68 protein-coding genes (2 of these 68 running past the window's edge) are annotated in these 54,893 nt (G+C 46.7%); 3 read left to right on the forward strand and 65 right to left on the reverse strand.

What is annotated here, in order from left to right:
* The 4 genes from htpG to ACE3MQ_RS19450 form a co-directional block, all read right to left on the reverse strand.
* A protein-coding gene (htpG, locus tag ACE3MQ_RS19435; protein ID WP_379395707.1) for a molecular chaperone HtpG crosses the window boundary here: on the reverse strand, positions 1–1,445 show its 5' portion. 436 nt of this gene lie to the left of the window's left edge; the window shows 1,445 of its 1,881 coding nt (coding positions 1–1,445); the start codon lies at positions 1,443–1,445; its stop codon lies beyond the left edge, outside the window.
* Positions 1,446–1,656: 211 nt separating this feature from the next.
* Positions 1,657–2,514, reverse strand: coding sequence for an RNA polymerase sigma-70 factor (locus tag ACE3MQ_RS19440; protein WP_379395709.1), 858 nt, complete (start codon positions 2,512–2,514; stop codon positions 1,657–1,659).
* 72 nt (positions 2,515–2,586) lie between these two features.
* Positions 2,587–3,768, reverse strand: coding sequence for an NAD(P)/FAD-dependent oxidoreductase (locus tag ACE3MQ_RS19445; protein WP_379395711.1), 1,182 nt, complete (start codon positions 3,766–3,768; stop codon positions 2,587–2,589).
* Positions 3,769–3,877: 109 nt separating this feature from the next.
* Positions 3,878–4,147 carry a NifU N-terminal domain-containing protein gene (locus tag ACE3MQ_RS19450; RefSeq protein WP_379395713.1) on the reverse strand — a complete coding sequence of 90 codons (270 nt, stop codon included), beginning with the start codon at positions 4,145–4,147 and terminating at the stop codon, positions 3,878–3,880.
* Between the two features lie 188 nt (positions 4,148–4,335).
* On the opposite strand from ACE3MQ_RS19450, the gene ACE3MQ_RS19455 reads away from it, so the two are divergent.
* Complete coding sequence (locus tag ACE3MQ_RS19455; RefSeq protein ID WP_379395715.1) at positions 4,336–4,725, forward strand: hypothetical protein; 390 nt, start codon at positions 4,336–4,338, stop codon at positions 4,723–4,725.
* Between the two features lie 105 nt (positions 4,726–4,830).
* Here the strand turns inward: ACE3MQ_RS19455 and ACE3MQ_RS19460 are convergent, their stop codons facing one another.
* The 7 genes from ACE3MQ_RS19460 to ACE3MQ_RS19490 all read right to left on the reverse strand — a co-directional run bounded on the left by ACE3MQ_RS19460 (position 4,831) and on the right by ACE3MQ_RS19490 (position 14,378).
* Positions 4,831–5,862: a LacI family DNA-binding transcriptional regulator gene (locus ACE3MQ_RS19460; RefSeq protein ID WP_379395717.1), complete on the reverse strand. Its 1,032-nt coding sequence runs from the start codon at positions 5,860–5,862 to the stop codon at positions 4,831–4,833.
* 110 nt (positions 5,863–5,972) lie between these two features.
* The gene (locus ACE3MQ_RS19465) at positions 5,973–6,809 is read right to left on the reverse strand and encodes a carbohydrate ABC transporter permease (protein WP_379395719.1); all 837 of its coding nucleotides are present in this window, start codon (positions 6,807–6,809) and stop codon (positions 5,973–5,975) included.
* Positions 6,809–7,651: a carbohydrate ABC transporter permease gene (locus tag ACE3MQ_RS19470; protein WP_379395721.1), complete on the reverse strand. Its 843-nt coding sequence runs from the start codon at positions 7,649–7,651 to the stop codon at positions 6,809–6,811. Before ACE3MQ_RS19470 ends, ACE3MQ_RS19465 begins: the two co-directional genes overlap by 1 nt.
* 107 nt (positions 7,652–7,758) lie before the next feature.
* Positions 7,759–9,147: an ABC transporter substrate-binding protein gene (locus tag ACE3MQ_RS19475; protein ID WP_379395723.1), complete on the reverse strand. Its 1,389-nt coding sequence runs from the start codon at positions 9,145–9,147 to the stop codon at positions 7,759–7,761.
* A gap of 319 nt (positions 9,148–9,466) precedes the next feature.
* On the reverse strand, positions 9,467–12,097 hold the full coding sequence (locus ACE3MQ_RS19480) for a cation-translocating P-type ATPase (RefSeq protein ID WP_379395726.1): 2,631 nt from the start codon (positions 12,095–12,097) through the stop codon (positions 9,467–9,469).
* 225 nt (positions 12,098–12,322) lie between these two features.
* A complete protein-coding gene (locus tag ACE3MQ_RS19485) occupies positions 12,323–13,015 on the reverse strand; it encodes a DUF1266 domain-containing protein (RefSeq protein ID WP_379395728.1) in 693 nt (230 codons plus the stop codon).
* Between the two features lie 19 nt (positions 13,016–13,034).
* Entirely contained in the window at positions 13,035–14,378 is a 1,344-nt protein-coding gene (locus ACE3MQ_RS19490; protein WP_379395730.1) for a tetratricopeptide repeat protein, read from the reverse strand.
* A 170-nt stretch (positions 14,379–14,548) separates the two neighbouring features.
* Here ACE3MQ_RS19490 and nfi point away from each other — a divergent pair, with 170 nt between their 5' ends.
* Together nfi and ACE3MQ_RS19500 are read left to right on the forward strand one after the other, a co-directional pair.
* Complete coding sequence (gene nfi / locus ACE3MQ_RS19495; RefSeq protein WP_379395732.1) at positions 14,549–15,232, forward strand: deoxyribonuclease V; 684 nt, start codon at positions 14,549–14,551, stop codon at positions 15,230–15,232.
* An 87-nt stretch (positions 15,233–15,319) separates the two neighbouring features.
* Positions 15,320–15,748 carry a DUF4352 domain-containing protein gene (locus tag ACE3MQ_RS19500; protein WP_379395734.1) on the forward strand — a complete coding sequence of 143 codons (429 nt, stop codon included), beginning with the start codon at positions 15,320–15,322 and terminating at the stop codon, positions 15,746–15,748.
* A gap of 797 nt (positions 15,749–16,545) precedes the next feature.
* On the opposite strand, the gene ACE3MQ_RS27415 is transcribed toward ACE3MQ_RS19500, so the two are convergent.
* The 54 genes from ACE3MQ_RS27415 to ACE3MQ_RS19770 form a co-directional block, all read right to left on the reverse strand.
* Entirely contained in the window at positions 16,546–17,667 is a 1,122-nt protein-coding gene (locus ACE3MQ_RS27415) for a phage tail protein (RefSeq protein WP_463140339.1), read from the reverse strand.
* Positions 17,668–17,669: 2 nt separating this feature from the next.
* A complete protein-coding gene (locus ACE3MQ_RS19510) occupies positions 17,670–17,948 on the reverse strand; it encodes a ketopantoate hydroxymethyltransferase (protein WP_379395922.1) in 279 nt (92 codons plus the stop codon).
* Complete coding sequence (locus tag ACE3MQ_RS19515; RefSeq protein ID WP_379395736.1) at positions 17,948–18,529, reverse strand: putative phage tail protein; 582 nt, start codon at positions 18,527–18,529, stop codon at positions 17,948–17,950. Before ACE3MQ_RS19515 ends, ACE3MQ_RS19510 begins: the two co-directional genes overlap by 1 nt.
* Positions 18,522–19,601, reverse strand: coding sequence for a baseplate J/gp47 family protein (locus ACE3MQ_RS19520; protein WP_379395737.1), 1,080 nt, complete (start codon positions 19,599–19,601; stop codon positions 18,522–18,524). The genes ACE3MQ_RS19515 and ACE3MQ_RS19520 overlap by 8 nt, the downstream gene beginning before the upstream one ends.
* Positions 19,594–19,989, reverse strand: coding sequence for a DUF2634 domain-containing protein (locus ACE3MQ_RS19525; RefSeq protein ID WP_379395739.1), 396 nt, complete (start codon positions 19,987–19,989; stop codon positions 19,594–19,596). The genes ACE3MQ_RS19520 and ACE3MQ_RS19525 overlap by 8 nt, the downstream gene beginning before the upstream one ends.
* Positions 19,986–20,327, reverse strand: coding sequence for a DUF2577 domain-containing protein (locus ACE3MQ_RS19530; protein ID WP_379395741.1), 342 nt, complete (start codon positions 20,325–20,327; stop codon positions 19,986–19,988). Before ACE3MQ_RS19530 ends, ACE3MQ_RS19525 begins: the two co-directional genes overlap by 4 nt.
* Positions 20,324–21,280 (reverse strand): XkdQ/YqbQ family protein, encoded by a 957-nt coding sequence (locus ACE3MQ_RS19535; protein WP_379395743.1) that lies wholly within the window; start codon positions 21,278–21,280, stop codon positions 20,324–20,326. Before ACE3MQ_RS19535 ends, ACE3MQ_RS19530 begins: the two co-directional genes overlap by 4 nt.
* A 10-nt stretch (positions 21,281–21,290) precedes the next feature.
* The gene (locus ACE3MQ_RS19540) at positions 21,291–21,968 is read right to left on the reverse strand and encodes a LysM peptidoglycan-binding domain-containing protein (RefSeq protein ID WP_379395745.1); all 678 of its coding nucleotides are present in this window, start codon (positions 21,966–21,968) and stop codon (positions 21,291–21,293) included.
* Positions 21,969–21,993: 25 nt separating this feature from the next.
* Complete coding sequence (locus ACE3MQ_RS19545) at positions 21,994–23,931, reverse strand: tape measure protein (RefSeq protein ID WP_379395747.1); 1,938 nt, start codon at positions 23,929–23,931, stop codon at positions 21,994–21,996.
* A 201-nt stretch (positions 23,932–24,132) separates the two neighbouring features.
* Positions 24,133–24,540 (reverse strand): phage tail assembly chaperone, encoded by a 408-nt coding sequence (locus ACE3MQ_RS19550; RefSeq protein ID WP_379395749.1) that lies wholly within the window; start codon positions 24,538–24,540, stop codon positions 24,133–24,135.
* Between the two features lie 22 nt (positions 24,541–24,562).
* Positions 24,563–25,021 carry a phage tail tube protein gene (locus ACE3MQ_RS19555; protein ID WP_379395751.1) on the reverse strand — a complete coding sequence of 153 codons (459 nt, stop codon included), beginning with the start codon at positions 25,019–25,021 and terminating at the stop codon, positions 24,563–24,565.
* Between the two features lie 15 nt (positions 25,022–25,036).
* A complete protein-coding gene (locus tag ACE3MQ_RS19560; RefSeq protein WP_379395753.1) occupies positions 25,037–26,362 on the reverse strand; it encodes a phage tail sheath family protein in 1,326 nt (441 codons plus the stop codon).
* On the reverse strand, positions 26,363–26,557 hold the full coding sequence (locus ACE3MQ_RS19565) for a hypothetical protein (RefSeq protein WP_379395755.1): 195 nt from the start codon (positions 26,555–26,557) through the stop codon (positions 26,363–26,365).
* Complete coding sequence (locus tag ACE3MQ_RS19570; RefSeq protein WP_379395757.1) at positions 26,550–26,987, reverse strand: phage tail terminator family protein; 438 nt, start codon at positions 26,985–26,987, stop codon at positions 26,550–26,552. The genes ACE3MQ_RS19565 and ACE3MQ_RS19570 overlap by 8 nt, the downstream gene beginning before the upstream one ends.
* Before the next feature lie 504 nt (positions 26,988–27,491).
* On the reverse strand, positions 27,492–28,421 hold the full coding sequence (locus ACE3MQ_RS19575; RefSeq protein WP_379395759.1) for a copper amine oxidase N-terminal domain-containing protein: 930 nt from the start codon (positions 28,419–28,421) through the stop codon (positions 27,492–27,494).
* 123 nt (positions 28,422–28,544) lie between these two features.
* Positions 28,545–29,273, reverse strand: a complete 729-nt coding sequence (locus ACE3MQ_RS19580) for a spermidine synthase (protein ID WP_379395761.1) — start codon at positions 29,271–29,273, stop codon at positions 28,545–28,547.
* A gap of 41 nt (positions 29,274–29,314) precedes the next feature.
* On the reverse strand, positions 29,315–29,860 hold the full coding sequence (locus ACE3MQ_RS19585; RefSeq protein ID WP_379395763.1) for an RNA 2'-phosphotransferase: 546 nt from the start codon (positions 29,858–29,860) through the stop codon (positions 29,315–29,317).
* Between the two features lie 34 nt (positions 29,861–29,894).
* Positions 29,895–30,737: a TIGR02452 family protein gene (locus ACE3MQ_RS19590; protein ID WP_379395765.1), complete on the reverse strand. Its 843-nt coding sequence runs from the start codon at positions 30,735–30,737 to the stop codon at positions 29,895–29,897.
* Entirely contained in the window at positions 30,734–31,195 is a 462-nt protein-coding gene (locus ACE3MQ_RS19595; RefSeq protein WP_379395767.1) for an NADAR family protein, read from the reverse strand. The genes ACE3MQ_RS19590 and ACE3MQ_RS19595 overlap by 4 nt, the downstream gene beginning before the upstream one ends.
* A 109-nt stretch (positions 31,196–31,304) precedes the next feature.
* Complete coding sequence (locus ACE3MQ_RS19600) at positions 31,305–31,526, reverse strand: phage holin (RefSeq protein ID WP_379395769.1); 222 nt, start codon at positions 31,524–31,526, stop codon at positions 31,305–31,307.
* 1 nt (position 31,527) lies between these two features.
* Complete coding sequence (locus ACE3MQ_RS19605) at positions 31,528–32,436, reverse strand: glycoside hydrolase family 25 protein (RefSeq protein ID WP_379395771.1); 909 nt, start codon at positions 32,434–32,436, stop codon at positions 31,528–31,530.
* An 80-nt stretch (positions 32,437–32,516) separates the two neighbouring features.
* Positions 32,517–32,654: an XkdX family protein gene (locus ACE3MQ_RS19610; protein ID WP_379395773.1), complete on the reverse strand. Its 138-nt coding sequence runs from the start codon at positions 32,652–32,654 to the stop codon at positions 32,517–32,519.
* Positions 32,654–33,097, reverse strand: a complete 444-nt coding sequence (locus tag ACE3MQ_RS19615) for a hypothetical protein (RefSeq protein WP_379395775.1) — start codon at positions 33,095–33,097, stop codon at positions 32,654–32,656. The genes ACE3MQ_RS19610 and ACE3MQ_RS19615 overlap by 1 nt, the downstream gene beginning before the upstream one ends.
* A 12-nt stretch (positions 33,098–33,109) precedes the next feature.
* On the reverse strand, positions 33,110–34,585 hold the full coding sequence (locus ACE3MQ_RS19620; RefSeq protein ID WP_379395777.1) for a hypothetical protein: 1,476 nt from the start codon (positions 34,583–34,585) through the stop codon (positions 33,110–33,112).
* A 3-nt stretch (positions 34,586–34,588) separates the two neighbouring features.
* Positions 34,589–35,680: a siphovirus ReqiPepy6 Gp37-like family protein gene (locus ACE3MQ_RS19625; RefSeq protein ID WP_379395924.1), complete on the reverse strand. Its 1,092-nt coding sequence runs from the start codon at positions 35,678–35,680 to the stop codon at positions 34,589–34,591.
* A 10-nt stretch (positions 35,681–35,690) separates the two neighbouring features.
* Positions 35,691–36,548 (reverse strand): distal tail protein Dit, encoded by an 858-nt coding sequence (locus tag ACE3MQ_RS19630; protein ID WP_379395779.1) that lies wholly within the window; start codon positions 36,546–36,548, stop codon positions 35,691–35,693.
* 10 nt (positions 36,549–36,558) lie between these two features.
* On the reverse strand, positions 36,559–40,575 hold the full coding sequence (locus ACE3MQ_RS19635) for a hypothetical protein (RefSeq protein WP_379395781.1): 4,017 nt from the start codon (positions 40,573–40,575) through the stop codon (positions 36,559–36,561).
* Between the two features lie 63 nt (positions 40,576–40,638).
* Positions 40,639–41,049 carry a hypothetical protein gene (locus ACE3MQ_RS19640; RefSeq protein ID WP_379395783.1) on the reverse strand — a complete coding sequence of 137 codons (411 nt, stop codon included), beginning with the start codon at positions 41,047–41,049 and terminating at the stop codon, positions 40,639–40,641.
* 58 nt (positions 41,050–41,107) lie between these two features.
* On the reverse strand, positions 41,108–41,245 hold the full coding sequence (locus tag ACE3MQ_RS19645; protein ID WP_379395785.1) for a hypothetical protein: 138 nt from the start codon (positions 41,243–41,245) through the stop codon (positions 41,108–41,110).
* A gap of 14 nt (positions 41,246–41,259) precedes the next feature.
* Entirely contained in the window at positions 41,260–41,724 is a 465-nt protein-coding gene (locus ACE3MQ_RS19650) for a hypothetical protein (protein ID WP_379395787.1), read from the reverse strand.
* 75 nt (positions 41,725–41,799) lie between these two features.
* The gene (locus ACE3MQ_RS19655; RefSeq protein WP_379395789.1) at positions 41,800–42,363 is read right to left on the reverse strand and encodes a major tail protein; all 564 of its coding nucleotides are present in this window, start codon (positions 42,361–42,363) and stop codon (positions 41,800–41,802) included.
* On the reverse strand, positions 42,356–42,700 hold the full coding sequence (locus ACE3MQ_RS19660) for a hypothetical protein (protein WP_379395791.1): 345 nt from the start codon (positions 42,698–42,700) through the stop codon (positions 42,356–42,358). Before ACE3MQ_RS19660 ends, ACE3MQ_RS19655 begins: the two co-directional genes overlap by 8 nt.
* Positions 42,697–43,128, reverse strand: coding sequence for an HK97-gp10 family putative phage morphogenesis protein (locus ACE3MQ_RS19665; RefSeq protein WP_379395794.1), 432 nt, complete (start codon positions 43,126–43,128; stop codon positions 42,697–42,699). The genes ACE3MQ_RS19660 and ACE3MQ_RS19665 overlap by 4 nt, the downstream gene beginning before the upstream one ends.
* Before the next feature lie 9 nt (positions 43,129–43,137).
* The gene (locus tag ACE3MQ_RS19670; RefSeq protein ID WP_379395796.1) at positions 43,138–43,497 is read right to left on the reverse strand and encodes a hypothetical protein; all 360 of its coding nucleotides are present in this window, start codon (positions 43,495–43,497) and stop codon (positions 43,138–43,140) included.
* The gene (locus ACE3MQ_RS19675) at positions 43,494–43,829 is read right to left on the reverse strand and encodes a phage head-tail connector protein (RefSeq protein ID WP_379395798.1); all 336 of its coding nucleotides are present in this window, start codon (positions 43,827–43,829) and stop codon (positions 43,494–43,496) included. The genes ACE3MQ_RS19670 and ACE3MQ_RS19675 overlap by 4 nt, the downstream gene beginning before the upstream one ends.
* Positions 43,813–44,019, reverse strand: coding sequence for a hypothetical protein (locus tag ACE3MQ_RS19680; protein ID WP_379395800.1), 207 nt, complete (start codon positions 44,017–44,019; stop codon positions 43,813–43,815). The genes ACE3MQ_RS19675 and ACE3MQ_RS19680 overlap by 17 nt, the downstream gene beginning before the upstream one ends.
* Positions 44,000–44,152, reverse strand: coding sequence for a hypothetical protein (locus ACE3MQ_RS19685; RefSeq protein ID WP_379395802.1), 153 nt, complete (start codon positions 44,150–44,152; stop codon positions 44,000–44,002). Before ACE3MQ_RS19685 ends, ACE3MQ_RS19680 begins: the two co-directional genes overlap by 20 nt.
* A 38-nt stretch (positions 44,153–44,190) precedes the next feature.
* Positions 44,191–45,117 carry a hypothetical protein gene (locus ACE3MQ_RS19690; RefSeq protein WP_379395804.1) on the reverse strand — a complete coding sequence of 309 codons (927 nt, stop codon included), beginning with the start codon at positions 45,115–45,117 and terminating at the stop codon, positions 44,191–44,193.
* A 3-nt stretch (positions 45,118–45,120) separates the two neighbouring features.
* Positions 45,121–45,714 (reverse strand): DUF4355 domain-containing protein, encoded by a 594-nt coding sequence (locus tag ACE3MQ_RS19695; protein WP_379395806.1) that lies wholly within the window; start codon positions 45,712–45,714, stop codon positions 45,121–45,123.
* A 282-nt stretch (positions 45,715–45,996) separates the two neighbouring features.
* Entirely contained in the window at positions 45,997–47,115 is a 1,119-nt protein-coding gene (locus tag ACE3MQ_RS19700) for a minor capsid protein (protein ID WP_379395808.1), read from the reverse strand.
* The gene (locus tag ACE3MQ_RS19705) at positions 47,112–48,467 is read right to left on the reverse strand and encodes a phage portal protein (protein ID WP_379395810.1); all 1,356 of its coding nucleotides are present in this window, start codon (positions 48,465–48,467) and stop codon (positions 47,112–47,114) included. The genes ACE3MQ_RS19700 and ACE3MQ_RS19705 overlap by 4 nt, the downstream gene beginning before the upstream one ends.
* A gap of 13 nt (positions 48,468–48,480) precedes the next feature.
* Entirely contained in the window at positions 48,481–49,950 is a 1,470-nt protein-coding gene (gene terL, locus ACE3MQ_RS19710; RefSeq protein ID WP_379395812.1) for a phage terminase large subunit, read from the reverse strand.
* A 21-nt stretch (positions 49,951–49,971) separates the two neighbouring features.
* Complete coding sequence (locus tag ACE3MQ_RS19715; protein ID WP_379395814.1) at positions 49,972–50,541, reverse strand: phage protein Gp27 family protein; 570 nt, start codon at positions 50,539–50,541, stop codon at positions 49,972–49,974.
* Positions 50,538–50,852, reverse strand: coding sequence for a hypothetical protein (locus ACE3MQ_RS19720; RefSeq protein WP_379395816.1), 315 nt, complete (start codon positions 50,850–50,852; stop codon positions 50,538–50,540). Before ACE3MQ_RS19720 ends, ACE3MQ_RS19715 begins: the two co-directional genes overlap by 4 nt.
* Positions 50,852–51,244 (reverse strand): hypothetical protein, encoded by a 393-nt coding sequence (locus tag ACE3MQ_RS19725; protein WP_379395818.1) that lies wholly within the window; start codon positions 51,242–51,244, stop codon positions 50,852–50,854. Before ACE3MQ_RS19725 ends, ACE3MQ_RS19720 begins: the two co-directional genes overlap by 1 nt.
* Before the next feature lie 241 nt (positions 51,245–51,485).
* Entirely contained in the window at positions 51,486–51,887 is a 402-nt protein-coding gene (locus tag ACE3MQ_RS19730; protein WP_379395820.1) for an ArpU family phage packaging/lysis transcriptional regulator, read from the reverse strand.
* 29 nt (positions 51,888–51,916) lie between these two features.
* Entirely contained in the window at positions 51,917–52,288 is a 372-nt protein-coding gene (locus ACE3MQ_RS19735; RefSeq protein ID WP_379395822.1) for a regulatory protein GemA, read from the reverse strand.
* Between the two features lie 69 nt (positions 52,289–52,357).
* Positions 52,358–52,987, reverse strand: a complete 630-nt coding sequence (locus tag ACE3MQ_RS19740; RefSeq protein WP_379395824.1) for an ABC transporter permease — start codon at positions 52,985–52,987, stop codon at positions 52,358–52,360.
* 49 nt (positions 52,988–53,036) lie between these two features.
* Positions 53,037–53,213 (reverse strand): hypothetical protein, encoded by a 177-nt coding sequence (locus ACE3MQ_RS19745; RefSeq protein ID WP_379395826.1) that lies wholly within the window; start codon positions 53,211–53,213, stop codon positions 53,037–53,039.
* A gap of 2 nt (positions 53,214–53,215) precedes the next feature.
* Entirely contained in the window at positions 53,216–53,461 is a 246-nt protein-coding gene (locus ACE3MQ_RS19750) for an AbrB/MazE/SpoVT family DNA-binding domain-containing protein (protein WP_379395828.1), read from the reverse strand.
* Positions 53,462–53,468: 7 nt separating this feature from the next.
* Positions 53,469–54,122 (reverse strand): ATP-binding protein, encoded by a 654-nt coding sequence (locus tag ACE3MQ_RS19755; RefSeq protein WP_379395926.1) that lies wholly within the window; start codon positions 54,120–54,122, stop codon positions 53,469–53,471.
* 25 nt (positions 54,123–54,147) lie between these two features.
* Positions 54,148–54,543, reverse strand: coding sequence for a hypothetical protein (locus ACE3MQ_RS19760; RefSeq protein ID WP_379395830.1), 396 nt, complete (start codon positions 54,541–54,543; stop codon positions 54,148–54,150).
* Positions 54,533–54,889, reverse strand: a complete 357-nt coding sequence (locus ACE3MQ_RS19765) for a hypothetical protein (RefSeq protein ID WP_379395832.1) — start codon at positions 54,887–54,889, stop codon at positions 54,533–54,535. The genes ACE3MQ_RS19760 and ACE3MQ_RS19765 overlap by 11 nt, the downstream gene beginning before the upstream one ends.
* Positions 54,882–54,893, reverse strand: the end of a protein-coding gene (locus tag ACE3MQ_RS19770) for a hypothetical protein (protein ID WP_379395834.1). The gene runs 405 nt beyond the window's last position; only the last 12 of its 417 coding nucleotides appear in the window; its start codon lies off the right edge, out of view — the gene reads right to left on this strand; it ends in the stop codon at positions 54,882–54,884. Before ACE3MQ_RS19770 ends, ACE3MQ_RS19765 begins: the two co-directional genes overlap by 8 nt.

A 54,893-nucleotide genomic window follows, 5' to 3' on the forward strand; every position in this document is an offset into this window, starting at 1 on the left:
TCCTTTTCCTTGTAGCTCATGATCATTTTGATCGCGAACTCGTCGATATCGTCGGTGAGATATAGAATTTCATAGCCTTTGTCAGCTACAAGCTCTGTCTGCGGCAGCTTCTCGATTCTTTCAATCGATTCGCCGGAGGCATAGTAAATATATTTCTGATCTTCCGGCATTCTGGAGACGTACTCATCCAACGTAACAAGCTTCTTCTCCTTGGAGGAGTAGAACATCAATAGATCCTGCAGGTCTTCCTTATTTGTGCCATAGTCGCTGTACACGCCGTATTTCAATTGGCGGCCAAAGGAGTCATAGAATTTCTCGTATTGCTCTCTTTCGTCCTTCAGCATGCTTTGCAGCTGGCCCTTAATCTTGTTCTTAATGTTCCGGGCGATTAAGGTTAGCTGACGGTCGTGCTGCAGCAGCTCTCTGGAAATGTTGAGCGACAGATCCTCGGAATCCACCATCCCTTTGACGAAGCCGAAATAGTCCGGCAGCAAGTCGCCGCATTTGTCCATGATCAGCACGCCGTTGGAATAGAGCTCAAGCCCTTTTTCATACTCTTTCGTGTAATAATCAAAAGGCGTATTCTCCGGAATGAACAGGATCGCATTGTAGACGACCGCTCCGTCCGCGCTGATATGGATATGCTTCAGCGGTTTGTCGAAGCCGTAGCGCTTCTCGTGGTAGAAGTTCTCGTAGTCCTCTGCGGTCAGCTCGTTTTTATTTTTCCGCCAAATCGGCACCATGCTGTTGATCGTTTGCTCTTCCTTGTATTCCTCGAACTCGTTCTCGGCGCCTTCCTTAGGACGCTGCCCGGTCACGTCCATTTTGATCGGATAACGAATAAAGTCCGAATATTTCTTGACAATGGCTCTTAGACGGTACTCCTCCAGGAACTCATCGTATTGATCCTCTTCCGTATTCTCTTTGATTTTTAAAATAATATCGGTACCTGGCGTCGTTTTCTCAAACGGAACAATGGTATAGCCATCTGCACCTTCTGACTCCCACTTAAATGCCTCTTCACTGCCGAACGGCTTGCTGATGACCGTTACGACGTCAGCCACCATAAATGCCGAATAGAATCCTACGCCGAACTGGCCGATGATGTTGTGACCATCCTTCGCTTCATTCTCTTTCTTAAACGCCAAGGAGCCGCTCTTTGCAATGACCCCCAGGTTGTTCTCCAGCTCTTCCTGAGTCATGCCGATCCCGGTATCGGAAATCGTGAGCGTCCGGTTGTCCTTATCCGCTGTAATTTTAATGAAGTAATCCTCGCGGTTGAACACAAGGTTGTCGTCGGTCAACGCCTTGTAATATATTTTATCGATTGCATCGCTGGAGTTGGAGATAAGCTCTCTTAGAAAAATCTCTCTCTGCGTATAAATGGAGTTGATCATCATTTCCAGCAATCTTTTGGATTCCGCCTGAAACTCTTTCTTTGCCATGAAAAATAATCTCCTTTCATTCCTTTGGTTCATTTTACGGCGCCTGTTCGAGCTTGACTTAGCTGCTCTCCGCCTTGTTAGCACTCAGGTTTGCAGAGTGCTAATTCTTCCTTTTATATACCATATAGTAAAATTTAAAGTCAACCTGTTAGCGGAGAAACTTTCGTTTCGTCCGGGGATCCTTATCCTTGGTTCCCCCTTATCCATCGCATCACTTTATATGAGTCAACTTATCCGGATTTCTAATAAAATAGAGCTGACGAGCCGCGCCTCCCTCCACGTGCATCAATACGATCGTGTCAACATTGCCTGACGAATGAATAATAATGCCAGTCTCTCCATTTACAGATACCGGTTTGATACAGACGTCTGCTTGATGAACTGCTTGCCGCATTAGACCCATCAGGAAGCGGCTGACATGGTCTCGCGATGAGATTGGGCGGATTGCTGCAGTTACTTTGCCTCCTCCGTCGGAGAGAACGACGACATCGTCGGTAAGCATCGATAACAATACTTCGACATTTCCCTGCTTGAGCGCCTGAATAAATGCCTGAACCCATGGCTCACCTACTGCCTCATAGCTGATAAGCTTGGCATCGGCCATCCCCATTTTTCCCCGAGCCCGGCTCATCAGCTTCCGGCAATTCGCCTCGCTCTTGTCCATCAATCCAGCAATTTCAAGGTAATTGAAGCCGAGTGCCTCGCGAAGCACGAAGACTGCCCGTTCTGCCGGAGACAAGCGTTCCAGCAGAACAAGCATGGCGTACGACAGCAGTTCCTCCCGGATAACCGTTTGCAGAGCATCTTCAGTGGATGTCGGCACCGGCTCGGGCAGCCATGGGCCGATATATTGCTCACGCCGTTTCCGGGACGATTGCAGCAGATCCAGGCAGCGGTTCGTCACCATTTTGCATAAATAAGCTTTGGGCTCTTCTATATGCTCCGTGTTCATAACATGGATTTTCAGGAAAACTTCCTGCACCGCATCCTCAGCATCCGCTGCGGAGCCGGTCAGTTGATATGCCAGTGTATATAGTAATCTTCTATACTTTTCATACAGCTCCTGCATTATGCGTATACGTCCTTTCACATGGCTTTGAGCAAATAGATTTATCCCCTTCTGTTGCTCGTAAAAATCCCCTTACCTCACCAGGCTGGCTAAATCCCAGGTAAGCTTGCGAATTTTCCAACCTAGCCTGCCTGTTATTATCATATCCAGCCCCCATTGCCGAGTCCAGACCATTCCTCGCTCCGCTCCAAAGCTGAAGCAATAGAAATCCATGTATTCCTTATGCTGCGGAGCCGGAAGGCCGTGCAAATCAGCCTGCATAATCGATCCCAGTCTGGCCGCCTGGGCGGTTCCCTCTTTACATGTCATCCGATCGAATCGGCCATTAGCCGGGTCAACGATTCCCGCGCAATCTCCGATGCTGTAAACGCCTGCCATACCTTGCACCCGGTAGCTTGAATCCACGATAACCTGCCCGCTGGGCGTCAGCGGAAATCCCATTTCCCTCAGCAGCGGGTTCGGCAGCAGCCCCAGCGTCCATACACATAATCCTGCAGGAATAACCTCGCCGTTCGATAATGACACCATCCCCGCTTTCTCTTGAAGCACCTTGACGCCATGAATCACGTTTACGCCATAATCGCGAAGCTTTTGCTCCAGCTTAACCCCCACCTTCACAGGGCCCTCCGGAAACAGCCTTGCTTGTGCATTGATCAGATACACCTGGATCATTTCAGCGTCAATTTGCAAAGCTTTGGCTTCTTTGCGCATAGAGTGGGCCAGTTCCGCCGAGGCCTCGATTCCGCTGATGCCTGCCCCGGCCACCGCAATCGACAGCAGCCGTCGCTTCTCCTCCGGATGGGTCTCCCCTGCTGCTTTGCGCATATTCTCCTGCCAATGCTTACGAATGTCCACTGCCGCCTCCAGTCCCGTCAAGGCTATTCCGCCTTGCTCCTTTCCAGGCCGTCTTACGATGCTTCCAATCGTTAGGACAGCAAAATCATAAGCAAGCGTACACTCCTTCCGTTCGCTATCCCAATAGTGAACCTTCTTCCCTTCATGATCGATCCTCCCCACAGTTCCCCGGACAACGCGGATATCTGGAAACATGCGATCAAAAGGGATCGTAATATCCCCCTGCTCAGCAGCTGGCTTAAAAAGCAATACCTTCCGTAAGTGATAGGTTTCCTTGTCGATTAGAACGATGCGAATCCTCCAAGTCTCCCCAGCCTTCTGAAACGCTCCCTGAATAGAGCGAATTGCGTGAATCCCTGCGTAACCGCCGCCCATGATCAGGCATGTGAGTTCGGCCATCTCTTCACAACTCCTTTGTGCTGTTTCCCATGGGACGGCAAAGGAGTCCGTTTTGTGACAAAGCATAAAGAAAAGCGGCGAATCCCCTTAGGGAACCGCCGCTTTTCTTCTAACCGTAAATGGTCTTGAATGCCTCTTCCGCTTCTGCTAGAATCGCATCCCAATCCGCTTCCGGCTTTTTCGTAATCGTCACAAAATCTCTCAATCCAAAAATGTTGTCAACGCCTTCAATGCGCAGCAGAGCGCTCGCTAGAGGGTGGTCTGTCGACTCACCGCTCTTCAAGGACATACTGCCAGTGCCTTCAAACAACGTCGCACTTGCATTGATCTTTACTGCATTCGGATTCGGGGTGGCCTGAACATCGACTTCTAATGCCATTGCTGTATCACTCCTTTCCACTCCCGCTATTGTAGCATGCTTAACACGGCTTGACGAATTACGAAAGAGGACTGCAAATAAGAACCGTAAAAGGATTCTTAAATAGCTTCGCCACACTTTGTTCATATAGCGTTCATAATTCTGATTTAAAATAGGCAGGTCACTATAAAAATTCTAGGGAGCGTATGATGACTAAATATAGTAAATGGTTAATGCGCATTGCTGCCGTCTATTCCTTAATCGGCGCTTTGATCGGGGCGGATATGGCTGGACGATCCGACTATTCGTTAACTCCCGCGCACGCCCATATTCTCGTTGTCGGCTGGCTGACCTTGTTCGTGTACGGCATGTTCTACTATATCTTTAAAGAAATTAGCATGATCAAAATCGCTAAGCTCCACGTATGGTGCAGCCTCATCGGCGGCGGACTCATGCCCTTCGGCATGCTCGTCTACTACAAAATGCAGAATACGGCGACACTGCTCGCCTTCATTCTGCCGGCCTGCGTCCTGCTGGTCGCGATCGCCTTATTCGTCATTTTATTATTCTTCGATAAAAAGCTGTTTCGCGCGCAGTAAGACAAACGGCCGGCCATGCAATACATAGAGCCCTGTCTCCTACAAAGGGAGAACAGGGCTCTTCAACATTCCTCTTTTTGAATACTGGTACCTTAAACGACAACGCTAGTTCAAACGCTTCGTAGAATTCCTGATGACCAGCTCTCCGGGAAACGTTTTATGTGCATGGGTTATTTTCTTATCAATGAGATCGAATAAGATCTTGATCGTCTCTTGAGCAATTTCCTCCGTCGGCTGTTTGATGGTCGTAATCGACGGATTATAATAGAAGGAAATATCCAGCCCGTCAAAGCCAACGACGGAATAATCCTCGGGCACTCTTCGGCCGGCTTCGAATATCGCTTTGCATGCACCGATTGCGAGGCTGTCGGACACGGCATAAATTGCCGTAAACTCTTCGCCAGACTGCAGCAGTTCCTTGGTAACCTCATATCCGTTCTCCATGGAATAACTGTCGATATCCTCTCTCATGCAGCGTACCAGTCTTTCATCGTATTCGATGCCGTGCTGCTGCAACGCCTTTTTATACCCCTCATATCTCAATTTACCGATACTTACATCATCCATCGGCGCCGTAATGATCGCAATTTTACGATGCCCTTCACGGCATAAATAATCGACGATTTTGTAGCTCTCCTTCACGTCATCGACCGAAACGGAGGAATAATCATTGGTATCGAACTCTTCCGTCATGCCGATCGTACTCAAAACGAAAGGGACGGATAGCTGATCCAGCTTCTCTTTGGAGTGAGAGAAGTACCCTCCGAGGAACACGATGCCTTTCAGCCGCTTTTCTTTTTCCAGCTCGATGGCTACCTCGATTTCGTCCTGCTTCTCGTCGACCCGCTGCAAAATAAACGAGTACTTTTTCCGCTGGGTTTCCCTCTCGAACACTTGAATCATCGGATTAAAGAACGGGTTAGTAATCCCCTTAATCAATACCGCAATCGTCTTGGATACCGAGCGCTTCAAATTTCTGGCGCTGTTATTCGGCACATAATGATTCTCCTTGATGACCTTCATGATCATCGTCTTGGTCTCTTCGCTAATATCAGGATGGTTATTGATCGCTCTCGAAACCGTTGTTACCCCGACACCGCACATCTTTGCAATATCTTTAATTGTAATAGAAGCCATATCGTTCTTCCCTTACATCGTAATGTAAACCACTACTTGAATTACATTCCATTAGAATAGCAGTTAAAATTATAGAAAACAAGGCAGCTTCCATCGAAGTGCAGCCATCGTCAGCCCTTAACTGCCCCTGCCACAACACCTTCTATAATATACTTCTGGCAAAGCAAATAAAATATTACAATCGGTACAATGGCAAGCACCAGCATCGCCATCATAGCTCCCATGTCAATCGAGCCGTATCCGCCTTTCAAATACTGGATCGCAATCGGAATCGTCTTGTATTCGCTGCCGATGACCAGATCAGGGAGCAGGTAGTCATTCCATACCCACATGACGTTCAGAATAGCGACCGTGATCGCAATCGGTTTGAGGATCGGCAGAACCACTTTAAAGAAGGACTGCGCGGGATTGCATCCATCAATCATGACTGCTTCTTCAATTTCAATAGGGATGGATTTAACAAATCCACTGAACAGAAAAACAGACAAGCCCGACCCAAAGCCTAAATATATAAGAATAATGCCAATCGGATTATCGAGATTCAGCACATTGGCCGTCTTCGTCATCGTAAACATCACCATTTGGAAAGGTACGATCATCGAAAATACAAAAATATAGTACAGCAGTTGATTGAATCTTGTCTTCACTCTCGTGATATACCAGGCAGTCATCGACGTAAAAAGGACAATAACGGCCACGGAGAAGACGGTGATGAACAGCGACATACCGAAGGCCGAGATGAAATCCGTCTTGGCAATACCGCTTGTATAGTTGCTAATCCCCGAGAATGTTTCACTATTGGGAAATAAAAACGGGGTATCGCTGATAAAGAACTTTCCTTTAAAAGAGTTCATCAATACGATAAAGATCGGTGATATGAACGCTGCCGCCAGCACGAGAAGAATAAGAAATATAAAAGCGTCTGCCCCTTTATTTGTCTTTTGCATCAGCTCTCGACCTCCTTCCTTCTGGTAATAAGAAGTTGAACTAAAGCGATTAGGGCAACCAGGACGAAAAATACGACTGCCTTGGCCTGACCTACGCCTTCCCAACCCGTCTTACCGTAGAAGGTGTTGTAAATGTCCAGTGCGAGCATCGCTGTCTGCTTCGATGGCGCGCCTGCCGTCAAAGCCAGGTTCTGGTCAAACAGCTTGAACGAATTCGACAATGTCAGGAATAAACAAATCGTGATCGAAGGCATCACTAAGGGCAGTGTAACATTGCGCAATACTTGAAAGCGGGAAGCGCCGTCGATCTTCGCCACCTCGATGACATCTTTGGGCACGTTCTGAATACCGGCTACATAAATGATCATCATGTAACCGATCAGCTGCCAGTTCATAAGCACGACAAGTCCCCAGAAGCCATACTTCGGATCAAAGGTTAAAGTAAGATCAAAATTATACAGCACGCCGTTGATGATAAGCTGCCAGATGTAACCCAGCACAATCCCGCCGATCAAATTCGGCATAAAGAATACGGTTCGAAACAGGTTCGTTCCTTTTTTGCCCCGGGTCAACAGCATGGCAAGAGCAAAGGCAAACACATTGATCGTAAGTACCGAGACCAATGTGAATTTCACCGTAAACCATAACGCATTCAAAAAATCCTGGTTCGAAAACGCCTTGACGTAGTTGCTTAATCCTACCCACTTTGCATCGTTCACGGTCGTGAATTCCGTGAAGGACAAATATACACCCAGTAAGAACGGTATGACAAAAGCTACCGAAAAGGCAATGAGCGTCGGCAATGCAAAAAGGGCAAAATATTTCTTTATCGACTTTTGCATGTGTTCTTCTCCTATCTCAGTATTCAACAAGATGCTTCAAACGTCGATCATCGTATTGATGCCACTGAGCGCTTTCTTCAACCCAGTGGCATCCCATACACCTAACTTTATTTTGCCTTCTCCGCTTTCCAGCTCTCCGTGAATACCTTTACGACTTCATCCCAGGCTTGGTTGCCTTGAACATATTGCAGCAAAGCATCGCCAAATTGATTTTTGAATTCTTCGCTTGGGAAGGCTGCGAATGTCCAAGGAACAGAGGTCACGTCCTTCTCCATCCAGGACATCACTTCTTTAGCCAACGGATCGGCTGGTTTTTCATTTTCATTAAATGTATTAAATGGCGCGATAAAGCCTAAGTCTTGCGTAACGTATGCTTTTCCTTTGTCACTCGTGAACAGCCACTCCAGGAAAGCGATCGAAGCCTGCTGCTTCTCAGGCGATACTTTGCTGTTGATCGAGAGGTAGTTCTCCGTACCGATGGCCAGGCCTTGCTTCTCTTCTCCGCTTACGCCTGTGTAGATGGGCAGGAATTTAATATCCTCTGCCTTAACTACGTTGCCGCCCACTTCGTTGATTTGGCCCCAAGCCCAGTTCCCGTTCTGAACCATTGCGGCTTGGCCTAACGCAAACTCGGCCATGGAATCGGCTACGGATTTTCCACCCAGCAGCGCTCCTTTAGTAACCGAATTATTCGTGTATAAGTCAAAAATGTTCTTGAAATTGTCGCCGTACTTGAACTGAACTTCATCCGCCGCCAGACCAGCCAGAACCGTATTGTCGAATTCCGTATTATCCTTGAATTCATAATACAGCGGCAGATTGGCCAGGTGAGTTTGCCATCTCCACTGCTCGCCTGCGCCTAGTGATGTGGAAGCGAATACACCTTTGATGTCAAGCTGATCCTTCTTCGCTGTCATATCCTCCACTACAGCCTTCAGCGTATCGAAGTTATTGATTTCAGATGCCGAAGAGATAGAAACTGCCTTGTCCGGCAGAGCAAAATACTTCTGCATGATCGCATCATTATAGATGATGCCATAACCTTCTACGACGTAAGGAATGCCATATACACCGTCTTCGCTCGTTACGGCAAGACTTGGATCGGATAAATAGCTGTAGAGCTTCGTATCTTTAAGATCCAGGGCGTAATCTTTCCAAGCTTGATAGCCTACGGGACCGTTGATTTGAAAAATCGTCGGCGCATCCTTCTTGGAGATCTCCGATTTCAATTTCGTTTCATAAGTTCCACTTGCTGCGGTAACAACCTTTACCTTTACTCCTGTTTCCGCTTCATAATCCTTAGCGATCTTCTCATAAACCTCAGCAATTTCAGGTTTAAAGTTTAAGAAATAAATCTCTTTAGCTCCGCCGGCCGCACCTTCGCTTTTATCACCGTTCTCGCCGGCAGCCGAATTATTGCTCTTGCCGCATGCTGCCAATACAGTTACCAGAGTGAGTACAAGTATAATTCCTAACATTTTCTTAAGCTTGCTCATATTCTAGACCCCTCTTTCGTAAGTGAAATATCGTTTGTCATGAAAACCTTATACAATAATCATGATAGCGTTTACGGAAACGTTTCCGAAAACGTAATCGGAATCCTTATCGGTAACGTTTTCAGTGACAAGTTCATAGTAGCACAGGAAGCCCGAGCTTCGCAATCCCCTTCCTATAGTTTTCCAAAATATTTGCCTATTGAATTACGTTCAAAAAGCTGCAATCTGCGTTAGAGCTTATTTCTCAAATAAAAACAAGGCTGTCGTCTAATCGACAGCCTTGTTTTTATTTGAATCATCTTTTCAGCCCATCTTAGTCTTACGCTTGCTTCGCCGCGCCCATTCGCATGAACACCTTGATAACCTCGTTTATGATCAGCGGGATCAAGGCTAAGCCAATGACCACTCCCCAGTCTGCGAGGGATAGGTTGTGCACTTTGAACGCCGCCGCCAGGAATGGAATACTGATCGAAGCAAACTGGAGAACCAGACCCGCGATGACCGCGCCGACCAGAAGCTTGTTAGAGAACAAGCCGACCTGGAAAATCGATTTCGTGTCGCTTCGCTTGGAAAAAGAGTAAAACAGCTGCGATGCGGCAAGAACGACGAAGGCCATTGTCCGGGCATACATCATCGCCTCTTCGGAGATATTCGCCGAGTTCAGGCTGAAGCCATGCTCTCTTAATCCCAGGTAAAAAGCAACTAAAGTTAAGGATCCGATCAGAACGCCGCCAAGGATCGCCCGGAATGCGGCGCCACCGGCGAAGAAGCTTTCCTTGGGATCTCTCGGCTTCCGCTTCATGACATCCTTTTCCCCCGGATCCACACCTAGCGCAATAGCCGGCAACGTATCTGTTACCAGGTTGACCCAGAGAATCTGGGTAGCCAATAGCGGCAGTGGCCAGAAGAACAGGATCGATGCCAGGATTGCAACAACCTCGCCGAAATTACAGGACAAGAGGAAGGTAACGGTCTTGCGGATGTTCGCATAAATATTTCGTCCTTCTCGAATCGCATGCACAATCGTAGTGAAATTGTCGTCGGTTAAGATCATGTCACTAGCGCCCTTCGAAACGTCGGTGCCAGTGATTCCCATCGCCACGCCGATGTCGGCATTCTTTAAGGAAGGAGCATCATTTACCCCGTCGCCGGTCATCGATACCGTATTTCCTTGCGCTTTATACGCCTTCACGATCTTCACCTTGTGCTCGGGCGAAACCCGGGCAAATACACGAATGTTCTTGATTTTTTGTGCAAACACCTCGTCGGAGAGCTCATCGATCTCTGCTCCCGTCATGCTCTGATCGATTGAATCGGCAATGCCAAGCTCCTTGGCGATGGCTACAGCCGTGTTCCGGTGGTCGCCCGTAATCATCACTGCTGTAATCCCGGCCGACTTCGCTTCACGAATGGAATCCTTCACTTCGAGTCTCGGCGGGTCAATCATGCCGACGAAGCCCAAGATCGTTAAATCCTGCTCCATCTCGTCCGGCGATATAAGCTGCTCAGTGTCTTTGTATGCTGCGCCAAGTACTCTCAAAGCATCATCCGACATCCCCTCGGCCGCTTTCAAATATTGCTGCTTCAGTTCCTCTGTCAGGGGGACAACTTCCCCGCCCACAACCGCAGAGGTGGAAATATTCAGCAGCTGATCGATGGCTCCTTTGGTATGAACACGGTAGCCCGTTCTAGTCTTGTTTAGTGTAGACATGAGCTTGCGATCAGAGTCGAAAGGCTTCTCTGAGACTCTTTTGTACTCGGCCTCCAGCGATTTCTTCATAATATTGTTCTGTTCGCCGTAAATGACGAGGGCAACCTCGGTCGGATCTCCCGTGCTTTCCCCGTTCTCATGCGTTGCATCGGAGCAGAGCACGAATGATTTAATTAACTCCACCGGAGGTTCGTCACCGAGAGGAGTCGCGGTGTAGTACTTCACGACCGTCATTTTATTTTGGGTCAGTGTACCTGTTTTATCAGAGCAAATAATATTAACGGAGCCTAGCGTCTCCACAGCGGGAAGCTTTTTCACGATCGCGTTGATTCGGGACATTCTGGTCACGCCCAGTGCGAGCACAATGGCAACAATCGCCGGAAGACCTTCCGGAATCGCTGCCACGGCCAAGCTGATGGCCGTCAGGAATAACTCGAATAAATCCCGCTTCTGAATAAGACCGATAACAAAGATCAGAACGCAGATGCCTATGGCAATAAAGCCAAGCGTCTTGCCGAGCTCCTCGAGCTTCTTCTGCAGCGGGGTCAAATCATGGATGTCCTCATCCAGAATCGTCGCGATTTTCCCCATTTCTGTGTTCATCCCCGTAGCGACGGCAATGCCTTCTCCCCTTCCATAGGTCACGAGAGTAGACATGAAGGCCATGTTGGACATATCCCCAATCGGAGTCTTTGGATCTTCGAGCAGAGAAGCAGCATCTTTATCCGAAGGCACGGACTCGCCGGTCAAAGCGGATTCCTCAATCTGCAAATTGGCGCTCTCGAGCAGTCTGAGATCAGCCGGTATGTATCGACCCGCATCCAGTATGACAATGTCCCCGGGAACGATGTCCTCGGAATTGATCTCCTTCACCTCTCCTTGACGGCGAACGAGCGACTTGGGCGTAGTCATTTGCTGAAGTGCTTCAATGGCCTTCTCGGCCTTATGCTCCTGGAACACGCCGATCAGTGCATTGAGCAGAACTACAGCAAGAATAATGATAGCATCCACATATTCCCCTACGATGAGGGTAACTACCGCTGCGCCCAAGAGCACATAAATGAGCATATCCTTTAACTGGGCCAGAAATAGAGCAATCGTGCTTTTTTTCGGCTTGCCCTTTAGTTTGTTCGGCCCGTGCTGCTCCAGCCTCGAGCGTACTTCTTCCTCAGAAAGCCCAACAGCCGGATCGACTTGCAGTTCCTTAAGCACTTCATCCTGTGATTTCGAATGCCACATCCAAGAAACACCTCTTATTCTTGATAAAATGCATGTTTGTACTACCTATATTGTAAACCTAATCGATCAGAAATAATCGATTGGATTATTACTATATACGATCCAGCCCGTAAGATGTACTCAAAAATCAATCCAGGTTATATTGAAGGCTTAACGAAACAAAGAAGCTGTCCATATCGACAACTTCCTTGGTAACAGCGTTCGGCAGTCATATGCTGCATTGTATTATTTATCTCTGCTCTTCGGCAGCAGAGGTTGATCCCACTTTATTTTGCGATATAACAAGGTGCTGTCGGACAATAAATCATGCATTCCCGAAACCATCACATACGGGTGGATTCCTGGCTTTTCCGCAGCATAATGGCTCCCGCATAAATAAGCTAAATAGAAATCCTCCCAGCTGTTATAGGTTTGCTGCAGCATGGCTGCGGCCTCCAGCTTAATGTTCCATGCCTCTTCTTTCTTCAGGAAACGCTTCACTTGCCCAATGCGGCATAACAAGATGGCCCAGGCCAAGCCGTATGCCCGAACGTCCCCTGAGGGAAGCTGATGCAGGCATTTAACCACGACATCCCATTTGGCATTATTCTTCTCATCATTTTCCTCCTTTATAGCTTCGAGGTAACGATGACGCGACGTTTCTGTAAGTGCTAGGAGGTGCATATGCCTGCTTTTGTATTCCGCCCGCCCCCCATCCTCCATCAGCCAGCGGATTTGGCGTTTCAAGCTCTCGGCATCCGTAATACTCCAGTGCTTGAACACTTCACGAATCATGCTTTTCCGAACCAGCCTTTCCGCAAGGCCAAATTCATAAGCTACATAATAATTTTTGAGCGTGCCTTGAAGGCAGCTTGCCGTGAGACAGCGAAAATACCGCTCCAAGCGCTTCCGTTGCGAAAAGGTATATGGATTAGTCATACTATAGCAACCTCCCTGATCATGAGAAGAACATCCTCGCTGTTCTTAAGGTCTTCCAAGCGCATCCGCATAGGATGATGGGCAATAACACCAGAACAACCGGAGGCAGTCGAAATATAAAATAAGCAAGCCCGAATAATAAGAGGTACAGCCAGCTTAATCTAAACCAGATAATACCGTAAACCCACCTGTTGTTCTTGCGGATTGCCTTTTTTAACTCAGCGTAATGGGGATTGTGTTCTTGGGAAAACAGATGCTTATTTCTCAGCCGGAGCAATAGCAAATTGTAACGAAAATGGTAAAATTCCTGCCACAAGAGCTTGGTTTGTGTGTATTGCTTCCAAACTTTCTCGACAGCTCCCAGCTCGATTTGGGCATTGCCGTAGATGCTTAATATATCCTGATTCAACACCTCTTGCTGCTGTAAAAACTCACACTCTCTCAAAGCCTCGTCAAATCGTCGTTCTTCATAAAAAATGTGTGCAAGCAGCAAACGGGCCTCATGCTCGTCCGGCTTAAGCTCAAGAACATGCTGCAGACAAGACATTGCCTCCAGCTTCTGCCCGAGCCTTATGTAACATTTAGCTCGCATGAGCTGCAGATCCGGATCCTCCTTGAAGATCGCACTTGCCTCCGCCAAATCATCCCTGGCTGCCACCGGGTTATCCTCGATAAGCAGGGTTTGGGCATCCTGCCGGAGCGTGAGATAGTGCTCAATATCAAAATCAAGCCGCTTGCCTTGAAAACAGGCATATCCTAATTCTGCCGTCCCCTGAATTTGCCCGATAATAAAAGCTATTTCATCCTCATCATAGGCTTCAAGTAAAAATTCCTTTTCCTCCAGCAGTTGAAAGGATTGGTCTAAAATCTCCCATACCGCCCGCGGCAAATGCCGATGATCTTCCAAGAAGTGCAGAAGCCCGTTCAGCCGCTCCCTCTGGTACTCCATATTCCACATATAATCATTCGTCATCAGCGTGTTCCATTCCTCAGGATCAATCCGGCGAAGAAAATCGTCATACAACTCTTCCATTCGCTCAAAAAACATTTGAGCCGGATGACGCTCTGGCTCGGCCTCCACAGAAAGGTCAGCCTCCCATGACGTTTGCTGCATTACCGCAATTTCCTCATATGTAATATCGTTTGTTTTCTCGGTCCATTCACTCTCGTCTATGTCACAATAGGCTTCTTCATCCTTCAATTCTCTGGCACGTTCCTTGGCCCATTCGTAAGCTTCTCGCAGGAGCTGGTAACCCTCAGGATCCTCCTCCGGATGATGAACCTGCAATTGCTTTGCGTACGCCTTCTTAATGACGAACTCGTCCGTTGTAGGGTCAATCCCTAATACAGCCCAGTATTTCATTGTTTTTCGGCCATCCTTTTCACATGGTGGTAAAAAAATCTTTTCCTTCTCATATTATACTTGGATTCTATGAATCTCGTTATCATTTTTACATTATAATTATGGACTTGCTCTAGCAATGACTAGGTTATAATCAATACTAGTGATCCTAATTATGTTGGAGGCCCGATATGGAACTTAGAGCGATGCACTCATGGAATCTGAGTGAAGAAGAAGCTGTTCAATTGCAGCAAGAGCTGGCAAGGCAAGTGATAGCAGAGGATGGTCTGGCTGACGTCCAATATGTCGCCGGAGTCGACGTGGCTTATAGCAAGCATAGCGACAAGCTAATCGCTGCGGTTGTGATTTTAGATGCGAAATCCTTGAAAGTTGCAGAATCTGTCGTTGTTGAAGATCACGTGCAATTCCCTTATATCCCGGGACTATTCTCGTTTAGGGAGCTCCCTCCGGTCATTCAGGCATTTCAGCAGATCAAGACGCCGCCGCAATTGATTGTATGCGATGGGCAGGGTTTGGCTCATCCGCGCCGCTTCGGCCTGGCTAGCCATTTGGGCCTCCTCTTGGACATGCCTACCATTGGCTGCGGCAAGACTAGATTGCTAGGGGAATTCGAGAAGCCCGGCGCGGATAGAGGGGCTATGTCTCCATTGATCGATCATGGGGAAGTCATTGGCAGCGTGCTAAGAACGCAGGATGGGATCAAGCCGATTTTCGTCTCGGTAGGTCATAAAATTTCACTGGCAACAGCCTGCGATTGGATATTGAAGCTGGCACCGCGTTACCGCCTGCCAGAGACGACCCGCCAAGCGGATCAACTGGTGAATAGGGTGTTAAGTGGGGTTGGCAGTGATTAAGGTATCATGTTGTCAAAGTATTTCATATATTTCCCTCCTCATCCACATATGGTAAGCTATGACCTAGTACTATTGTCGGAGGAAATCATGAAGAAACTCAGTATTCTATTTTTACTAGTAATTATGGTAGCTGCCGGGTGCAGTTCAGAGGGAGCTAACGCGCCTATTCCTGTTGAGGAAACGTTAACCATAGGGGATTTGGATATTACTATCGAATCGTTTGAGGACCAGAAACGGAATAGGAATCGAATCGTGACCGTAAACGTCAGCGCGAAAATAGCAGATGACAAAAATATCGAACTCCGGGCCGAGTATTTCACTTTAGTGGATGCCGAAGGCACCCGCTATTATCCTGATCTGTCTAAAAGCCAAATTTTGAACCCCCCGCTTTCCCCGGAGCCGCACGGACAAATTCATTTCGAGCTCCCACGGAATACTCGTTCACTGGCTGTTGCCATCACGAACAATCCTTTAAGCAAGAATGCCGAGTATTCGACGGTTACATTGATGTATTAAGAGAAGACCCGCCGCATAAGCGGCGGGTTTCCTTCTATAACTCCGAGTTATAGGCGTAACGCCGATTACATCGTGCGGCGGGCGGCCAGCCGGAGTATTAAGTATTACGCCAACCTACTAAAGGGGGGGATGGGGGTTGTGGAATTGGTGAGAGTAAATTGATGAGACTATAGATTTGGCTGAACTCCTGAGACTGGTCACCCGCTAACGGACAAGATGCAGCTAGAATAAAAAGTGGGCACCAGATAATAGACAGGTCGGTTGCGCTTTTCATTCGTTCTCCGCTCAAGAAGGATTTGCTGGTTCTTCCCACAATGGCTCCCACTCAACAGCTTCGCTTATGATACGAGGTTAACGCCTCGGCCAGCGTGGTAGTGATGGTCGGTGGTAATGAGAGAACACTTTTTGTGTACGGGGTTGTCCCCAGATCCGCTCCGAGGGCATGAAAAAAGCACACCTAGGTGCTTTTTATCAATTAATACTATGGAAAATTAAAATAAGTTAAATGCATGTTATATTGCTCGATAGCAAATTTTCCATCCATATCAACAACTAAATAAGCTGTTCCGCTATTGGAGACTAGCACCCCTATAATATTACGGGATTTGGCCCCTCCATAGTTATTTGCATATAGGATCGATGATTCAGATCCATTTCCATAATCCATTTTTATACCAAATCTAAAATAACAAACTCCTACACTTGGATTTAAAAAAGCACCTACCAATTTTTAGTCTCTAGTGTTTTTCCATCTAAACAAACCTTATCCGGACTGTTTAAAACCCTTCGTTTTATTCCTAACCGTAAATTGTATAATTCATGGTTTGGTAAGGATACACATCTTTCCCTTCAAAGTTTAGAATCACATTGTTTACGCCAAATGTTGTATCTAAATAAGCACTCACATTATGGCTTCCATATATGGGGCTACTAACCCTACCATCAAGCCGGTAACTACTAGCTGTTCTTGAGACAACAAAATATACATATAGCTGAAAACCGTTTGTATCGCCACCTTCTCGACTATCTCTATAAAGCTGAACCCTAATTACTGCCAATTGAGGTGTAAAATCTAGATTAGATATAGTTCGTTGATCTATCTTCCCTGAAAATTGTAACGAACCAGAAGCACTCTTTATACCTGTAACAATCTGATCTATTTTCCCCGCCAGCACAGTGTTTGTGTCAGATATCGAAGCTAGCACGCCTTTGTTTGTTATAGCTCTCACAATAGCCGTCTTCTCAGTTGTAGTCATACGTTCTAGAACCCCAGTGACACCAAACAGCGTTACATCTTTAGGCAAATTCGCTGGCAGTAGTTTTGCATCACCTTGAACAGTTATCGGACTACTATAATAACCCGCTGCTTTTGTGTGGTTAGTCGTCCCCGGTGTTATGGTACCACCTGCGCCCCGGTTCGGCATCGTGCCGGCCAGGTTATTCCCACTAGCGTTACTAAACGTCTTTCCGCTTAACACATCCGCCGCTGTAGCATTCCCAGTCGCCTTAATAATCCCTGCCATTTTTGTAATCAGCGAATCCCAACTCTCACTCGTGGATGCCGAAATCCCTTTGGCAACAAGCGCGGCAACCACTTCCGCTTTCCGCTCATTGCCAAGCTGAAAAGCCGAATCAGCCCTCGCCTGCGCTGTTGCCGCCGCTGTATTAGCCGCATTCGCCGTAGTTTGCGCTGCTGTGGCCGCATCATAGGCCGACTTTACTGCTCGTGGTGTTGCTGCCAAAGTCTCACTAGTGCTGTTCGTAGCGTTAGAGAGCTTCACGATCCCCGCCTCCGCTACTGATGCCGGAGGGATTTCGATATTATCCACATCTTCACGCAGTTGATGAATCTCTTCCCCGATTGCATTCATATCCTGCGGCTGAACCGTGTCGTTCAAACTCCAGTCTGTCTTCGCCATCACTATACCTCCTTAACTTGTACCGTATGCAGCAGAAGAGTATCTGTCGTGATCGGTACATAAACGTTATTGGTTGTTTTAATGTTGTTATTCGCATCCTTAAGCTCAATTTTCGTAACTAACGAAACATCGGCTGCCGGGACGATATACTGCATTCCCACGGTTGAACCGGTTACTTCCTTTAGACTAAAGCTTGTAATCTCGACCGTATCATTCAACACGACCTTCGAAATATTCGCATCAACAAATCGAGCCACATCATTCAAAAAAGAACTTACCATCACTTAACCACCACCTCCGGGCCGAAGTCGGCAAATGATTTTTCTCCCAGCTTCCATTCGCCTAATCTATAGTTCCAATCGATTTCCTTGCCAGTTATCCTCTCTTCCAAGCCCATGACATCCCCTAAGCTGGTCTGCTGCTGGTAGATCATATTCGCTGGCTTTAACACCTTAACCGTATATTCAACCTCCTTAAATACGGCTGCTTCATCAAGATTGGTTGTGACGGTTAACATAAAAGCTTGCGGATCGACACTGACAATCGTTAGTCCAGCACCCACCAAAAAATCGAGCTGACGCTGCAAATACCGGACTGTAAACGGCGGTTTCGTAGAATACCGATTGATCAGCCGCTTTCGTCTGAACTCTAGCGTTTCTGTCGCCGGGTCGGCCTGTATGCCTAGAATCTTTTCCCGTCGTTTAATAGCCTGCATCGAAGCACTAACCACGAATTGGTCATCCAGTAATTGGTTAATAGCCTGCTCAACACTGATCCATTCCTGCGACTCCGTCTCTGTCAATTCCACAAAATCCAAGACATCTTCGTATATGTCCGGGAGATACTGCATGAACCTATTCACTCAGCGTCACCGTCCCCATGATTGGGATCTGTTCATCTGTCAAAACGACATTCGCTGCCGCTCCATTCAGCATCGTATGGGTCACATCTACCACACCCTGCACAGTCAAAATGCGAGATTCGATATGCGCAACTCGAACGATCAGAGCTGGCTCATTGGACCAGGCTTGACGGAGGGATAACAGATAAGCGCTTATCGCATCTTCAACATCACTTTGTACTTGTCCCAAAACTGCTTCAGGAGCTAGCGTCAATGACGCTGCAACATCCATTACGCACCCCTCGGCCCCCGTGATCGTCACCTCATGGCCAATCGGCGCCAGTCCCATGCCCTGGCCTTGATTTTGTTCTGGATCAATCATCGTTTGAACCTCGTCGATCAGTGTTTGAGACGGCTGGCTGAAATCGGCTGCGAGAATTGTCGCCTTCACCGTCCCCCCGCCATTCCATACCGGAAATACTTTAACGCCGCCTACACCGGAAATTTCGTTAATCTTTTTCTTGTAATCCGCGATGTTGCCGCCAAAAGGCTGCTCGTTAATCGCATCCATGTACCGCTTCCGCAAAGCTTCATCACTTTCTGCATCCTCGCCCGGTACGAGTACATCCGTCAGTTCAGCACGAACCAGGCCTGTAACATAATGGATGGGAAGCATTCCCCCGTACTCCTGATTGCCGATCACCCCCGGCGTTTCACATTCTACAACCCACTCGCCTGTACCGATCCTGCTGACTGCAACATAACCAAGATCGTTGATCGAAAACCTGGAACCTGCTGGCACATCAATAGGTACGTTATTGGAGCCATAGAACAAAGCTTTCCGCCTTGCTTTCGTTGCTGGTTCACGGTAAATCCCGAACTCGGCTGTGCGCCGTTCCAAATACTCTGCTGTGGCCGTATCGGCGTATGCAAGGTTGTTGTTTATGTCCAGCTCCATGTACATTTGTGCCAGCTCCGCAGCAGCAGGAGACAGAGCATCGTAAATGATGGATCCCTGACGTTTATCGACATGATTGGATACCTTGTCTAGCATCCTTTGCAAAATATGTTCATAGGTTTGGTGTTCATACATTCATTGTCACCTCGCTCTTAAAATCTCCAAAGGTAGAGGCTACCGTAAACGTGGCTAGCGCTTCATCCCCGTTGATTGTGATTTGCATGTTCTCCACTCCCGATATACGGTTGTCCGCCAATAGTGCTTCCTTTATAAGACGATCTATTTCCGATCGCACATACCCCTGACTTCGCCCCTGCAATCCTGTTAACTCGCTGCCGTAATTCGCATCATAGATAAGATGTGCGAATCGGTCGGTTTGGAGTATTTTATACACGGCTTGCCTGACCGCATCCAAACCGTCAATCATGCCCGTGCACCGGCCCTTATGAAAATCTATGCCATATGTCCGGCTCGTTTCCAGGGCCGCCTCAGCCGTCATTAAATTGCCGCCCAACGGGATCATGATCTCACCACCTTATCCAGCACCACATATTGTTGTCCCCCCTGCATTCTTAACAGCAAAACACCGTCACCCGCCTTTAGGCCCTCACGAATAACGATCTTTTCTGTTAACGCATCCTGGGTTGGACTACCATTGATGTGATGGCTGTGTTTCAAATCAATTTCATACCTCGTCAATTGTTCGGTCAGAACAAAAAAATCCTCATCCAGCAATAAACGCTGATCGACGAGGATTTCCAGGGGTTGTTCTTTGGTCACTGTGCCAAACATGACCGCTACGGGATGTTCTGCTTCATTCAGATTCATGGTGATTTGCTTTATCGCATTGGCCAGACTCATTCGATCACCTTCAATTCAATTTGCAATGTGTATTCTTCGCCGCTGAAACGGTGGGAACATTCCTCAACCAAGTAAAGCTGGTTGATCGCCAATTCCCCAATTTCTATATGGATATAGCAGCCAGCGCGAACCGATGGATCCCCAAGCGCATCCACCTTCAAGCTTTTGGTCTCGCGGTTTTTAAGCTTGATCAATTGATCGAGAAGCTGACGAATTTGAGCATCATTCATGTTCTCGTCAACTTTTTCGTAATATTGTAGTCTTCCCCATTTGGCCATATTGGCGCTATCCTGGGTGATATGCACATCCCGCTTCTTGGTGTCTTTGTTGTCACGTACCAGCTTGATCTGATTATACGTTTCACTGTCGATGCTCTTTTCAATGCTGAACCCGGTCATCAAACTCCCGTCCCCGATAGCTATATCCAGCTTCATATCCTTCACGTTTTGCAAGGCCAGATTGCCGTAGTCGTCGTAAAGCACGTATATGCTTCCCGTGTTGACCGTTGTGAGTGCTAAAGCTTTGTCGATGATATCAATCAGCTTCTGACCATCCTCGATCAAATTGGGAATTGCATATTTGGTATCTGCGATATGGCCCCACTTCAACTCGAAGTCGTTGGCAATCTGCTTGATAATCGCTGCTGCCGTCTTATTTTTAAATACGTAGGTATCTGTAGCGGTTAAGTATCGAATCTGATCATACGCCTTGATCTTGAGCGTTTCTTCCTGGCTTCGTCCGATTGAAAATACATAGCCATAAAAAAGGGGCTTATCCTCATACTTCACCGTGACGATGTCCCCGTTATGGATCATATAATTACGATCTTGCAGTATCGTAAAATCGAAGCTTCCCGGCTTGCCGATCCTGGATGTTTTCCAGGTTGCATCCGTGACAAGCTCCGATATATCATACATACCGCCTTGTTTATCGTCCGTCATCACTTGCAGCATGTCACCCCTCCTATGGCAGCTTAATAACTTTACCAATGGGCAGCCGTTTTAATTCACTGTCTTTGATCCCATTCAGCGTTTGTATTTGCTTATATTTACTACCATCACCCAGAAATTGTTTAGCCACTTTCCAAAGGTTGTCCCCAGCGACAAGGGTATAAGTCTCAGGCTGTACCCGTGCATCTGCGCGCGACGCTGACTGGTTTTCAGATATTGCCTTTTCTTTGCCTGTTGCATCCTGTATAAATTTGACCTTCTTCGCGGCGTAGAAACGATATTCTTTAAACGCGATTTGGTAGTGTATGTCTCCAACAGTGCCGGCCTCTTCACTCCAGCTAAACTTTTCAATGCTCACTGCCATATTAATATTTAAATTCGAACCGGTGAGCACCAACCGAACCGGGCGTTTTTTACTTCGCCAATCTTCAATTTTATCAATGTAATAAGCCGGCTTGAACATCGCTCTGCGTTCTACATTGACTCCTGGAAACCAACTCGCCGGGAAGAAGCTTTCAAATGCTATTTCCTTCAGCTTCATATTCTTGATGACATTAATTTCGCCTAACATAGATATATCGTATGTCTTACTATCCCCGCTGGATTGAACCTCAATTTTACCCGGAAGCACCGGGAATTCTATGGCTTCGGCTCCATTGTTGAATGACAGGGTGAGACTGTATTTATCCACGGATATCCCCCCTTCTACCTTTAATTTAAGCGTATATTCTCGACGCACTTGATGCTATTTCTTCCTCCAATGTAACTGCAATTTGCGATATGATCGAATCCAAATCTGCTCCATTGTTAATATCCCCAGTACTGACGGATACCGTAGGTGTTAGCGTTACAAAGTTTTGGATGGACTTCATTTCTGCCAGCTCACGCATCGTTTTGAGGTCTTCACTACTGATGTCTACCGTGTCTTCAATTTTCCCAACACTCCCCACCTGATTTACCTTGTCAATAGTGTTATTGGTTGATGAAAGCATACCGGTTTGATTGAATAAGGAACTGTCCGATCCACCGGGTCCCCCCTGCGCTTCTTGATCTGTTTGTTGCTTTGCTCTTTGCGCTGCCTTGTCCGCCAGCATATCCGACAACTTTTGTTCTCGTTCATGTTTATTTTTCGCAGCTCTCGCTAAGGCTTCAGCTTTTTCAGTGCCAGCGATATCAGTGATCTTGTCAGCTAAATCCTCCATGCTAAACTTCCCTTGTAACGCAAACGTTGATCCAGTAACTCTGTTTATCAGGTCTAATACGACATTTATACCATCAATAATGTTATTGATTACATGGTCAAACAATTTCCCGATCGTTTGCGCCCAAACCTTAAAAGGAACCATCATCCATTCAACCAACTGCCAGAAATACGCCGGAAACAGATCAAAGAAATTAAGAATAGCGTTCCATACCCGCATAACACCAGCTGCAAAATCGTCGTTGGTTGTCCACAGTTTATAGAGGATTAAAATTAAGGAAGCAATCAAAGTTATGATTAAAACGATGGGATTAGCGTTCATGACCGCATTCCATACTGTCTGGGCTATGGCTACAATCCTTGTAGCTAACGCTGCTGCATTTGTAGCTATCGTGCTCCAGTTTATCGCTAAGGTTAACCCCGCGATCGCGGCCGCTAATCCCCATACAATCGGGCCGATGAGGGACCAATTTTCAGAGAAGAAGCTAGACACTTGAGCTGCATACTCAACTAGTTGAATCATCCATGATACTGCCGTGGATATACCCATGGCTAATCCGTCCAGAAAATTGGTCACGGCATCGGACTGCAAGTAAGTGGTTAACAGGACTACCAGTTCGGTAATTCTGCTTAAAGGGCCTCCTGCTTCCCCTAAGCTCCCGACCCAGCCCTTAATGATATTGTGGAGAACGGTCATCGCACCACCAAAGGTCACCGGCATTTCCTCAAACATCTTGTCAATCTGTCCCGATTGATTCTGGAAAGCCTTAACGAATTGATCAGCTGTAAGATCATCGTTAGCTGCCATTTGCATCAATTCTCCACCGGAAATTCCTATTCCACCCGATAATATCTTCATCATGGCCGGGGCAGTATCAGAAAGGTTGCGGAGTTCATCCCCTTGCAAAACGCCATCTCCCAACGCTTGGGACATTTGTTGCATAGCACTTTCAGCATCTGCTGCTGAAACTCCACTAATCACCAGGGATTTATTAAATTTATCCGTGAAATCAAGCAATTCATCGTTGTTCTTGAATAAACCTTGCGTACCTACTCCAAGCTTGGTGACTAACCCGGCTGTTGCACTATAACTTGTTCTTGTTCTGTTCGCTATATCTAAAACCTGTTGTTGTAACTGTGCCTGGGTGCGTAAACCATCATTAACAAAAGCTAATCGGGCGTGGGTAGCAGCCATCTCATCGGACACCGCCATGGCTCCACTTATTACTCCCCCTAGTTGTTGGGCAAGTTTCACCCCCTTGGCTATAACACCAACGAGATTTTTAGCTGAGGACTCGGTTTGCTTTACTCCCTTGTCGGCTTTTTCAATATTTATATTTGCCTGATTTAATGTGTTATTTATTTGCATATAATTGTTGTTGATTACCTGTGTCATATGAATAATCTTCTGGTGATTGTTAATCAAATTCAGAGTCGCTTGCACTGTTGCCACTTTGTACTTCACCTTCTTTCGAAGCAAATAACTATCTCTTCATCTTTTTCGCCGCTTTATCTTCCGCTGCCACCCTTTCATCAATGCAAGCAATAACAAAAGCCCTCTCTTCTCTAGAAAGGGCTAAAAACTCACTGGGCCATTTATGAAATTTGTGGAGGGCATAGTAAGCATAATTCGCTTCACTGTCGCCCTCCCGGATTAGTTTTTTGCTTCTTCCACCAGATCCTCCATTCCAACATCAAAACCGCTCAGGCGTTGGATATGTTCGGCAAGCGTGGCAATCTCACCAGGCAACAGCACTTTATTTACGTATTGCTCAGGAGTGGTACAACCAAGTTTGCTGATGGACTCCGCATCTTTAAAGTCAGGTACTAGCGTATTATTGATGACAGATGTAGTGTTAAACTGCTGCGCATTAAACTCTACCTTCCCTTTTTTAAGGATGGTGGTAGAACGTTTGCGAAGCTCCTCAAAATCAGGACCGGTCATGGCCTTGATCTTGAACTTTAACAGGTTTCCCTCTGCATCTTTAAACCGCTTGGACACGATCACTTCTTCCATCAAACCATCAATGGGGTTAGCGTTCAAAAAATCTTGCAAACTCATATCTATTCCCTCTTTCTTTCAATTAAATAGTGTTGAACATATCCGGCATGTCCACATCCTCAAATGTGAAAGGAATTTCCTCTTCCAGCATATCGTCACTGGTGGCATCAAATTTGGAGAGGATCAGACTATCGACATTGCAGTTTTTGAGCACAATAGTTTGCTTCCCCGCAGCACTCCCCGGTTGCTCGTTGACCATCATCAAATCAAACCAAAAATCCTCACCTGTTTTAATATAGTTGATCATCAATTCCCTAAACATCGATGTTACATAATAGACCGTCAGCGTACCGGTGCCTTTCCATCCAGCAGCACGCTGTGGCGTATTCGTTTTACCGAGCACAGGCACATCCACTTTGTTTTTCTCGGCGGTGGCCTCCCCAGTCTTCCCGTAGAGCAATTCCTCCACCCGTCCGTTGACGGTTACAAAAGCTCTTGCAGTCTTGCCGCTAATGGCATCTTTAACATTAAATACTCCCATTGTTGAACTCCTCCCTTAACGTACTGTGACACTGATATAAATTTTTTCGACGCTATCCACGGCTTGAATCCAAAGATTGATTCCAATGGAATCTGAATCCTTGCCCGGCAGCACTTCAATATCTTTTTGAGAATCAAAGTTTTGGATCGCACCCATATCCTGCAGGCTCTCGAGATAAGAGACCGCTTCAGCTTTAAACAGATTTCGCCCGTCTGCATCATTGGATACTTTGCCAAGGAAATGCTGTTTGAACACCCTGGATATATCATTAGCGATGGCGTCCAAGGTGCGAATAATCCGGTTTTTGCTAAAATACTTACCCCGGTCCATCGTAAATGTCTTGAGCGTATTGATATCCTGCACAATTCGTACCTGTCCGTTATCGGCTGTAAGCACCATTTCGCCGTTACTAATCGCCTGAACAAGCTCTGTCTTCGTATATTTCGGTGATACATCAACAGCGTTGGGGATCACCGCATAAGTCAACGATTGGTTTACGTTTGCCCCTGCTTCCATAGCTGCAATCTCCCATACCAGATAGGTCGGTTCTACCGTTAAGCCGTCAGCGGTCACGACACCGTTTTTCAGGCTGATTACACCTTCATGATCCGCTTCAGGATAGTTGCACAGTACGGTCTGAAACTTCTTCCCCTCGTTCTCCCGCAGACGCTTGGTATAAGCCGTTGCGAGTGATTTGATGACACTATCTTCTGTAGGCACGGCCAACACGTCAAATTCCTCCGCCTCAAAGGCTGCAAGGGCTGCGGTATATTCCCCAGCTCCGCCAGAATCGTCCGCCCCGCCCTCCAAAGAGGTCACAGCGGCGTCTGTCAACTCGCCTGTACCGCTAAAGTCCACAAAGTCATTGGATACCAGATCCTCTGCTTTTTCAACAGTCTGAATATCCACTTCCTCCTGATCCAAATACGTAATGACATTAAAAAAGCCCAGCATATCTATGTTGGACTGGATCGAGACTTTCAGATCATTTCCTCGTGAGCCGCCGTATTTAGCCGTCGCTGTCAAACTGCCTGACACGGTGCTTGCCTTTACCGCCTCTTTTGCTCCCAAGCGATAAATCAATACTTTATTAACATGGGAAAGTGCCGCAGCAATATGCCTGATCCGTGGGTCGACCGCATTAAAGCCGATAGCAGCTAACGAGTTCTGCATAAATGTGCTTGCTTCAAGTGTGGTGACTCCTTCTTTACCCCAAGGCAGATGAGCGGGAACCGCCAATATCCCTCGTTCTCCTAATTTACCAAGTGCCTGTGCTTCAGATTTGAAATTAATGTACACATCAGGCAATACTTTGTTTTGTGTAGTCCAAGTGCCGCCCATTTATTTCACCTCTCTGCTCATAAATTGTTCTACTAACTGTTTCGCTTGTGCGATGGTATAAGTCTTATTATCCTCCAGCACGATGCTAAGGATATCTCGATCAACACCTTGCCACTGCTCAGATTGCACAAATTGTTCCTTCGTAAAGCGAGCTGCGTTCGTCTTTTGCTTTGTATCTTCTTCTTTTTTAGCCATAATTTAAGAATCCCTCCTGCTCGAGTGTTTGCATTTTTGGTGTTTCCGGCTTCGGCTTCCACACCCAAAAGTTATAATCCACAAAGAAATGTAATATCTGATCATTAACTTCATGCTTCATATTGATCCCCCGGTATATTTCGCCATCGATCTCTACTGCCGCTAGCGCATCATAGAGTATTTCAGCCGTCGCATGAGCCTCTTCGTTGTATTGCGGCCCCACCGGGAAAAAGGTAATGTCGAAGGTATGAGTGCGGATATAGCGCCTGTCCAGTTCTTGCACTTGTGATGTTGTTAGCAATTGAACCATGAAATATGGTGTTTCCAGGCCCTGATCAATCTCTTCGTCATAAATCGTTATGCCAGGAAATGCTGCGGTCAGAGCGCCTGCGATTCCCTTACGAATGCGATTTGAACTTACTTTGTTCATAGCAGCACCCCTTTCTGCCATTCTCGCGTTGATTTTCTTCGTAATAAAAAAAGACCGATATGCTTCGGTCATGAGTATGCCTAATCCATTCGCAATTCGGGTGGCATAAGGGTATTGGGCGGCAAATTAGCTAATCCTTCCTGCAGTGCGTTCATAGCCTCCTCCTTTCTTATCATCCATCGTGAGCGGGAATTGATCTGGAATTCACACCACAACAAAAAAAGCCGGCAAAATTGCCAGCCATGACATCAAGTGTCTGCCCTTTTGTGGTGTCCATGAATCTAATTCCCACACTATCATTATAGCCCGGTTATTTTGGCAAAGTCGGACAGGCTTTGGTCAAGGAGCGGACAGGTTGCGGCCTTTGATTTGTATAATATGATATTTTTCTCTGCTTTCTCTTTGGCAATGAAGTCGGCAATACTTATCGTACTGAATAGGGTATTGGCTGGGGGAGAATAAAAGTTTGAAAAAGGTCTCGCTAGATAGCAAGACCTTGAAAAACTAAAATATTATGGTGTTCAAATACTCAGGCTCACCGTAATCGTCCATTAAAAAAATCCAAGCTTCACTTTGTACAAAGTCATACGAAACTACATAAATAAAGCGAAGGGTTTGGTAATTGCCATTTGGCAATAAAGTGACAATATCTTGCGGCAGACCTAGCGGATCAAACGTAGTTTCATGCTTTACTTGAAGAAATATATTCGTTTCATCCTGTTTAAATATCTTATTAATGTCATACGCAATGTTACGTGTTAGTCGATATACAATGTCACGGTCATTCTGATTTTCTTCCAGAATATACAGCATATCATCTATGTCTGTAAATTGAACAACCAGAGAATATAGCCCATTAGAGTCTGTTGAGCCACTAAAGTTTACATCGATTGAACGGCCATTAATATAAAGAGCAGGATATTTGTTTGCAAGATATTGATTACGTTCTTTATCCGTAGTATAGCTGTTACTTGAGGACGGAGCTTTCGATATTGTGACAGTAGGTACAGATGATGATTCCGAATGACTCGTAATCTCAATAATTTTTCCCGATACGTTAATGCTAGCTCCAGTCGCTTCGCTTATAAAACGAAGCGGAACAAACACACTGCCGTCTACAACCTTCGGAGCTACTTGAAGCAGAACAGGAGAACCATTGACATAAGCCGTTTTCTGTCCAACATTCAGAATAATTGATGTGCCGCCTTTAGCGCCCACAATCTGCTTCTTGGCTTGATTCCAACTAATTCCAATACCAAGATCGTTGAACACGGGTTTGAATTGAACTAATGTGACTCCATTTTGAACAATGGGATCGTGATCAAATAGAACAGTTTGGCCATTGATAACGACATTCATCCGAGAATCCGCGTTTACCGTGCCAATAACAAGTGTAAAAAGAAAAACGGTGATAATGGCAATTTTATTTTTCATGATAACTCCTTTACTTCGTTGTAATCGCACTAGCGACAATTCTTTCTTGTATGTCCAAGTGAGAATGAGCCTTTAACATTATAAATTACAGATGCTGATCCACCGCAAACGTATTAACTATGGTCATAGATAATATAACCCTGCCTCAAACTCGATAAATCCCGCCATATGCCGGGTTTGATATCGGATGTTTTGTTTGCTGCCCATCATAATAATATTGCGGAGATCCCTGTCCCCTTCAACAGGTAAAGCGAAGCATTTTGTATAAGGAAACACTTCACTAAGCGTGCTATGTATTGCATTCATCCAACGATCCTGCTCGCCTCTGCCCATAAGGTTCATGATCAGCGAACCGTGGTGCTCCAGCTTGCTTGCGGCTATGTGAAAGAACTCGCTGGACAGAAGATGGCTAGGCGTCCCCTTAGGTGAAAATGCATCTAGGACGACATAATCATAGACATGCGGAGGTTCGTTTTCCAACAGCTCTCGACCATCACCTACCCTCACATCATCCTTGGAATATCCAAACCACTCCCGGCTAATATCTACGACAGCTTGATCTAACTCAGCCACATAAAACGATCTGTCCGAAAATTGCTGGGAGAGCGTTCCAATCCCATGTCCAATTATAAATACGCGTTCAAATGAGGCGTGGTTAGATTCCATCAGATGACAGATTGCACGAGGGTATTCCAGCACAACACGTTCAGGATTAGCCATATCCATGGCCCCTTGTACAGCCTCTTCCGAAAATTGAAGCACGCGAAAAATCCCCTTCTCTCCATCCAGTTCCACAGCCTCATATACGGAAACCTCATGACCTTGGCTGAAGGTCTTATACAACAATTTCAAGCGAGCTGGTTCCCTTCTATGTTGAATTGAAATGATATTACTTAACGATCGATGTATTTCCACGGTACATGATCACATAGCCATACCTGATTTTCCGATCGATAAAAGGTACATCCATCCCGATGCATAGCTCCTGCCCGAACTGTCAGAACAATGGGCTTGCCATGGCGGCCGCCCACGCGGGTGGCTGTCTCCCTCTCCTCGGTGAGATGTACATGCTGCCGGGATTGCTTCGTAATTCCCTGCATGCGAATACTGTCAACGGATCGTGCTGCCGTACCATGATATAAGTATTCTGGCGGAGCCTCTACTTTAAGCTCTACATCTACAGCAAGGGAGTGGCCTTGATTCGCACGAATTTTGCTGCGGTCTTCATTAAAGCTATAGCGCTGTTTGTTATTCTCTCGAACAATCCGTTCCAGAGTATTCATATCAACGACACGCCCTGCACGGTGCAGGCCTGCAAGCAGTTCCTTGACATCCGCCCAGCCGTTGGCGTCAAGCTTGATCCCCACTGCTCCGGGATTATGACGCAGGATCAGGCTCAGAAACCGCCCAAGCTCTACGTCTGGTTTGTTTTGTCTCATTTTCGTTTCCTCCTTTCATATCATATACGGCTTCCTATAAACCGTTAAATGTCTCTTCAAAAGCACGAATACAAGCTCCACCCTTTCGATCCAGCACAGCGTACTCAATGCGATCAAAGAACACCCCATACCCTTCATCCTCCAGCAATTCTTTCCACCACACCGCGACTAATACCGGGTTATTACGGAACACCCCGCAGCCGTAGGCACCAAGAATAAGGTTCTTATCCCCCTTGTGAGCAAAAATCGCCAAGGCCAGCCGCATTCGCTCCTTCATCACCTTGGCCGCTTGCGCAGTATCCTCGCCTTTCAGCACAACCTGCCCGTAATTTACGGCCGGCAATGTCAATACGGAAGCACGTACTGGAGTCTCCAGCAGTTCAAACTGCTCATTCCTGAAAAACACAACATCCGGAGAATAGATGGCATGATCGGTGTACATCATCGATTTATATTCCCGATTCGCCTCATAGTAAACCTTATTGCGAAGCTGCGTACCATACAGACCGCTGGATGCAGCCAAACTTTCCTCCTGGGCCATGGCTCCGTTAAGGAAGCCGCCTCCCGGATTTTTGGCACTGGCAAAGTTAAGTACACCAACGTTGTGAAGCCCTGCGGCACTCATATTCAGGATAGCTTCAACCGTAGCCCGAGGAGCTACTTCCTGTTCAAGCTGTTGCCGAGCAGGATTGAAACCAGCTAGCTGTTCGCGTGATTGTTTGACAAGCACTGCCCCTTCATCCGGCGTAATCAACACACTCCTGGCTTCCGAATCGTTCTGGGCAGCACGGATGTCCACCGTCTTCCCCTGATACTCGTAATATCCTTGCTCCATAATTTTTACGGTTTCTTGAGCAATTTCTTTTCGTTTCATCATTTCTGTTCCTCTCTCGCAAGCAACTGATCGCGCACCTCAGTAAGCGCAAAACCAAGCAGGTTCCTCCCACGCCATTTCATCGGATTCTCAGCATCCGGGTTGGCTTTGCCCATTCCAATTCCCCAAATGCGGTCGCGAGGGCTTGCTTCTACTAAAATTCGATTTTTCGTCGTCTTCATAAAAAGCCACAGCTCCTGACTCTGCTCGAACTTTGCTAAATTCCCCTTTTTAACAATGTCATAGCTGTGCTCTTCCCATACCTTTTGGTCAAATTGACGTACCGCGCGTCCAAATGCTTTCATTTCCTTCGGATGACTGGCAGCCATGATCTTCGCAAGCATCGACTCGTCTCCAAACAGCCGCGCCTTCTCCGCCATCATATATTGCTCTGTACAGGAGTAGGTCGCCTCCTGTAGCTCGGCGCGATTGTTTGCAAAAATCCGTACTCTAGTTTGCAAACAATGATTTCTTGCAATATGTATATCATTAAACTTCCTTTAAAGGCGTATAAAACCCTCATTATATGTAAGAAAGGGGACTCCTTCCAACAGAATCCCCTTTTCGGTTTTACAAATTATACCCGCCGCTATTCGGCTTAGTCGGGTTGCTGATAATTCCGAGCGTAGCCAGCAACCCCAGGAACACGTTAGCGACAGTCAGGATATCCTCGCGCATAATGTCAGTCAACTCAAACGTTCCCGTTAAGTGACCCAGTAGTTGCAGCAGCAACAACACTTGAGAAATGATACTGATCCAAAGCGCATAGTTGCGCCATCTTTTCTTATTCATCTTATTTACCCTCCTGTTCAATTAGTTGCAGGCGCTCATCTAGTGCCGAGATGTCTACCGCATTGTCGGCAATCAAGGCAAGCAAATTTCGACGTAGGCGATTAACTACAACAGCAGCTTCTTCCCTTGTAATTTGTCCACCAGGACGACTGCCATCAAAATACCCGTTTGCGGTAGCCTCTGCCCAGTTTTCCGCAGCCCAAGCACTCACCTGGTTTATATCCTTTTCACTCACTTTCGGTTCCTCCTTCTCTGTTCCGTATTTAGCTCGTAGCTCCGCCACGGTACCGTCGTATTCATTCAAATCCACCACGCCGTTAATTCCGTTGACCTTACGTGATCCGCTTGGGAGATAGCCGCCATCCTTGCCATCGCTATATTGCCAGAACTCCCAACGCTTCCAGCCAGATGCGTCCGCTGGTGTTTGAGTGCTGTATCGGGCAATCCAAAGCGGATATTTGGTTAAGCCGCTGAAATTACCAATGAACGCCGGATAGGTATAGAGAATCGGTGTTATTCCTGTTAAGCGTTCCAGTTCCTCAAGAAATACTTTTGCCACCGTTGTAGCTCCCGCAGCACTTAAGCTACCGGATTTTGATTCGTAGTCCAGTACAGGGGGGAGATCGAACCTGACCCCGGCGGATTGGATGGCATTGTAAAACGACCTAGCTGCAGCTTTAGCGGCATCTGCCGTGGTGACTTTATTGTCTAAATAATGATAAGCGCCGATCAGCAGACCTGCTGCTTTTGCTCCTCTGGCGTTTTCCAAAAACCTCTTATCTATGCTATTTTGAGTCGCCTTTATAAAGGCGAATGAAATCCCGTCAGCTGCAACCCTTTTCCAATCAATTTGACCCTGCCAATGCGACACATCAATCCCCTGCGCATTACCTTGTTTACGTGCTTGCATCTCCTAACCTCCTTAAGTAAAGTTAATAGCCCCCGGATCGGCTCCGAGGGCAAAATAAAAACGCCTTTAAGGCGCTATCTCTACACATATTCAACTTCGGTGATTTCCTTGTACTGCTGCGGCGTGATCATCTTGGCAACAACAAATGTTTTCAGATTGTCGGGCGTGTACGCTGGATGGCCATTGTCAAAAAATCGCTTGATCGATGCAAACCACATTACTCAGCACCTCCTTTCAGCGCTGCGACCTCCAGCAATAGATTTCCGACAGTATCCTCCAGCGTGGCAATCGTAGCTTTGTCAGCGGCGTTTTCTAGCAGCAGGTTGCCCATATCAGATTCGAGCGACTTTACTTGCTCTGATAGTGGTAGCTGATATAAAGGTTCCTCCAGCTCTTCTCCGTTGGGATCGGGATAACTGAACTCCAACTCATATGTTGATGGGTTTACTCGAAAACCGTCACACTCCGAGAAGTCCTGCGAATATTGGCCGTACTCTAACTGGATCATTCCAACAGTTTCAGGCACTCTCTCGGCAAGAGCGGTATATGCCGCAAAATCATCATCCTGCGTAGTTTCATGGACATATCCACTACGTTCTCCTGTGTCTACTAGCACACTCCCGCCCAATTTATCAAAATATATTTTTCTGCCAATTTCCATAACCAAGCCCTCCTAATCAGTTGCAATATACCCCCACGAAGCAGAATATCCAATAGTTAACCCAAAATTAAACTTAAAGCCCCCGCTAATTATCTCAAACGTTGACTGGGTTGAAGATACATCGATGAGCCCGCCCACATTCAAAGTATTTACAGATACCAGTGAGGGCGCATCTAGGCTGTAAACCCCAAAGATAGAATGTACTGGGGATTTATACACAATAATATTGCGAATTGCAAACGGTATTCCGGTAACTGTTCCTGCTGATCCAGAGGGCGTGGTGATGGAGCCAATAACAAACCTTTTTCCAGTAACGATCTGTCCAATCTTTTGAGCTAGTACTGTATTTGTATCATTAACACTAGCTGGGATACCTTTTGCCGTTATCTGGTCGGCAAACGATTGTTTCTCCGCGGTGGTCATGCGTTCCAGCAGGCCAGCAACTCCAAATATTGAAATGTCTTTCGGGTAGTTGGATGCCGAAACGGCAAATGTCCCAGTGACCAATCCCGACTCTGTTCCTATCGTTTTTCCAGAGCGAACTTCACTTGCGACAGCTGTCCCATACTCCCCCCCTTCACCCTGTAAGATAAAAGCCGTTCCACTGTACACAAACGTATAAACCGAGTTGGCTTTCAGATTCCCCGCAGCTACCGCATTGCCATTGCCTTTTAGGATGCTCTTGGCTCCAAGTCCATTCACGTTCAGGGTTGCTGCAGCAGTGTTAGCTGCATTAATGCGGACTGTAACCCGTAACCCCGCAACAAGAGCCGTAGGAGCCGGGCTGGGCGTAACCGAGTATGCATTTCCGCTGTTGGTCGTAACACCATATCCACCAGTCAGCACCCTATTGTCTACGTACTCAGTCGTTGCGAATCCCTCATCCTGCACCGACTGCATGAAATCTTGCCATTGTTGTTGATACTGTGCTGTTTTTGTGTTTAACCAGGCTTGAAATTGGTTGAAAATCAAGGTTGTATCCGCCTGCTGAATGAACCCAGTAACAAGGCCGCACACTGCATTGTTCAGCCGTTCATCCGTAATATTCTCGGGCAATATGATTGTAGTATTCGCCTTTACCCGTACTTGAGCCAGGCTAAGATCATAGATGTCGCCGCTGCGGACAATTGCTGGTGGGCTTGGAGTACCGCTAGGTAATCCCTGAAGGACTATGGCTTTAATCGCCCTGACTGGTGTACTTGTGTCTAGTCTTAAAATGATGCGATCAATGCGATCCTGGGTGGTTGCTGGGACAATAGGAAGTACCAATGGGGAATCAAATACCTTGTACTGATAACCGTTAATCCAAGCAGCGCCTAGATCAATCATTACATTCGCATCGGCTCCGGTAGCTGTAACTTTAAGTTTTGTCCCGCCGCTGAATACTCCATTCGCAATAAATTGTGCGAAATACTCGGCAAATTCTCGCGCTGGATACTCGCGGGGATCGTCCGCTGTTGTATCAAAAAAACCTGATTTTTCTGGCACCTTTTAATCACTCCTCTTTACATTTGACTGCAGCTGCTTCACAAATTTGGTGATCGTCGGGATTTCATTACCTAGCGCAATTTCAAGAGTACTGGCTGGCTCGTAAATCTCCTTAATCTCAGTTATACGGCTATCCATTGTTAGTCCCCATTTAAGATTTTGGAGAGTTACCCGATCTCCCAAGTCCCAATCCTGCTCATAAACGAAGCTCCCCGTATTCAGTATCATTCCATTGAAGGTCTGGATTCTCTTAAACTCAGATAGCTTCTGTTCCCCCAGCTCCACCAATTCCACTAAATCTTCCGCGCTTGAACAGTCCAGGAAAACCTCTCGCCGTGCCAAGCCTGAAGCCCTATTGCCGACAATCTGGATTAAGCGATCCTCATCCTCGACGGGTCCTCCTGAATAGCCAACATTTTTGTATTGAATATATGAGTCCACGTACTGCTGTGATTGGATATTGTCATATTCATGCGAAAAAATCACTGGCGGCAATGCTGATTGAGCGGTAGTTAAATCCCGCCCAGGCAGTACATCGAACACCCATTTTTTATTTGAGAAGTCTAATGAAACACCCCAGCCAATATCACAAAACTCAGCGATTTCTTGGATAACATCACTCAACTGCTCATACCTGGTCTGCCAAGGCGTCACCTTCCCCCGCCCCTGATCGGGAGCCAATATAAAAAACGGTATCCGCCTTTCAGCATAAATACCGTGTACGATATGGTTATTTACGTAATGCTTCATTACTGTCTCAGCAGCTCCACGTACACGATCATACGTGTCACTGACCGTCAGCCTCCGATCAAACACCCCGCCTAGCGTTGAGCCGCGAACCATCAATGTCTCTACACCCTGGTCAGTTTGCATGATCTCTGTATGTGTTATGATACCGGACTTATGGGGCTGATTATTTATGCAAATCACCCGATCCAGTAACAATTGATCTACGCTTTGTTTACCTAGAGCGATATGCAGTTCGAACTCCCCAGGGCGGTAAAATCGGCGGGTAAATTGAAGGCTTTCGTAATCGTCAATTTCACCCTTCAAGTTAAAATCCGTATCTAAAATTCGTACCGATGGTGCTGTCATGTCCAAGTCATCACCCCCCATAATAACGGTTATACCAGTAAACTGTTACCGTGGCCGACTGCTGATCAGAATCAAAGTCGCTACCGTAGGTTAGAATGTTTTTGCCTGGCTGCAGCTGAAAGAACTTACTTCCAAGGTCGATCCAGTGAAATACATTTTCCCGCGAGCCATCGCTCTTGAGGACTTCAACCCTCTTATTACCGAAAGCCGTATTGATCAAAAGGATATCTGCTGCAGTTAATTCGTAGTTCACTTTGATATATTCGCCAGTTGTCTCATTCGTGACAACCGGGTTTACTGCCGGTCCCTGATATCTGATTTCAACTGGCGCGGCCACATCCCCTGTGTTCTGAAATGTTCCCCGGTAGGCAGAGTAAGCGAAAATAGTAGGAGTTCTGAGCGGGAAGGTCAAACCACCAGTCTCAAATTTCAGCCCCTTTACTGTCTGGTTTTCATCCCGCCAATACGGATCATTACATACGAAGCTGGCCGTAAATAGTTGATTGTTAGACAATCGGTCACCGGGAGCTGCTCCTTCCTCGCAAACCGCTAAAATTACATAGCTCCGCGCATCATTGGTGTACGTTAGCTTGCCTGGACCCAGTTTAGGATTCAGCACGCGATTGAGCTTTTGACGCAGCTCGTACATTTCCTGCCGAGTTCGTCCCATGATCGCACCAGTTATAGTTATCGGGCGCTCGGCCAATTGTATGTCTTGATAAGATGATCCATCCTGATAGGGAGATTTAGTAGATCGGATATCTGCAGGTACTCCCCCTGTGCCGTCAATGTGCGAGAGAATAAAAGGCTTGAAGGCACCGAATACAATGCTTTCGCCTCGGGCGTTAACAAATGTCACTGTCTGCATTCGGTACCTCCTATAGTTTCATGGCCAGCTGCTGAGCTGATTTCGTCGTAGCTCGGGAAATGTCGCTAGGTGAAGTAACGGGAGCTGAGAAGGTGTTGCTGACTGAAACGACCGTCCCACGCACTACCGGAATAGACGACGAACCTGACGAGCTGCTTCCTGAAGAACTTCCTGAAGAACTGCTTCCCGCCGAAGCAGAAGCGGCAGCTACCGCTGTATTCATGGCCGAAACAGCAGCGCTCCGGGCAGCGTCAATCTGTGAATTGATTTCAGCAATCAATGTTCTGATCTGCTCAACCTTCTCTTTAAACCCCTGGTACATCTTCTCACCGAGCGTCTGGCCAGTAATGTTATACGAATCTCCAAAGCCCTCCAGAAGCTCAAGAATCTCTTCCTGTTGGTTCTGGATGATCATTTTCTCGGCTTCAGCCTGCAGAGCCTTAGCCTCAAGCAATTTATTGTAATGCGTCTGTGTATCCAGCAGCTGCTGATCAAGGGATGCTTTTTGTGCGGCGTATATGGCGTTAATCGTATCTTGCTGTGCTTGATACTCTTCAGCCATAATTTCCTTTTTCGTCACGAGCTGCTGCTTGATCGCATCCGTTTCTTGCTTCAGCTTCTCCTGCAGCTGCTGTTGCTCCGTTTTAAGAGCTTCTTTTTTATCTTCCAGCTGCTCCTCTTGATGGCGCTTCTCCTGGGCTGCCAATACTTTATTCAGTTCCTTCTGCAGCTGTATCCGGTTAAAATCGTCGTGCTCGTATTCGATTTTTGCGGTTAGAGAAGCAATCTTCTTAGCGTCTTCAGCATCCAGTTCCGCACGAGATTTCTGTTTCTCAGCCTGCTCCAACGCATCGAGCTCCGCCTGGATCGCGGCGATCTGTGCATTAAAGACTTTGTTCAGCTGTTCAATTTCGGCATCCGCTGCGTCCTGGGCTGCCTTCACCCGATATTCATATACGGACTTGATAGATTCCAGCTGAGCTTTCTTCCAATTTTCATTGGCCTGTAACTCATCTTTAATCCGATCTTCAGCTGCCTTTTTCTCTTCTTGATACTTAGCTTTGAGGGCGTCCTGAATGCCTTTTGAAAGGTTGTTAATCTCATCGATTTGCTGCTTGTTATATTCCTTGGCCAACCGTAGACGCTCATTGGTCTGCTTTCGGATTTCTTCTGTGATCTCTTGCTCAATTGCCTTCTTCTCAGCTGCTGTATAACGATCATCTGCCAGCACCTTATTCAAGTAATCACGATTGATCCATATTTGATCTTCTATTAATTTGGATTGCAGCTTCAGGATTTCCTCATTACTAAGTTCCTCTCGCGCCAGCTTGTCTTCATAGTCTGCTTGTAATTGTTGCTTCGCAAAATCGGAAGCATCCTTAAGCAGTTGTTTCTCCGCTTCAACCTTCCGCAGGTTAGCATCGAAAATCATGTCATCAATCTGCTTCCGTTCCTCGGCAGAATCGGCATATAGCTTTTTGATTCTCTCCAACCTAATAATTTCATCATTCTCGCTCAGCTTACCAAGCGCTTTGGACTTCTCGTAATCATCCAAGGCTTTCGCCAGTGAAGCATCCCCCATGGCTTTACGCACATCATAGATACGCTCCTCGATCTCCATACGCTCGTCCGCAGTTTTGATGTGCTTTGTCTGAATTTCTTGAAGCATCTTAAGCTCGGATTCCAGCGTTAACTGATCCAGCTTCTTCTTGTGCTCCAGTTGCTTATATGCTTCAGTTAAAGCCTTATTCTCATAAGCTTTTGAAGTCTTCTCCTTCTTGGCAGATGGTAGCTTGGCCGGGGTTACTGGAGCGACGCCATAGACATCTTGGGGTTTGCCACTAATAACAGCCTGCAATGCCTCTGCTTCTCCTCGCATCTGCGCTAGTTCAGCATTCATTTCAGCTAACCGCTGGGTAGATTCAATCGTATGAGCAGTAATTTTGTCTTGAGCTACAGCGATATCTACTGCTGCCTGAATGTGCTTGATCGCTGCTTCTTGTTTAGCAATGGCATTGTTCTTTTCTTCTAATGAGCTTGCGGCAAGAGCCTGAACCTGCTGCCATTCCAATTCAATTTCCCGTTCTTTAACTAGGAGCATGCCCTCAATAGCTTTTTTGTTGATCCCTAGTGAATTAGCGTATTGAGGAAATTGTTTGGCTAATTCATTTTGAGCACTAAGCCAGTCCGAAGACCCTTTCTCTGCCGAGTCATACTGCTTAACCAAATTTCGAATTGACTGGACTTCTGCAGATCGTTGAGCAATGGCTTTTGCTGAGTCATTAATTTGGGTCATTGTTGGTTTACTTGCGTCTTTGATTGCCTTGTTGTAAGTCTCATGTGCCTCAGTAAGTTTTTCCATAGAAACGGTAGCTATATTACCGTTTTCATCTATAAATTCGAGCGCAACTCCAAACTTTCCGGCCGATTCACTGAGTTCTTCTAAGCTTAGCCCTAAGTCTTTAGCAGCAACATCTATTGCTAACACATTGTTTCCCATCTTAGCACTGTCACTATTCCCTGCAACTTCAATAAGCTTCTCATAAGAAAGAATTAGCTTCTCTAATTCTTCTCTTTTTAACTTGATTGTTTGAATTTCTGCCTCATCAATACCATTTTGCTTTATTTGCTGTAGCTCCTCTTGTGCGGCCTTCAGTTCCTTCGTAGCTTCCTTAGATTTGTGAATTTCGACTGTTACAGCTGCTACCACTCCAGCTAGAGCGGTTAGAGCTAATATCCAAGGATTCAACATTAATGCGGACATTGTTGTTCCAAACAGAACAGCCGCAGCATTTAGGGACAACATCGCAACTCGGACAGCTGCAAGACCTGCAACAAGTAAGGAGAGCACTCCGATAAAGGTTGTGACTGCCGCTGTGAGCGCCGGGTATTTCGTTAACATTTCAGTTAGAAAATCCACTACTGGCTGGATCACTCCAACAATTTGAGCCATAACTGGCGCAAGTGCACCACCATAGGCTTGAGATAGTTTTTGGGTACTAGCATCTAACATGGCCTGCTTGCCGCCTAATTCATCCGCATATTCTGCAGCCCGCCCCATATTTGCAGCAGACTCTTCCATGATGCCCTGATAAATTGCTTCAGCTTTCTCCGCCTTAGTTAACTCATCTGTCTTTTTACCAATAGATTTCGCATAATCCTCATTCATTTTGGCTATGTTCTTTTGAACTCCCGCCGCATCAGATAACACGGAGTTTTCCATTCGGATACCTTCCGTCGTCACCTTTACAGCTTCCCCCAAACTGTAATGAGCTTGGCGGTTATCGACTGCGGTATCTTTTAGTGCTCTAACTGCGGCTGCCGCCTTGGATACGGTGAACCCGTAATTAACCAAGTTTTTAATAGATGCTGCAGTATCCGCTTCAGAGATCAAGCCATCATTTGAGAGCTCCTTCATAACATCTAAGGCTTGTCCTACATCTTCGCCAGTAGATTTGATCTGATTGGCGAATCCCTTCATTACTGAAGCATAGTCATTATGAGCCTTAACAGCACTTGTGACGCCCGCAACAATAGCAGCAAAAACAACTCCAGCAGTCGCCCCGACTTTTGTGTATGCAGCTTTTAATTCTTCCTGAGCTTTTGCAGCTTCTTTAGCTGCTGTAGATTCTGCTTCAGCAGCCTTTTTAGCTTGTTGCTCACGTTCTTTCGCTGTCTTGGCTACCTCTTTGGATGCGTTAGCTTCTTCTCCCATTGCCTTAGTAGTTTTCTTAATTTCCTCGGTTACTTCAATCTGAGCCGATCCTAAATTATCAGTAGCTGCCGTGACTTCTTTGAGCTGATCTCCTTGTTCCGCCAGTGCTTTATTTGATTCATTTAAAGATTTATCTAGCGTAGATGTACTGGACGCCGTTTTAGTTATCGATTCACTCAATTCGTCCATCGCCGAGGCAGATCGGACAGCTTCCTGGGATTGTTCGGCTAATATTCGCTTTGCTTCTTCGAATCCCTTATCCAGTGCATCTGCTCTTACTCGTATACTTATGATAAGATCGCCTAAGTCCATTTATATCACCTGCCTTTTGAAGCATATAAAAAACACCCTCAATAAATGAGAGTGTCACGAATTTTAGAATCCGGTTTTAATATTTTCAATCTTCCAGCCAAATGCTGTTTTTATAAAGGTAACTTGCGTTGAAGCAATACCTTCGTCACCACCGATGGTAAGAAAGTTTCCAACTGCTGACTTCCCGCCATTCTGGAAGGATATTGATCCCGGATTTGTACTAGTTTGCCTACCATCCTTCCAAAACGTTTTTTTGAAAACTTCAAAACGATCATTATCATACATTTTTTTGGTTTCATTAGCTAAGTACTTTCTAGCTGTTTTATAATTTTCTTGTGTCAAATTGATAAGAAACTGTTGAGCTGCATCATCAGGTGTTCTACCGCCTTTGTTACTCTGATAGTAGAATCCCCCTCCGATTAAAATTACAGCAATTAAAATAAAGATCGCTGACACAATTCCTTTTTTTCTCATAAAGACACTCCCCCGAATAATCATAAGCCTATTGTACCAAATTCAGGAGATTTTGGAATTAGAAAATCTCATCCGCAAAAACTTCTTCATCCGCATCTTCAGTAGGAAGTGCATGCATTTCATTGTATTGCTCTAACACCATAATGAATTCATCATAGTAATAATCTTCAAGAAATTCACGCTTTGAAATGCCCATAATCAGGGCACTGGCTATGATTTTCTGGAACCAAGCTTCAGTATTCTCAACGGATTCTCCTTTGCTCCCCCCATCATCTTTTTTATTTCGGCGAAAAAATCCGTATAATCGTTAACCTCCCAGAAAGCTTTTAATACATCGAATGTTTCCTTCGGCGACAACTCGTCTCTTAGGTACTCATACTCCGTATCAATGAGCTCTGCAATCAGTCTCAGGAATTGTTCTGGGACTACCCGTAACAACTTTGATATCATCCCATAGATCATGCTCTCGTCTACGGATTTCAGTTGTTCAATGACCTGATCCGGTTTCATATTAGGAAAGCACTGTTTCAATATGATCTCCGGTAGATTCTCCATCGTCTGGATCGCCTTGAAATACTGACCGTTTGGCAGCTTTTTTATAACAACCCCATGTAATGTATAGCTTTGGGGGATAGACGTCTGAACGCTATTGTTCTTCGCTTTGAATTTAAACACGATAGTCCCGCCTTTCTTCATAATATGTAATCAAAACAAAGAGCCCGGTCTGACCAGGCTCTCTTCACGCAATTCTTATGGAGTTGGAGCTGTCGAAACAAGCTCATCCAGCCAGGCTAAATCGGCAGCGGTAACCGAATCCTTCATATCTTTTACTTTATTATCCGTCTTCCGCTGGGTAATCTTCCCGGTAATTTCAACGGCAGTTGCGCTGTCTCCGCTACCTTTCGTGTTCACAACATCCGTTATCGCATTACAACGTAGGGCATAGACTTTATACATTCGGTAATTTCCGTCAGAAGTCAGGGCTTGAAATGAGATTCCGATCTCTGGCGCTACCGTATCCGAATAATATGAATAGACTCCAGTATCCTTATCATACTCCCCACCTTCAAAGTGTGATCGGATCTCTAGCGGCAACTCAGCGATTGTTAGTTTAAAACCATATCCATTTAAATCTGACCCGGACTCATACACACCATCATCAGCCGGGATTGACCATTCCTCCGTATCTGGTTCCATCGATAGAGATTGAGCACCATTGACTGGAACCTTCTCACCGACAGTGTAGCCTTGTGCATCATTCTTGGTGATTGGAAAGATACCTAACCCTTTAAAGCCTTTCAATATTTTAGCCATGTTCGGCCTCCTTCGTAGTGGTATATCTTAAAATTTTCCGTTTGACGGAGCCGGAGAGATCATCTGCTGCAAAAGTTCGCCAAAACCCAAGTTCTCTCATAATCTTTGCAACGGATTGAGCCAGCGGCTCGATCATTTCCGTGTCTTCCCCCCAAATGTGAATATAAAATTCAATCAGCGCTTCTGTTGCCTCATCATCGGCTTCAGATATATCCTGGTTGGTTGCTTCATAAAAAGTAATCAAGGGCACTTTAGGTATATCACTAGGGTACTCCGGACTCACTGGGCAGCCCAGGGTTTCCAGTGCAACCCTGATCTGCGGCTTCAAGTTTATCATTTCAACACATCCCGTAAATGTTTCACCATTACCGCTTTAACCCGATCCTGATTCTGGATTAAAGCAGGATACAAGAACGGCTTCGGACGACTTCCTTTCGTCCAGCGGAACTCACCGTCCTTGTTCTTATACACCCAGGGTGTCTTGCGTCCATTTCCATCGACAGCAAAAATGCCGGTTCCAAACTCCTTATAAGGCGCGTAAAAAACATTGGTTCCGACTCGGCCAATGATTTCACTGTCTTCCTCGTCTACCTGATGTTGAATAGAGTCGCGAAGCTGGCCTTCATCCACCGGACAATTTTGCTTCGCTGCACCCTCAACAACAAGACAACCCTGCGCTACAGCCTTTACTAATTCTCCGCGAAGCATAGCTGCGACGGCATCAATATTGCCAAATACCTCGGACGTGTCAATAGTTACTTGCATGTCCTCACCTTACTTCAACAAACATTCCAGATGCCTTGGCCAATCCATCACGCTTTCTAGAATGAAGTCTGGTTTGCCTTCCCGATCCTCCAGATAAACTCCCAGCCCTTGTAATATGTTCGGATCAGGTGGGCAGAAGATGCGTTTCTGGCATTCTATTTCAAGGCCATATTCCTTCTTGGCCATAGCGCTACTATAGGGCTCCATATAAACTTCAATGGGCTCGGCATGCCCCACCCATGTCTCTACGTCCCCGCCTTGCTGGCCAGGGACGGTTGAACGTGTTTTAAACCATAGTTGAGCGTTCTTTATTAAGGGGAATACAACATTGAAATAATCATCCGGGATGGAGCTGGATATCATACTCATCGAACCCTCACCTTCCGAAAGCGATTAAGCTGCTGGCGATAAGAATCAATGAACTGATCTATTCCCCCACCCGCCTTGCTGTCTGCAAATTCCGTCCTGATCCCGCCAACATTCAACGCCTTAACCGTTTTATCTTGATTCACATCAGCTTGCTGGGAGCGGTATCTCTTCGTGGTAATTTCTACAGCTACATTTTCTAGCCCTGGAGGCAGCTGAGAAAGGTGGCAGTACGCCAGTATCTTCTCCACCGTTGTCTCCAGGAGATAAGATAGTAAATCGTCATCCTTCGGATCGTCCTTCAGCCCGAGCAACAACTTAACCTTTCCCAGCATCGGCGTTCCCGCCCTTCACCTTGCCTTCAGGAACCTTTGGGGAAGATTGAACTGGCTGCTGATCCCCCACGGTATAACCCCGGCTGCGGAAGTAATTTAGTATCCGAGGATCATCCGTTTCACCTACACCATTCTTAAAGGCGACCCCGGCGATAATTCCATTGAACGAACTATTTGTCCTTACCTTCATCTTTCTTCTTCCCTCCCTTCTCATCTACTTCTTGCTTCGGGGTCACATCCTCGAAACCTTGGTCAAGAAGCGCATCCCTTGCCTGCTCCGTCCCGACCTGCTTTACTACATTTCGGCGTTTTAGTGTGAACATCTTTCATCCCTCCTAGATAGGAAAAAGAACCTCTAAAGTTAGAGGTCCTCTTTAATGTTGGCGTACACGCCGGGAAGCTTGTTCTTAGGAATCCATAGATCATGGTATTTCCGATAGTCAATTTTCCAGGCATTCGCTTGCTGATTTGTCATTGGATCAAAGATACGTGGAACATCCGTCTTAGAGATGGCCAGCGGTGCTGTACGAGCCGTAATCAGCCAGTTAATCGATTTGGATTCAACGGTTTCGACAAAACCACCTGCTGTCTGTCCGTCCGTCTTACCATCTTGAAACAAATAGGCCGTCTTCAAGCGAGCGGATGGTACAGGCCGGATCGGGTGCCCGTCGATTCCCCGTACTTTCAAGTTAATTTCCCCTTGCTTAAAATCAACGACATCCATTCGCTTGCGAATTTTCTCGTTATTGTCAAGAATACTTGCCACCGTAATCGGTAGGGTAATCACCAGTTGCTCTCCCTCACCAATAACATCCTGTACAATAGCGATATCTCTAAGCAGGCGTTCTAGGATGGAACTTTCTGCTGGAGTATATCCACCAGATGCCCGACTCCCATCCATCGCCAAAGCTGCAATTGCGCTATAGCGGTATGCATCGATTTCCGGGACGACCTTCGTCCGCTGGAACTCGCCCATGATGATTCCCGCAGTAGCCGCAAAATTGGTTTCATCCACATCGTTAGCGTCTAGCGAGAACGTCCGCCCCCGATCCTGTGTAAGCTGGTGTGTTTGCCAGTTCAATGAAACCGAGCCTTGAACAAATCCTTTATCCCGGTCATAGTCGGCCAAGCCATCCATAAGTATGGATGGTATTTTGATTTCATTACCTCCGTTATACTTCACCAAAGCGGCATTCGGTTCCATCCATCCCGATGTAGCCCCCTCAAGCATCTGCTTATCAAGTTCACTCTGGAATACGGATGCATACTCAATTGTGTTAATTGCCATAAATTACAGCGCTCCTTTCAGCGCGGCAGAAAACTGCTCACGCACTTGTTCTTCACTGGATTTCGTCCGGCTACCTGATCCGGCATGTGGTGTCTTGCCTTGCAGCCGCTGTTCAACGGCTGCCTGAACCGCTTCGTCGAACACCGTCTTAAATGATTCGATGCGCTTGGACGTATTCTCGGCGTTATCTGCTATTACGAAATCAAGCACCTTGGAAGGCAGCCCTTTATCCGCAAGTGTCTTGACGGCTTCTGCCTGCAGTTCCCTGGATGCTAGTGCTTTCTCCTTTTCCTCCAGCTGAGCCAAACGCTTGTCAAATTCAAATTTTGCCTTTTCCTCTGCAGTCATTTTGGCCAGCTTCTCCGCTTCCGTCCGGCTCTCTTCGAGCTTAGAAGCAAGTTCCTTTTCATATTCAGCTCTCGCTTCGTTCCTGGCCTCCTCTCTGGCGGCAGCGAGTTGTTCCGGTGTGATCGCCGTTTCGGCGGCATCATCCTTCCCTGGTTCAGCTCCGGCATCCGCATCGGTTCCTCCAGCTTCGTTTCCTTCGTCTGCTGCAAAAAGCTGAAGATTCAATGGAAGTAAATCGCGATTTTTCATGTATGCTCCTCCTTGGGTTCAATATAGTTTCATCGATGTCTAATTACGGGGCTACATTGCCCTCACCTCCCCAAATGTAAGCACAAAGAAAGCCGCTACATTCATAGCGGCTTTGATCAGTTCAATTATCTATGTGAAGCGCCGACTTCCCGATACTGAGAAGCCGCCACGTTATATGCCTTTAATTCGCCTTTAATCGGCTTTAATTCCCTTTACAAAACAAAAGCCGCCCAATTGTTCCTCTAATCCTTAAAATCGCTTAGAGAGCCATTCGGGCGGTCGTTATTTATTTTTAAGCTGCCTTACCTTCCGTTTAGTTTGTTGCCACTTCTCAACCTCATTATACTTGAGCTGTTGAAAGGCCGCAAAGGTTTTTGGGCTCCCCTTACCGAGTGTTTCCTTGACCTTTTCATATTGCTTACGATCCTGCGACTTGTTTCTGATTTTCTTTTGAGCTGCTGTAATTTCACTCTCAGGATGCTTCCCTTCGACATGCTCCTTGTACCACGTAGCGTAATCCATATTGGCGGGTACCTTATAGGTCTTGCCATCCAACCCCCTGGCAATCCGCTCCCTGAGTTCATTATCATCAAAATAAGGAATCGTCGTGGATCTGCAGTTCGGATGGATCGGCGGCATGTTGACCGATACCTGGGCATCCTTCAGGTAGAATACCTGGTTATCCAGACGCTGACACGGCTTGCTCGTCCGCATATCAAGCGTAGCGAGGAACTGATACCTTTCTATGCCAGCCTCTTCATACCCCTTCATCGAGGCAGCGTTATATACGTAGGCCGTTTCTGTCCGGATGAGACGCTTGGCGCGGCTATAGCTGCTGTCCATGATTTCAGCCAGTTTACTAGCCATTTGATCGTTGGACTCGCCAAGATTAACTCCATCTTGGACAATCTCGCCAGCAGCCTTCGCAAGCTTCTTCCGGCGCTTCCAGATAAGAGTAGAGTAATTGTCCCCACTCCAAGCCGTTTTCACGGCCTGTTCTACCGCTCTAGTTGGCAGCAGGGCGAAATCAACACCTATTCCCAACTTATGCTGCACTTTATAAATAGATCGGTAGTATGCTCCCCTGTAAGTCCCGCCCAGCGTCTTCTGCAGCAATTCCTCTTCTGCAGTAGTTAGCTGATCCAGCTCGTCTTCGATTTGCTGCAGTAATTTTTCCTTGCGGGTAATTCCGCTTCGATCTTTGAGCTCCTGATTCGCGGCTGCCGGGGAAACATCTTCACCGAGCTCCTTGTAAAATTCATCGATATCCCGGCGAAGTTTCCGTTTGGATTTTTCATACTGTCTTTTTAGTAATAGCAGCTGAATTTCGGCAGTATTAAACGCCTTTGAGGAATTGGCCAAGGCACGGCGCAGCCAGTAAAGCTCCGCCTTCGTACTCATTCTTCATCATCCTTCAAATCTGGATATTCATTGATCAGCCCGAGCCTGTCCTCTTGTTTGCGTTCATCCAGCACTTGTTTTCGTTCCCCCGAGGCGTCTTTGATAAACGGTAAAAGCTTCAGTAAAGACTCGTTACTCACTGAACCCTTCAGGAGTGATACAATTTCAGCCAGTTCCTTCAGGTTATCCGTAATGTTACGGTCAAACTTCACGGTCACCGTGGACGGGTCGAACTCCTTGCCTTTCTTAACGTTCATCTGTTCGGTGATCAGCCGGATTTTCTTACGGTAGGCCGCCAGAAATTTGTTTTCCTTCATGGCGGCCAGCTGCTCCATCCCAATCATTTTATAGCGGATCGCTACACCCGACAAATTCCCCGCGAAGTTTTCATCGGTCAAGGCAGGTATCTGCCCCAGAAAAAACAAATCATTGTAGAGCCGGGTTTTAAAATTTTCGACCGCCGTATCATTGATTTGCTTAATAAGCCACTGCGCTTGCCCGTTTTCGTCCAAAAACATGACACGTTCCTGTTTTAATGTGCGAACCGCATCCCCTTCGTCCCCCTCATCCCCATCTTCCTTCGTCAAACCATTTGCACCGATGAGCACAAGGTACGCATCCGTAAAATATTCAAAATCGTTGGCCGTATCCGATTCAGCTTTATCATAGGCATCGATCAGCGTAAGCAAGTCTTCGTAATCGCCCTTTCGCTCCTCATTGTTCCAGTAAACTATAACGGGCACATCCGCGAAAAAGTGAGGACGACGATCCCCGAATTCCTTGTACTTCTGACGTTCCTTCCGATACGTAATAATTTCGGTACGGGTGTACACTTCCGCATAGCAAATGGATTTTCCCGTAAGTAAATCTTCCTCATCCCATATCCGGATCGCGAACTCCAAAAATTCACCCACAGAGAAAGAATAGACAGGGATAATTTCTTCTGCTGAGAAACGCTTATAACGAAGTTCACTTGCTTCGTTTAAATACAGCAGCTCGTAAGAGATACCCTTTTTGCTGGCTTCTTTCGCTGTTTCAAAATTCGTGTCGCTTGCCGCATTTTGTTCTAGTACTTCACTGAGCATGTCCTTATATTCTTGATCGCCCGTTTCAAAGCGCACGCCTTGTCCCATGAAAAACCCGGTAGCCATATTTGTGATGTATTTGGCGAAACCATGAGCAATCCGATTGTTCGGCTTGTCAGAAGGAAGCACGCGCCTGGTGATCGGATTTTCTACGAGATAATACTGCTCCAGCAAACGGAACCGAGGAATCGCCGTTTTGACAAATCGATGAATAATCTTCGTGACAAGTTCGTCACTGGGTTCTGTCTCCGGGGCTACTTTGATCATGTCTGTTCTCACCTCACAAACCTAGACGACGGCGTCTTATTACCTTCGCTTTTTTCTTTAGTTTCACATCTCCATTGATCAGCTCTACCAATCCGGTTAGCGCGTCTGGCGCATCGTCATGCTCGTTCTTCCCCTTACGCTGGTATTTCATGATCGCTTGGTAAAACTCCGGCCAACGGCGCTCCCAGCCCTCTGGCATGATGATTTGCTCCAGCACGTTGGAGCTATTCACCAAAATACGTGTTCGCTTATTCTTGCTCTGATGAAACCAGGTCACCTGACAACGTTTATTTTTCAACTTCTTTAAACCAGCTTCAACATTCCTGGCAAAACCCCGGCCTCCGTTGTTGCTCTCAATGGCGGCTTCGCGAACACCATACAAATCAAATCGTCTGGCCGTTTCTGGCTCTGTCGTCTCCATACTAGCATCCGTATAATATACGTCCCTGACATATCCATACTTATCAATAACGCCAGCAGAGATAGAACATAGGAAGTCTGCCCCCATATCCGCCGTATCGGTATATGCAATGACACGGTCGAATGAATCCTCATCCACCACGTCATAGGTTTTAAAACCGGATGCATACAGGCTGCCGCGCAGATCGATAGGCTCCTGCATAAAATTAGCAAGCCATATATGCTCGTCCAACGTTGCCTTTTTCATATTCAGATCAGCAGTAGAATAAAGGTCTTCACACAGGCTTGTGCCATCCTCTTTCAATGCTGGCATGCGAAGCTCATAACAGCGATCCGGAAATTCAGAGAGCAGCTTGCCTGCCAGGTCATCCGTCGCCCAGCGGGTTTGAATAATGATCTGAAGCGCACCGTCAAGCATCCGGGAAACGAACGTATTCTTGTAAAAATTGAAGTGAGCTGCCTTCACATTTTCATTCACAGCTTCAGCCGCATTCTTGATTGGATCATCAATAATACCGATGTGGCCACGCAACCCGGTCAGTGATCCGTCAAAGCCGGTAGCAAGGTAAGACATATAAGATCCTTCCAGAGCCCAGCGCGTAGCTGCCCCATCCCCGTGCTTGATTTTCAGATTCGGAAAAAAGCTGGTAACGACGTACGATGCTTCATCCCCCTGAATCTCCTCATCCCGAATTGCTTCCCGCACCGCCTTGGAAAAAGTCTCGGCCAGCGTCTGATTGTAAGACACTTCGACGATCTGATTCTTGGCGTTCTGCCCGTAAGCCCAAGTAGCAAACATGACTCCTGTGAAGGATTTGCCAAAGCCAGGCGGCAAGTTGATGATCAAAATATCAATGGGCTTTCCCGTGTTAGGATTAAGCAGCCGCTTCTCATAGGCTGCTTGTATGGTGTCGCATAGAACATCCTGGTACTTGCGATGCGATTTAAAAAAATCCGGATGTATGGTATTGCAATACTCCCGGAAATTCCTTTTGCCCTGCGAGATAACCGTTTTTCGCTCCTGTTGGGCGGTATTCTGTTTAAAGTCATGAATAATGCTCATTCAATCCACCTACCATAGCCCTTATAAAGCCTGTTTTCCGACTTTACCCAGCGTCTCGTCCGCAATCCGGACAAGCTGTTCCACAATCTCCGGATGACTCGCTTCAAGCTCTTCATAGACAGCCTCCTTAAAGCGTTTGTGTGCCAGTTCAAATTCTCCGCGAAGCTCAGCATATACCTTATCCTTATAGGCCTTGGCTCGGGATAGTTTGATCATTAAGTCAATGGCCTTTTCAGGCGGGAGGTCGTCCAGATCTTCCTCAATAAGGGCAATTTTCTCGGAGAGTTTCCCCACAGCAATTTGTAGCGCACCTTCGGTCAGGAGTTCATCATCTTGCGTATGCTTGGCGACTTTCATCATTTCGCGAACCCGGGTCTGTGTCTCCATTAGCCGATGCGCCAGCTTCTTGGTTTCCAGGGCATAACGGCCAATAGTACTCTTGGAAATTGTGTATTCTTCGCTGGCCAGCCAGGAGCTGATATCTGCATACGTAATACTTGTATCTAGGAGACGCCGATCTACTTCCTCCCGGATGTCATCCGGTAGTTCATAGACTTTATTGTGCCGCCTGTACTTCTTGTACTCACTCATAGCAGCACGTCATCATCCTGGATGCTGCCCTCTACCAGTTTGATTCCGGCCTTCGTGATATAAATCTTATCTCCGTCTGTTAATTCCTTGATAAAGCCATCTGCACGGCGGATATACGGCGGGCTCTCCTTGTCCGAATCATCGGCCAGATAATGAATATGCTTGTCAATTTCGCTGGTGTAGGACAGTCCATATTCCTGCAGCCCGAGTTTGAGCTGCTTCACAGTTACTGGGTCTGGATAAAACATGGCGACGATCCGCATGATTTGACCCCGGTACTGTCTGTTCTTAAGTACTTCCTTTTGATCCATCAACCCTTACCTCCTCCTACATTTTTGCTGCTGAGCTTCATTAGCTCATCATATATTTTGTCGAGCTTACGATCCGTTTGGGTCGTCGCCCGTATGAAATCGTCTTTATGTACATAACGATCCGCTGCTTCAAGTTTGTATTCTTGCAATTCTTTATTAAGTTTGTCGATTTGCTCCTGTTGATCATCGTCTCGCTTTTCCTGCTGCGTCTTATAGGATTTTAGAAAAAACGTGATAATCCCAATGACCGTACCAAATGCGAGCTGCACTAACCAATCCGGCACTTCAAGTTCCCCCTTTGCTGGCTTCAAGTGCCTAGCAACGATTTTTTCCCAAACCTTTAAACCCTTGGCAGGATGAGGACGGGCGGCCTGGGAATAAACAACACGCAAACCACTCACCTACGCCGCACGACCGCCGCAACTTGTGCTAGGCTCCAATACCTCTGCTTGCTGCCCTCCTGCCTGATCCAGACAACGAGCCAAAGGTATCATCAACACCACTCGGTACCGTACCGCTATGATCGATATGGGAATCACCCCGGAAAACAAAAAAACCAGTAAGGCATTTTGCTTGCCTACTGGTAATTTTATCTTCTGGGGTATTTGATTTGGTTCGCGATTCGTCCGGACTTTATTTTAGGTTTTCAGTTTGGAACAGCACATACAGCTTGCCAATGGCTTTGCTCTTCAAGGTGTAAAACTGGGTGCGGCCAATATGCAGCTGCTCGAAAATCTGCCAAGGCGGAATATAGTCATTCCCCATGTATGAAGGTATGATGATTTTGCGTTCCATCTCCGACAGTCGATTGACGCAGGTAACTACAGCAGCATTATAACGCTTCGCCTCTTGAATTTTCAACTTATATTCTGGCGTGAAATGAATTTCTGTGCCCTGGAAGGTCATGGACAATTGATAATTTTCCGTAACCTTCGGCAAATCTGATTCCTTCAGGTATAGCTCGTTTTCCTTATATTTCATAAAAACGTTCTTCACCCGGCGCCATTCTAGCTTGTCTTCCGTAATGACCACCATACATACCTCCTTTCACCATACCGCCGATTTCAGATTTTGACCAGTATTTTTTTCAAACTCTCAATAGCGCGCCATGCCTGGGCTCGTGTAAGCCATTCAGGTTGCTCAGTTTTATAGTACTTCTTGAGAAACGACTGCAGCCGGGCGGGATTGTCTGACCATCCTAACGTTCTTTCTAGTTCACGGATCATCCAGACTTGGCGTTTTGTCGCACGATTCCCCGTGTGACCCTCTTCCCCCTGAAGCTGCCTTAAAGCCAGCACGACACGCTCAAGCTCCTGCTCACTGCATTTTCTCATGCTCTCTTTCCCCGTCTCCCGAAACAAAACGCCGCGAATATCCTGTTCCTCCATCCCCAGCTTCTTGCCAATTGTCCAAATCAACTTTTTAGCCGCTGACATAGATCAACCCTCCCATGGCTTTATCAAAACTTACGCCTGGATCAATCCGGCTGACCCAGGCGCTGCCCCTTACTTCTCATATTCCAAGCCGATTGCTAATTCCTGCTCGACCGTAATGGATCGTTTTATTTCATCCAGTTGGAGCGGCGTAAGCTCCCCGAAGAAGGATTCGACCAGCTCAGCCGTGCGATATCTGCGGATCGCATCGAGCTCTTCTTCCCGATCCCCCTCAATACCAAAGGACTCCAGCACTTTCTTGTCCTTCCCGTAATCACCCTTTAGTCTCTTCTCTGCCGCTTTAATGTGCGTTTCTTCTAGTCCCATCCCGCGAAGCACATCTTCTATTAAAATCTCCTTGCCATAATCCCCATCCGCAATAGCAATTAAAGCCGCTTTAAATGCAGTTTTCGCATCATATTTGACTTCCTCCGTTCGCTTCACGTGATCCTTGGCGATATCACCCACCGCCCGATATAGTCGTTTAAAGTTATTCAACATGAATTTAGCTTTGTACGTGACATTGGCATGTCCACGCATCCCATAGATACGGCGATACTTCAAGTTCTTATTTTGCATTTCTGAAAAAGCATGGGATTGAATTCTAGCCTTCAGCTGCTCCAGCTTCTTCTTTCCATCTTCCAACTCTCTCTCTATTTCCACGGCTTCATCAATGAGAATACGAACCGCTTCACTCATCATTTCTATTTCCTCCTAATTCTTTGGGCTTTCTACTTTTTACAGAAGGCAATCATCCCATAATATAGGTAATATCTGTGATTGGCTTTCCATAGGCTCGTTCCTCAAGGATATTGATGGCTTCGACAGTCGCGATGCAATCCTTGATATGTTCCCTATCCTGGCTTTCTTTCCAGCGTCCACCTTGTTGGGACAGGTGTTCCTTTAAATAAGAGATGATATCTTCCATGCTCATCCCTCCACCATTTGCACCATATCACGAATGCATTGTACACATACAAACCGCCCACGATGGCGAATCAAATGCTTGTCCGCGCCGCAAAATAAGCAATTCCCCTCGATGCGTTTGAGAACAATGCTGCCTTCTCCATCCACAGATACACTGAATTTCTCACCTGCAGAAAGTCCATATGCACGGCGCAGAGCGGATGGTAATGTAATCCCACCGCTTCGGTTCAGACTCTTGTTAAATTTCATCCCTACATCACCCTTCCCTATTTTTCGTTTTCTTCAGCTTCCTGTGATCCGCTCCGTCACACAGGACGGCATGACACATTTCGGTAATCCGGCTGCCGACTCTTCCCCAGCCTGGTATCCGTTCCAACACACCAAGTTCCACATTGCTTGTGATGATCGTGGGCAGCTGCTCATTATACCTTGCGTTTAATATCATAAACAGCCGCTCTGTCACCCAGGATGATTCTTGCTCTGCGCCCAAATCATCCAATACAACCAATTCGCTCGTCTTCAGTGCATGGAGCCGCTGCTCCCCAAGCTCTCTATCACTCTTGGGGCGCAGCATTTCCATCAGATCAGGGACACTCCCACAAATGGCCGAACGCACTCTAGGCACTAAGGCATTCAGGATGGCGTAAGCCAAATGAGTCTTCCCCGTGCCGGGCGGACCAATAAAGGCCAGCCCGTTCGTGTTCTCATGACGGATTTCATCGAATCGCTCTACATAGCGCACTGCCATATCGTAGCCCCGGCCTTTAAGCAGCGACTGGTCGAAGTTCTGAATCGTTTTTCCCTGATAGCGTTTCGGCACATGCAGTTCCGCGAACAGTTTCTGGACATTTAGTTTTTCAAGGCGATCCTTTTCACACTGACACTCCCTGGCTGTCCAGGCGTTCACCATGATCACGCCCGATCCGTCACACCGCTTATATGGGCAGTGGGTCGTCCTCTCCGATGTAACGATCATCTCCTTGTCCGTATTTTGAGGCCTTTTCTCTGGCAATGACTCTATCGTATGCTTTATCGAATACACGTTTCGCCTGAGCTCCTTTCTCCAAAGTACGCATGATGCCTTGAGTATAGTTTTCTGGCTTACCAACATGCTGACTGATATGCAATCGTAGTGCCTTCGTTACGATATCTACAGAAAACCGCTGCCAATACACCAGTTGCCTGCGGATCACACCTGGAGAGATTAGACCGCTTTTACGAGTCAAAGCAATAACGGCAAAATACTCGGCAATTAACTGCAACTGCTCTGGTGTATATCCTATGAGCTCATCCTCAAATAACTCCGGTTTAAATTTGAATCTAGCTGACACAGGCTAACACCGCCATTTCTCTGCTGATATATTGTTCTGGCTCCTCCTCTGGAAGCAAGCCTAGTTCACGAGAGTAAGCTTGCATATGTGCCCAGGCTGCGAGTCCTTTAGCTTCCCGCACAAGGCGGTCATGCCCCACTTCTGCCGCCTGGTTCGCAAAATCCACCAAGCTCAAAATGATGCAAGCGACTTCAAAGGAATTGAAACGATAGAGTCCTATTCCATTCAACTCTCCAATGAGCCGAACATATGCTGCCTTACGACCGTCGCCGATCTCCTGCAGCCGGAAATTCAAGCAGCTGCGCATAAGCTGCACTTCGCTATGCACCAGTTCCAATTCAACCATGTTC

This window comes from Paenibacillus lentus, from assembly GCF_042714055.1.
Taxonomy (GTDB): Bacteria; Bacillota; Bacilli; order Paenibacillales; family Paenibacillaceae; genus Fontibacillus; species Fontibacillus lentus_A.

Coding starts and splice junctions, on each gene's coding strand:
- nfi (WP_379395732.1), top strand. CDS start 14,549: ATGGAACTTAGAGCGATGCACTCATGGAATCTGAGTGAAGAAGAAGCT.
- ACE3MQ_RS19605 (WP_379395771.1), bottom strand. CDS start 32,436: ATGCAAGCACGTAAACAAGGTAATGCGCAGGGGATTGATGTGTCGCAT.
- ACE3MQ_RS19575 (WP_379395759.1), bottom strand. CDS start 28,421: ATGAAAAATAAAATTGCCATTATCACCGTTTTTCTTTTTACACTTGTT.
- ACE3MQ_RS19465 (WP_379395719.1), bottom strand. CDS start 6,809: ATGCAAAAGACAAATAAAGGGGCAGACGCTTTTATATTTCTTATTCTT.
- ACE3MQ_RS19490 (WP_379395730.1), bottom strand. CDS start 14,378: ATGAAATACTGGGCTGTATTAGGGATTGACCCTACAACGGACGAGTTC.
- ACE3MQ_RS19755 (WP_379395926.1), bottom strand. CDS start 54,122: ATGGTGAACGCCTGGACAGCCAGGGAGTGTCAGTGTGAAAAGGATCGC.
- ACE3MQ_RS19735 (WP_379395822.1), bottom strand. CDS start 52,288: ATGTCAGCGGCTAAAAAGTTGATTTGGACAATTGGCAAGAAGCTGGGG.
- ACE3MQ_RS19665 (WP_379395794.1), bottom strand. CDS start 43,128: ATGCAAGTAACTATTGACACGTCCGAGGTATTTGGCAATATTGATGCC.
- ACE3MQ_RS19695 (WP_379395806.1), bottom strand. CDS start 45,714: ATGAAAAATCGCGATTTACTTCCATTGAATCTTCAGCTTTTTGCAGCA.
- ACE3MQ_RS19625 (WP_379395924.1), bottom strand. CDS start 35,680: ATGACAGCACCATCGGTACGAATTTTAGATACGGATTTTAACTTGAAG.
- ACE3MQ_RS19440 (WP_379395709.1), bottom strand. CDS start 2,514: ATGCAGGAGCTGTATGAAAAGTATAGAAGATTACTATATACACTGGCA.
- ACE3MQ_RS19475 (WP_379395723.1), bottom strand. CDS start 9,147: ATGAGCAAGCTTAAGAAAATGTTAGGAATTATACTTGTACTCACTCTG.
- ACE3MQ_RS19645 (WP_379395785.1), bottom strand. CDS start 41,245: ATGGGCATTTCAAAGCGTGAATTTCTTGAAGATTATTACTATGATGAA.
- ACE3MQ_RS19655 (WP_379395789.1), bottom strand. CDS start 42,363: ATGGCTAAAATATTGAAAGGCTTTAAAGGGTTAGGTATCTTTCCAATC.
- ACE3MQ_RS19700 (WP_379395808.1), bottom strand. CDS start 47,115: ATGAGTACGAAGGCGGAGCTTTACTGGCTGCGCCGTGCCTTGGCCAAT.
- ACE3MQ_RS19520 (WP_379395737.1), bottom strand. CDS start 19,601: ATGTATGAACACCAAACCTATGAACATATTTTGCAAAGGATGCTAGAC.
- ACE3MQ_RS19685 (WP_379395802.1), bottom strand. CDS start 44,152: ATGTTCACACTAAAACGCCGAAATGTAGTAAAGCAGGTCGGGACGGAG.
- ACE3MQ_RS19500 (WP_379395734.1), top strand. CDS start 15,320: ATGAAGAAACTCAGTATTCTATTTTTACTAGTAATTATGGTAGCTGCC.
- ACE3MQ_RS19585 (WP_379395763.1), bottom strand. CDS start 29,860: ATGAGACAAAACAAACCAGACGTAGAGCTTGGGCGGTTTCTGAGCCTG.
- ACE3MQ_RS19550 (WP_379395749.1), bottom strand. CDS start 24,540: ATGAGTTTGCAAGATTTTTTGAACGCTAACCCCATTGATGGTTTGATG.
- ACE3MQ_RS19450 (WP_379395713.1), bottom strand. CDS start 4,147: ATGGCATTAGAAGTCGATGTTCAGGCCACCCCGAATCCGAATGCAGTA.
- ACE3MQ_RS19750 (WP_379395828.1), bottom strand. CDS start 53,461: ATGAAATTTAACAAGAGTCTGAACCGAAGCGGTGGGATTACATTACCA.
- ACE3MQ_RS19615 (WP_379395775.1), bottom strand. CDS start 33,097: ATGGAAATTGGCAGAAAAATATATTTTGATAAATTGGGCGGGAGTGTG.
- ACE3MQ_RS19480 (WP_379395726.1), bottom strand. CDS start 12,097: ATGTGGCATTCGAAATCACAGGATGAAGTGCTTAAGGAACTGCAAGTC.
- ACE3MQ_RS19565 (WP_379395755.1), bottom strand. CDS start 26,557: ATGGCTAAAAAAGAAGAAGATACAAAGCAAAAGACGAACGCAGCTCGC.
- ACE3MQ_RS19740 (WP_379395824.1), bottom strand. CDS start 52,987: ATGATGAGTGAAGCGGTTCGTATTCTCATTGATGAAGCCGTGGAAATA.
- ACE3MQ_RS19730 (WP_379395820.1), bottom strand. CDS start 51,887: ATGGTGGTCATTACGGAAGACAAGCTAGAATGGCGCCGGGTGAAGAAC.
- ACE3MQ_RS19535 (WP_379395743.1), bottom strand. CDS start 21,280: ATGCTGCAAGTGATGACGGACGATAAACAAGGCGGTATGTATGATATA.
- ACE3MQ_RS19680 (WP_379395800.1), bottom strand. CDS start 44,019: ATGAAGGTAAGGACAAATAGTTCGTTCAATGGAATTATCGCCGGGGTC.
- ACE3MQ_RS19640 (WP_379395783.1), bottom strand. CDS start 41,049: ATGAGAAAAAAAGGAATTGTGTCAGCGATCTTTATTTTAATTGCTGTA.
- ACE3MQ_RS19660 (WP_379395791.1), bottom strand. CDS start 42,700: ATGATAAACTTGAAGCCGCAGATCAGGGTTGCACTGGAAACCCTGGGC.
- ACE3MQ_RS19470 (WP_379395721.1), bottom strand. CDS start 7,651: ATGCAAAAGTCGATAAAGAAATATTTTGCCCTTTTTGCATTGCCGACG.
- ACE3MQ_RS19590 (WP_379395765.1), bottom strand. CDS start 30,737: ATGATGAAACGAAAAGAAATTGCTCAAGAAACCGTAAAAATTATGGAG.
- ACE3MQ_RS19600 (WP_379395769.1), bottom strand. CDS start 31,526: ATGAATAAGAAAAGATGGCGCAACTATGCGCTTTGGATCAGTATCATT.
- ACE3MQ_RS19485 (WP_379395728.1), bottom strand. CDS start 13,015: ATGACTAATCCATATACCTTTTCGCAACGGAAGCGCTTGGAGCGGTAT.
- ACE3MQ_RS19455 (WP_379395715.1), top strand. CDS start 4,336: ATGACTAAATATAGTAAATGGTTAATGCGCATTGCTGCCGTCTATTCC.
- ACE3MQ_RS19745 (WP_379395826.1), bottom strand. CDS start 53,213: ATGGAAGATATCATCTCTTATTTAAAGGAACACCTGTCCCAACAAGGT.
- ACE3MQ_RS19560 (WP_379395753.1), bottom strand. CDS start 26,362: ATGGGCGGCACTTGGACTACACAAAACAAAGTATTGCCTGATGTGTAC.
- ACE3MQ_RS19445 (WP_379395711.1), bottom strand. CDS start 3,768: ATGGCCGAACTCACATGCCTGATCATGGGCGGCGGTTACGCAGGGATT.
- ACE3MQ_RS19460 (WP_379395717.1), bottom strand. CDS start 5,862: ATGGCTTCTATTACAATTAAAGATATTGCAAAGATGTGCGGTGTCGGG.
- ACE3MQ_RS19510 (WP_379395922.1), bottom strand. CDS start 17,948: ATGGTAAGTTCTTTTTTGAATGATGTGGCTCGATTTGTTGATGCGAAT.
- ACE3MQ_RS19720 (WP_379395816.1), bottom strand. CDS start 50,852: ATGGATCAAAAGGAAGTACTTAAGAACAGACAGTACCGGGGTCAAATC.
- ACE3MQ_RS19765 (WP_379395832.1), bottom strand. CDS start 54,889: ATGGTTGAATTGGAACTGGTGCATAGCGAAGTGCAGCTTATGCGCAGC.
- ACE3MQ_RS19715 (WP_379395814.1), bottom strand. CDS start 50,541: ATGAGTGAGTACAAGAAGTACAGGCGGCACAATAAAGTCTATGAACTA.
- ACE3MQ_RS19570 (WP_379395757.1), bottom strand. CDS start 26,987: ATGAACAAAGTAAGTTCAAATCGCATTCGTAAGGGAATCGCAGGCGCT.
- ACE3MQ_RS19690 (WP_379395804.1), bottom strand. CDS start 45,117: ATGGCAATTAACACAATTGAGTATGCATCCGTATTCCAGAGTGAACTT.
- ACE3MQ_RS19525 (WP_379395739.1), bottom strand. CDS start 19,989: ATGATCCCGTTGGGCGGCAATTTAATGACGGCTGAGGCGGCCCTGGAA.
- ACE3MQ_RS19670 (WP_379395796.1), bottom strand. CDS start 43,497: ATGAGTATGATATCCAGCTCCATCCCGGATGATTATTTCAATGTTGTA.
- ACE3MQ_RS19675 (WP_379395798.1), bottom strand. CDS start 43,829: ATGCTGGGAAAGGTTAAGTTGTTGCTCGGGCTGAAGGACGATCCGAAG.
- ACE3MQ_RS19635 (WP_379395781.1), bottom strand. CDS start 40,575: ATGGACTTAGGCGATCTTATCATAAGTATACGAGTAAGAGCAGATGCA.
- ACE3MQ_RS19610 (WP_379395773.1), bottom strand. CDS start 32,654: ATGTGGTTTGCATCGATCAAGCGATTTTTTGACAATGGCCATCCAGCG.
- ACE3MQ_RS19530 (WP_379395741.1), bottom strand. CDS start 20,327: ATGAGTCTGGCCAATGCGATAAAGCAAATCACCATGAATCTGAATGAA.
- ACE3MQ_RS19630 (WP_379395779.1), bottom strand. CDS start 36,548: ATGCAGACAGTGACATTTGTTAACGCCCGAGGCGAAAGCATTGTATTC.
- terL (WP_379395812.1), bottom strand. CDS start 49,950: ATGAGCATTATTCATGACTTTAAACAGAATACCGCCCAACAGGAGCGA.
- ACE3MQ_RS19555 (WP_379395751.1), bottom strand. CDS start 25,021: ATGGGAGTATTTAATGTTAAAGATGCCATTAGCGGCAAGACTGCAAGA.
- ACE3MQ_RS19705 (WP_379395810.1), bottom strand. CDS start 48,467: ATGATCAAAGTAGCCCCGGAGACAGAACCCAGTGACGAACTTGTCACG.
- ACE3MQ_RS27415 (WP_463140339.1), bottom strand. CDS start 17,667: ATGGCGAAGACAGACTGGAGTTTGAACGACACGGTTCAGCCGCAGGAT.